The sequence below is a fragment of the Streptomyces spinosisporus genome, assembly GCF_022698145.1.
Taxonomy (GTDB): domain Bacteria; phylum Actinomycetota; class Actinomycetes; order Streptomycetales; family Streptomycetaceae; genus Streptomyces; species Streptomyces spinosisporus.
Map to the genome: position 1 here is coordinate 56,729 of NZ_JALDAX010000024.1, position 55,409 is coordinate 112,137.

Below are 55,409 nucleotides of genomic sequence, written 5' to 3' on the forward strand. Positions count from 1 at the left end.
GCAGCAGGCGCAGGCCGTTGAGGCCGACGATGACGGTGGACCCCTCGTGCCCGGCGACACCGAGCGGCAGCGGGAGCGGGGCGATCAGGTCCCAGGCCACCAGCACCGTGATGAAGGCCCCAGCGATGACCAGGTTCTGCGCCACCAGACGGCGGGCCCGGCGGGAGAGCGCCACCACGGCCGGGATCGTGGCGAGTTCGTCGACGACGACGGCGTCGGCGCCCGGGGAGAGCCGGGTGAAGGCCGCCAAAAAGTCGGACGGCGCGTCGACACACTTCCCGAACGGCGGCAGCTGATCTCGCCCCCGGTCCTTAGACAGGGCACGTTGTCGGGCGGCCTGCCAGGTCGCGATGCGCCCGTAGAACACCACGATCTCCACGACCAGACCACCCACGCCGCCACACGTGACGGACGTCGTCCACGGCATGACCATTCCCCCCTGGCAATGCTGCGGTTGACGCCCCCTCAGCATTCCAGAGCACCGATGTGTCCGGGATAGAGACGACACGATTCCTCATATGATCTTTTGCGAATTCCGCGTCCCCCGGCAGCGGGTGCCTTGATGTGCAGCAGGGTGTCTTGATGTGCGGATCGCCACAGCCGGACAGATCGACCCAGCCGACGTCGTCGCCGAGGATGACCAGGATGCTGGGGTGATTGCTGGCTGAGGCGGCGGGGCGGGCCTTGAAGAGCCGCTCGGCGGGCTCGGAGTCGGTAACGGCCGCCATGCTCGTACCGGCGACCGCGGTGACCGCACCGCCACCGGCTAGACCGCCGAAGGCGCGGCGGGAAACCTGAGGCATGTGATCGAGGCCGATCAGTGCTCCGGTGTATCGGTCTCGAATCACAGGCAGCATTGACGGCCTGTAATGCTGGCCCCGAAGGCCTGCAGCGTCGGTCCTGAACCCAGAGGTGCTGAGGCCTTCGACTCCCCCTGACACACGCATGGTATCGCTGATACCATAGATACCATGTCGGATCCCAAAGCGATGAGCCTGCGTTTTCCCGACCCCGCGCAGCGGGCCGCCATTGCGGCCGCGGCCAAGCAGGCGGGGGTCAGCATGCAGGAGTACATCCTCTCCGCTGCCTACGACCGCGCGACCGCCGTGGAGCGGCGGTTCCTGGACGGTTTCAAAGCCTCCATGGACCGTAGCGGCGCGGCGTTCGCGGCCGAGCCCGGCAACCTGGACCCCGGCCCTGAGCAGCGAGCGGCCGAGCGGGACGCACTGCGGGAGCTCGAAGACCAGGAGCGAGGACACGCCGCGTGACCCAGCCGGAACCGCCGCACCCGCTCGACGTCACGTTTCTCCTCCATGCCGCCGAGCTGCTCGACGGCGATCCTCAGGTCGACGACTACGGACCGCTGTATGCCGCCGTCGCCCGGGTCAACGCCCGAGCGATGGACCGCGACATCTACGGCTCCCTGCACCTGAAGGCCGCCGCGCTGCTGCAGACGCTGGCGAGACTGCCGTGCTTGGAGCACTCGAACGAAGCCTTCGCCTGGCATGCCACCGAGGCCTACCTGATCCTCAACGGACGAGGACTCGACTATCCGCCCAAGGCAGCCGTCGCTCTCGTGCGCGACGCGGCCTCCCAAGCAGTCGGAGTCCCCCGCATCGCCCGCCAGCTGCGCGACTGGACCGTCGCCTGACCCACATTTGGCCGACCGGGGCCTCGTGGTAAGCCACCACCCCGCACCGGATCCGGATCGGTGTGGACGCGGTCGCCGGTGGCGTGGATGCGTGAAAGCCAGGATCCGTCCCGCAACTGCCGGTCGACGGGCAGGAGCCGGTTGGCGGTCACCCGCCACAACAGATCGGCCCCGCTGCCACTGAAGGCCCGCCACAACGGAACACCGACGAACTCCCGGTCGGCCAGGACGAGCTGACCCTCTTGGCAGGACGGGGCAGGCGGCCGACCAGGGTGACCTCACCAGTGCGGCAGCCGGCCAGCTCCGCGTCCACCACGAGATGGGTGCCCACCTCGATCAGACAGGCCATCCGCACCTGGGGAAAGCAGGACTTGTCGTGGCCTCGGGGTTGCCGGGACGGCCGAAGGCGACCTCGTTGCCCTGCACTGTCGGCGACCTCCCAGCAGGTCCCGTCCACCGCCAACAGCCGCAGCCCTCGCCAGAACACTCCCGGAGTGGTCTCGGTGCCCATCGCCGTCGCGGTCGTGGCAAACAGCACCCGCAGCGGCTCCGATCCCAGCCGCTGACGGGCCCGAAACAGCGACGACTTCGCCGGTGCATGCCACTCACCCAGCAAGCCCGCACCTCGCAGGCCCTCGACCAGCTGCCGCATCACTTCCAGATACGGAGCCGACGAGAACAGGGCCAGCGCGAGTACGAGATACACCACCATCCGGGTCAGCAGCAGGCCTCTCCGATGCTCCGCACGACCACCACCGCTGCCACACCGCACTCGGCGGCCACCCACCCATCAGCCGTGTGAACAACGTTTCAGGTCAATACAACCAGAGCGTGTTGGACAAGGTCACCGAGCAGATCCTCCCGGTGGTGCGTGGACAGCTGCGGATCACCGAAGGCAACGTCCGCAGCCACAGCGCATGGCTACTCGACTCCGAGGCGGTGGAAGGTGCCGACTCCGTCGGGCGCGAGTCCCGCGGTCAGAAGGTGGCGATCGGGTTGACCGGGCTGCCGGACGTACCGGCGAAGCGCACCGGCGCGACTGCCAGGTGGAAGTCCCACTGGCCGAGCTCGGCAGCCGTCGTCGCGCACGGCTCCAGGTCGCAGTTGTCGAGCAGCCACAGACCCATCGCGACAAGGCTCACGGCGTGAACCGGCATCAACACATCGTCGTACCCCGACGGCTGAACGTCCTGAGGGGTGTCAGCGCCGATCAGCGCCACCTCCCGTTCCTGCAGCCACGGCAGGCAAGCCGCGTGCCAGCCGGCCTGCGTGATACCGCCGGCCGCACCGCCCTCGTGCCGGACGCGGCCACCGCCGGTCCGCAGGAGTACCGCGTCGCCGGATCGCACCCGCACGCCCTGGCGACGCTCGGCCTCCTCGAGATCCTCGGGAAACACACCGTCACCCGGTTCCAACCACGGCACATCGCGGACCCTCGCGATGTCCAGCAGGACACCACGCGTGATGATCCCGTTCGCCGCCGACGTCACGGCCGCCCACGCCGATCCCGTTGCGGCGTCGATCAACGAGTGTGACCGCCCGTTGTACATCGTGCCGTCCCAGAAGATGTGGCACGGCGAGTCGATATGGGTGATCGTGTTGCCGTGGAACATGATGCCGAGCCGCTCGTTCGAAAAGCCCCAGCGCCGGTCGTTGCGGAATGCGGCCACCGGCATGTCTTCGGCACCCGGCATGTCGGCGGCACACGGACACGCCGTCGTCGCCCGCTCCATCTCTTCCGGCACGGCAACCTCCCATGCGCACGACAGGCTCCTGCCGTGGCGCACGGCCCGCGCTGCAGCCAGCCGGACGTCGTCGGTGATGTGGTTCAGAGTCCCGAGCTCGTCGTCCTCCCCCCACCGTCCCCAGTTCGACAGCGTGTTGAAGTACCCGAGCACCTCGTCCTGCGTGGGCATCGGTCGTCCTGCGGTCATCCCAGCATCGACTCCTCCGGTCACGCGGTTCCAGGCACCGCCGGCAGGGTATCCCGCCCTCTTCTTCGACATGCAAAGGCGCACTGAACTGGCATGACACCAGGCCAGGTTCGAGAGGTCGATCAACGGCGTGAAGCATTCTCGGGACGGCCCATGGCAATGTGACGGACGAACAATGGGTCCGGCTGGAGGCGGTGTTGCCGCCCGGATCGGCCGCCCGCTGCCGCAGACCGCCATTCTTCCAGGCAGCCGGCCGTTGTCAGCAGGTCATGCTCGAGCCGAAGCCCAACTCCCGGGTCAGGTGCTCCCACTGCATACCGGTGTGCGGCACGAACAGGATCCCGCAGAATGCCTACCGGCCCGGTACCCGCGGCCGTCCCCTCCACCAGCTTCGAAGGCGGCTCGGGCAACAACGGCTCGATCAGCGACCACAGTTCATCCGACGCGATCCACGGCTGCGACTGAGGTTTGCCCACGACTAGACCAACGAGCCGACAAACCGACAGCCACGTGATCAACCGCTTTTGCCAGAGCCGGTAAGGGAGATGGCAAGGTGTCCCTGACGTGTTGACCAAACGCGTTGGAGATCTGGCCGATGGGATCCACGGGCTCGGGACTAGGGCCTGTTGCGAAAGTGGATCTTGTTCGTTGATGATCACGTCCTGTGGGACGTGGTGATCTGACGAACCGCCAGTGGGCCCGGCTGGAGCCGTTGTTGCCGGCGGGCATCAAGCCCGGCCATCCGCCGGTGTGGACGCGGCGGCAGCTCATAGACGGCATACGGTGGCGGACCCGGACCGGTGCACCCTGGCGCGACGTGCCGGAACGCTATGGGCCGTGGGAGCGGGTCTACGATCTGTTCCGGCGCTGGCAGCGGGACGGCACCTGGGCGAGGATCCTCACCCAACTTCAGGCCGAGGCGGACGCCAAGGGCCTGATCACCTGGGACGTGAACGTCGACTCCACCGTCTGCCGGGCCCACCAGCACGCCGCCGGAGCGGCGAAAAGGGGGACCTCCAGAAGGAACCGCCCGGCGGGATCTTCGCCGAGCCGGCCGACCACGCACTCGGACGATCCCGCGGCGGACTGACCAGCAAAATCCACCTCGCGGTCGAGCAGGGGCAAAAGCCCTTGTCCGTCGTGATCACGGCCGGGCAGCGGGGCGATTCCCCGCAGTTCGAACCGGTCCTGGAAGCCATCCGGGTCCCCAGGCTGGGGCTCGGCAGGCCGCGCAAGCGTCCCGACCGGGTTCGGGCCGACAAGGCGTACGACTCCCGCGGAAACCGCTCCTACCTGCGCAGATGCGGGATCAAGGCCACCATCCCGGTCCCGGCGGACCGTGTCCGCAACCGCCTCAAGCGCGGATCGCGCGGCGGGCGGCCGCCGGCGTTCGACAAGGACGACTATAAGCAGCGGCACGCGGTCGAGTGCGGGATCAACCGGCTAAAGCGCCACCGGGCCGTCGCCACTCGTTACGACAAACTCGCCGTCCGCTTCGAAGCGACCGTGCTGGTCGCAGCCATTAACGAGTGGCTGCGACCAGTACTTTCACAACAGGCCCTAGCCGTGTGGCCCCGAGCAAACCAACCGCGCGTGGCCCGGATGGTCGGCTGACGAAGCACTCTCCTCCCAGCAGCGTGAGTAGTCGCCCAACCGCACCGAAGCCCCGTCGCAACCATGCTGAGACGGGGCGTGTCGGGGCTCCGGCCGCGGTCAAGCTCCTCCGGGAGCAATGCACAGGCGACGGGTAGTTGGCCGCGGCGGAACCGGATGTGGTGGCGAAGATGGCTGGCGCTCAGCGCAGGACCAGCAGCGGCTGGGTGCGCTCGGCGTGCAGCTGCCACAGGTGCTCGGCCACCTCATCGGGCTCATGGGTAAGGCCGGCGCCGATGGCGCCGACGATGGTCACCTGGGCCACGTGGACGCCGTCGTCTGCGAGGGTCTCGTGCAACAGCCGCACATACGCGGACTCGGCGGCATAGGCAATCGCGGAGACCGTCCGGTCGCGGTGAGGGTCGACCGCGGCACCTCCGGTGGTGAACAAGTAGGGTGCCGCGCCCGCGCCGGCGCATGCCCGGCGTGAGCGCCCGCACGGTGGCCGCGGCGGCCGCCACACTCAGCGCCACCGCGTGCTGGATGTCGGCGGGCTCCGTCTCGAGCACGGGCTTGATCCACTCCAGGCTGGGCCGCGGGCTGAACAACACCACCTTGCCGCCCCCACCTGTGCCTCGACCTCCCGCAGCGCTGTCTCCAGCGCTGGGGTGTCGGTGATGTCCGCAGGGACGGCCGCGTCCGTGATGCCGCCTTGGTGCAGGTCCTCGGTGAGGGAGGTCAGCGTGGCGGGCGTGCGGGCGATCAGCCCGACCTTGTGGCCGTGCCGCCCGAACCTGCGGGCGGCGGCCGCGCCCAGGCCGGGGACCAGACGGGGAACCCGGTCGGCTGCGCCCGCTCCGACCGTATCTGCCCCTCCCTCGTCGCCGCCGGACTCGGCGTGAAGGGTGGGGACTTCAAGGACGTCAGCTGCTCCGGGGCCACCCTCACCGACCTGACTGCACGACAGTCCACCGGCGACGGCACCAACCCCACCCACCTCACCGCGCTGTCCCGCGACACCCGCCTGGTCACGGTCGGGACCGGCGGCAACGACATCGGCTTCACCTCGATGATCAGGCAGGACGCGCCTTGCGCCCGGAAGTACGCCGACGGCATACAGGAGATCTTCGACCGGGCGTTCAAGACCGGCGACTACCAGTACGCCGCCGAGTCGCTGGTCCTCGCCGTCGTCACCGGCATCCTCGCCTTCGTCTTCTACCGCGTCACGAACAGGAAGGTGTCATGAGCGCCGTCACCACCGGGGGCGGCGTACGCCCCACCCGCCGGGCGGTGGCGCTCACCACCGGTCTGCTGATCGTCTTCCTGCTCTACTCGCTCGCCCCCACCTGGTTCCTGCTGGTGACGTCGACCAAGGACCAGACCGACCTCTACTCCACCTTCGGCCTGTGGTTCTCCTCGAACCACCTCGCCGACAACTTCCAGGCCATCTGGGACTACCACGACGGGGTCTTCGGTCGCTGGATCGCCAACTCCGTCCTCTACTCCACGGTCGGCGCCGCGGGGTCGACGTTCATCTCGCTGGCCGCCGGCTACGGCCTGGCGAAGTACGAATTCCGGGGCAGAGGCGCCCTGTTCGGGGTCATCGTCGGCGCCTCGCTGCTGCCGAGCACCCTGCTGGCGTTCCCGCTCTACCTCGTCTTCGCGAAGATCGGTCTCACCAACACCGTGTGGGCGGTGCTGATCCCGTACTTCATCAACCCCTTCGGGGTGTACCTCGGCAAGGTCTACGCCGACACCTCGATGCCCACCGAGCTGATGGAAGCTGCCCGCATCGACGGCGCGAGCGAGACGCGGATCTTCTTCTCGATCGCCCTCCGGCTGGTGCGCACCGGCGGCATCACCATCTTCATGCTCGATTTCGTCAACATCTGGAACAACTTCTTCCTCCCCCTGTTCATGCTCAACGGCGAGCGCTCCTTCCCCCTCACCCTGGGCCTCTTCTCCTGGGTGCAGCAGGCACAGCAGTCCCGTGACATGAACACCCTCGTCCTCACCGGGTCGCTGCTGTCGATCATTCCGCTGGCGGTCTTCATATTCGCCCTTCAGAAGTACTGGCGCAGCGGAATCCTCATGGGCAGCCTCAAGTAAAGGATCAGTCGTGCCCGACGCACCCATCACAGCCGTGCTCAACTCACCCGGAAGACGTGGCGTGCTCAAGTACGCCGGGGCGACCGGGGTCGTGGCTGCCGCCATCGGTCTGCCGACAGTCGCGACCGCCTCCCCGGCCTTCGCGGCCGACCCGGAGGCGGCGCGCGCCCGGGGCCGTGCCCCGCTCGACGTCCTCGTCTTCGGCGACGCGCGCTCCGAGAAGGCTCACCAGCTCACCGCCACCCTCTCCGACACGGTCACCGGCGGCCTCGGCCAGAGTGCCCGCGTTCTCAACCCGACCGAACCCGCCTCGTACGCGGGCGGCACCCTGAGGTTCGAGGTCGCGGTCAGCCCGACCGGCACCACCTACGTCACCGTCCGCCTGTGGGGCGACGATTTCGACGACAGCTCGGCCGAGGCCGCGTCCGGCACCGACATGTGGCGCCTCCAGCTGTTCTGCGAGGGCAAGCAGGTCGGCCACCAGGACCAGGGAGCCGTCGACAACCTCGACATTCTCGACACCGCGCCCCGCACGCCGGGCCGTTTCTTCTTCCACACCCTGCCGGGACGCCTGCGGACCGCTGAGGAACGCCACGGCGTCGGCGATCTCGCCGGGTGTGCCGGATCGGCCGGCGCCACACGCGTCGAGCATCTTGAGCATGTGGCCGCCGGAGTCCGACTCCGACTCCGCCTTCGCCATGGCGGTGGAGATGACGCCGGGGCTGACGGTGTTGATGCGGGCCCCGCGCTGGTTCCAGGCGAGCGCGGCGGCCTGCACCCGCACCAGGTTGGCGCGCTTGGCCAGGATGTACGCGCCGATCGAGTCGTCGTCGCCGAGCGCCGTGACCGCGTGCAGGGCGAGCAGTGTTCCGCGGGAGCGGTCGCGAGAGCGGCCTCGTCCTCGGCGTCGACCGAGGCCATGTGCCCGGCCACGCTGGCGACGCAGACCAGCGAGGTCCCGTGGACGGCCACCTTCTCGAACGCCTCGATCACATACACCGTGCCGAGCAGGTCGACGTCGAGGATGGTGCGCACCGACGCCGTCGCGGCGGAGACGCCCGCGGTGTGCACGACGGTGGTGAGCCGTCCCGCGTCGGCCGCGATCCGGGCGAGGTGCTCGACCGACACGCGGTCTGAGACGTCGGTCAGAACGCCCCGCGCGTGGTAGCCCTCGGCACGCAAGGCGTCGACGGCCCGGTCGAGCTGCTCGCGGAAGGCGTCGGCGACGATCAGCGTCCGGCCGCTCCCCAGCCGCCGGGCCACCGAGGAACCCATGCCGCCTGCTCCGGTGACGACGACCACCTCACGCGCGTCGTCCGTACGGTCCTGCATGAACAACCTCCTTGTTGTCATCGGCCGTCCGGTGCGACTCCGGGAACCGGGAGCCGCACCGTCTGATCGGGTCAGGCTGCTTCGGTGGCCGGTGTCCCGGCCGGTACGGCTTCCTCCCAGGGCGTGCCGCCCGCGATGGCCTGCCGCCAGGCACGGATGGCCTTGGGCGACATGCCGACCGAGAGCGCACCCGTCAGTCGCTCCCCGGTGCCGTAGGCGGCGACGAACCGGCGCTCGGCCAAGTCGCCTTCCACTACGGCGACTTCGTCGTGGCCACGCAGATAGCCGTACGCCTGGATCTTCATGTTGTACTGGTCCGACCAGAAGTACGGCACCGGCGCGAAGGGCTTGCGTGCCTCCGGGGCGGCGAGCAGGTTGCGGGCGGCGGCCATGCCCTGCTCGGCGGCGTTCGTGCGATGCTCGATCCGCATCGGCACCCCGAACAGGGGGTTGTCCCAGCGGGCTACGTCACCGGCCGCGTAGACGCCATCGGCGGCTTCGCAGTACTGGTCGCAGACGACGCCGTCGCCCACTGCCAGCCCGCTGTCCGCCAGCCACTCGGTGTTGGGCAGCGAGCCGATGGCGAGAAGGATCTCGTCGGCTTCGACCACCTCACCGTCCGCGAGCCGCGCCCCTTCCTCGGTCACCTCGGTCACGGTGACCCCGCAGCGCAGCTCCACGCCGCGGTCGAGATGAGCCTGGGAGAGCACCCGGCCGACCTCGGTGCCGACCGCGTGGGCCAGCGGGACCGGGGCGGGTTCGAGGAGGGTCACCTCGCAGCCCAGTTTCCAGGCGACGGCCGCGGCCTCGGCGCCGAGGAACCCGGCACCCACCACGACCAGACGGCTGCCCGGCATCAGCCGGTCGCGCAGGGCGAGGGCGTCGTCCAGGGTCCGCAGGACGTGCGCACCCTTGCCGGGCAGCCGCCGGGGCCGTACCCCGGTGGCCAGGATCAGCCCGTCGTACGGCATCCGCGACCCGTCGGCCAGACGCACCGTACGGTCCGGCACGTCAAGACCCGTCGCCGCCGCCCCCAGTCGCAGATCGAGATCCAGGGCGTCGAGGTCGGTATACGGGCGCAGCGGCAGCTGCTGGGTGCTCCACTCGCCGGAGAGGATCTGCTTGGACAGCGGGGGACGGTCGTACGGGGGGTGCGGTTCGTCGCCGACGAGGGTGAGGGTGCCGTCGTAACCCTCGCGGCGCAGGGTCTCGGCCGCCGCGAGCCCGGCGGCGGACGCGCCGACGACCACGATGCGCCTCACTGCTCCGCCAGCCGGATCGCCGCGGCCGGGCAGATCGCCACGGCCTCGCGCACCTCGTCCAGGAGTTCGTCGCCGGGGTGCTCCTCCAACAGGATCGCCACGCCGTCGTCCTCACGCTGGTCGAAGACGTCGGGGGCGGCCATCACACACTGCCCCGAGGCCACGCACTTCGGGACGTCCAGTTCCACAAGCATGGGTGTCACCTTGCTTCTTGTCGGTTCTTCGTGGGGGTTTTCGAAACGTGGGGGCCCTCGAAACGAGGGGTCACCAGGCCACGGGCAGGCTCTTCACGCCGTAGGTGGTCCCGGTGTGGTCGAACTCCAGGTCCGCGAGGTCAGCGGCGAGCCGCAGGGTGGGGATGCGGCGGTAGAGGGCGCCGTAGGCGACCTGGAGTTCCAGGCGGGCCAGGTTCTGGCCCAGGCACTGGTGGGGGCCGTAGCCGAAGGCCTGGTGGATGCGGGCCGGGCGGGTGATGTCGAGGCACTCGGCCTCCGGGAACACCTCAGGGTCCCAGTTCGCCGCGTGCAGGTCGAAGATCATGCCGTCGCCCTTGCGGATCACAACGTCGCCGATCTCGATGTCGTCCTTGGCGACCCTGCGCACACCCGTCTGCACGATGGTCAGATAGCGCAGCACCTCGTCCACCGCGTTCGCTATGACCTTCGGGTCTTCTGCCTCCCTCAACAGGGCGAGCTGGTCGGGGTGCTGGAGGAAGGCGAGGGTGCCGAGGCTGATCATCGTCGTGGTGGTCTCGTGGCCGGCGATCAGCATCGCCACGCCCATGTGGACGGCCTCGGTGTGCGTCATCTCGCCGGCCTTGACCCGGCCGGCCATCTCCGAGAGCACGTCCTCGCCCGGGTCGGTCATCTTCTTCGTGAGCAGTCGGTCCAGATAGGCGGCCAGCTCGCCGCTGGCCTTCCTGGCCACCTCGGGCGCCACCGCACCGTCCAGGACCACACCGCTGTTGCGCTGGAAGAAGTCGTGGTCCTCGTACGGCACCCCGAGCAGCTCGGCGATCACCAGCGACGGCAGCGGGAACGCGAACGCCTTGAGCAGGTCGATGGGGTTCGGGCCGGCCAGCATGTCGTCGATGAGATCGTCGACGATCTTCTGTATCGGCGCCCGCATCGTCTCGATCCGCCTGACCACGAAAGGCCCGTTGACGGTCCGCCGCAGCCGCGTGTGCTCCGGGGCGTCCGTGTTCGTGATCAGCCGCGGTGTCACGGGCGCTATCTCCGCACGGTGCGCATTCACGTACGGGAAGCCGGGGTCGAGGTCGTCGTCGCTGACGCGGGGGTCAGGCAGCAGGGCGCGCTGGTCGGCGTGGCGGGTGATCAGCCAGGGAGTGCTGCCGTTCCAGATCCGCACCTTCGTGATCGGTTTCCCGGCACGCAGCTCCTGTGCGGCCGGCGCCGGAGCCAACGGACACTCCGCGGCCCGCGGCAGCGGATATTCGGGCAGAGACTCGCTCGCGCCGGTGACAGGGCAGGACGGGATATCGGGCATGGCATCTCCTCGGTGAAGTGGGGGGCCGGTCGACATGGGGTGCCGGAATCCGGAGACACAGCGGTCGAAGAACCCGACCACGAGCAAGGAAGTGGGCTGACGGCTTCCGGTCAGTCCCCGTCATGAAGCTGACGTGATGTCTGCCGTACGACAGCGTGGGCGACCTGGGTGGTGAACCTTCTGCCGCCAACGATCCCGCCAACGGACCCGTCGTCACGAGGGAGCAGGCTCCCGTTTCGGTGGTGTAGTCCGCTACACCACGGGACGCCAATGCCTGACGCCGGTGACCGCAGGCCAGTGGACGATGCCGGACTTCTCGGTGGCGAGGTCACGTCGGCGTCGCCCACCCCCGGCAGTCTGCGCAACCCCCGCTCGATCGCCCCGGCACAGCAAGCCCAGCGCATGTCGGTGACCGCCGGGGCCGACACTGCGGGCGCCCGCCTGCGCGAGCAGGCGATCGGGGCCTTCACCGACGGCATGCACGCGTCCTTCCTGGGCCTCGGCTGGCTTCCAGCAGACGCCTCCTGCGCCACCGAGTACGGCTCGCACAGCCTGTTCGGGGGTCCGCAGACCAACCACATCACCCGGTGCACCGGCCGCGACATCCTGTTCTCCCCGCCGCAGCGCGGGGCGGTGCCTGTCCCTCACCGCACCGTACGCAGAGGCCGATGACAGTCGGCACCGTGTGCAGCGCCGGATCAGCTTCACTACGCTGCCCTGACGACACCCGCAGCGGGGCGGCGTTCCGCGACGGTGAGCGGTGACGGGCCGCGCATCAGCGCCTGATGACAGTCACACAGCGGCCGCGGCTCCGTCGGCGGCCGTCAGAAGAACCCGTCCTGCAACATCCCGGCGAATCAGGTCGGCATGGTGTCCGCCGCACGCCGTGAGGTCGTCCAGGAGCTGGTTGGGACGGCAGTGCAAGCGGCCTTCTGCACTGTGGCCCACGGTCCGCACGTGCAGGGGAGCGGCGTGTCACCGGACGCCAATGAGGCTGCCGCATGAAGATGGCGCGAGGAGGCGTTGGGCCATGATGTTGCCGAGCGCCGCGAACACGCCTCGGCACGCCGCCCATGAAGACCGGGCCGACGAACAGTCCTGACACGCGGTCGGTGCTCGGATGGCAGACGGCGGCAGCAGCGCCGGCTCCGTCGGCGGTTGGACGGCGATGACGGCAGCTTCGATGCCCGAGCCGAAGTGCAGCCCCGCATCTGTGAGAGCGGGCCTGACCGAAGAAGTCCGCGCCGGTCAGGAATCCGAGTCCTGGCTGAGCTGGCGCCGAAGGCTGCGCGTGAGATGTTCCGTCATTGCTTCGGCGGCGCGCTCGGGCTTGCGGCGCAGAATCGCGCGCACAACACGCTCATGCTCCGCGGGCGTCGGATCGTCGGCGTTTCTGACACTTCTGAGTCGAAAGACATGCAGATGAGAGTGGAGCCGCTCCACCGCGTCGGCGAGCAGGGGGCGTTGGGAGGCCGTCGCGATCGCGTCGTGCAGTCGCTGGTCGAGAGCGGCGAAGTCGCGGTAGTCGGCATACCGCCCCGTGGGCCCCGGATGGGCCTGCATCTCCTCCACGAGCCGTTCGATGGCATCGAGTTGCTCCTCGGTGGCGTTGACGGCGGCGAGCGCCGCCGCTCTCGGTTCGAGCAGGAGACGCATCTCGAAGAGCTCCTCAACTCCCTCGCGGGTCAGCAACTCGGTTGCCCGGTATCCGGAGAGTGACCGTTTGACGACAAGCCCGTCGGACTCGAGCCTGGCGAGTGCTTCACGGACGGGCGTCGGCGAGACACCGAGCGCACGTGAAAGCGCCTCGATCCCCACGCGGGCTCCAGGAGCGATCTCGTGGTCCATGACCATGGCCTTGATCTGCTCGTAAACACTGTCCGAGAGCACCTGGCGAGCGGGACCGGCGGATTCGCTCTTCCCCTCCGCCCCCGTGGCCCTGGCGGCGGAACTGTCGTGCGGTGGCATCCGTCTTCTCGCTCCTGCAGTTCCAGGCTTGTCGGGTCGACAGCAGTTTACCGAGGTGAGGGCGTTGCAGGCGGCCGAGGGCGGGGCACGTCAGGGAACTCGCAGCCGGTACGCGCTCACGGCCGTGCGCGCGAATATGTCGTCCCGCTCGTCCGGACTGAGCCCGAGCGTCAGAGCACGGGCCGCATCGAGCACTTGCGCGTATTCGGCGGCCACCGTGCACACGGGCCAGTCGGAGCCGTACATGATCCGGTTCGGTCCGAAGGCGTCCAGGACCGTCTCCGCAAAGGGACGCAGATCGTCGACGGTCCAGCCGTACCAGTCGGCCTCCGTGACGAGGCCGGACAGCTTGCACAGCGTGTTCGGCTCGGCCGCCAGCGCCCGCAGTTGTGAGGCCCACGGTTCCAGCGTGCCGTCGGCGATGGCGGGTTTGCCGATGTGGTCCAGGATGAACCTGAGGCCGGGCAGACGCCAGGTCGGCGTCGTTCACCGCGGACAGGCCTCGCGTGACGTCCTCCCGCAGCAGCCACCGCGGGTCCGGTTCCGACTGGACCTGGTGCCGGATGCCCACGAGCCGGTCGCCCCCCGGTAGGTCACGCAGCCGGGCCAGCGCGTCCTTCACATCCGGTGCCGTCAGGTCGGTCCATCCGACCACTCCTGCGACCAGCGGGTCGGCGGCCGCCTGCGCGAGCATCTCGGGCGTCTCCTCCGGCGCAGCCACCGTCTGCACCATCACCGTGGCGCAGAATCCGGCGTTCTCGGCGAGCGGATGCAGGTCCGACAGCGAGAAGGTCCGGCGCAGGGGCGCGAGTTCGGGACCGCTGATCCACTCCTGGTCCCGCACGGCCAGGTCCCACACATGGTGATGGGCATCGACGAGCGGTGGGGCACTCATGGGTTTCCTCCTCGGACGGCACGGTCGGCAGACACGGGCGTACCGTGGCGGTGGGTCTCACGGCATGAGGAACACCTGCTCCATCGAGGCCCACCACTCCCCCGGTGCCGCTTCCTCCACCGGCTGCTGGCACGGTGCAGTCAGCTGCCACCAGGCCTGTGTCGCCTCGTCGGCGGCCATGCGCGCCATGTCCGCCGCCAGGTCGTCACCGTCGTACTCGAAGTATCCGAAGAGCAGGTCGCCGAGCAAGTGGATCGAGTAGTTGCCGATGTGGCAGTTCCGCAGTGTGTCCAGCACCGGCTGGGGCACGTTGCGGTGCAACTCGAGGTACGGCTCCAGGTGCTCGGGGCGGACCCGGATCACCTGTGCCACACGCTTCACTTCGCGTCCTGCTGCGCGCTGACCGCGGAGGGCGCGCGGTCGTGGATGAGGCGGATGATCCGGCCGCTCATCCGTTCGTAGTGGTGGTCGTTGCCGACCTCACCGCGGATGCGGTGGTCGGCCATGACGAGGACACGGTCCGCCAGTGTGATCACCTCGGTGAGGTCGCTGCTGATCAGAAGGATGGGGAGTCCCGTGCGGGCCAGTTCCCAAAGGAGTTCGTGGAAGACATGCTTGGTGCGTACGTCCACTCCCACGGTCGGCTCGTCGACGATCAGCAGCCGGGTGTCGGCCGCGAGCCACTTCGCCAGACTCACTTTCTGCTGGTTGCCGCCGGACAGTTCACCGGCGTTCTGATCAAGGCCCGAGGCCCGGATGCCGAGGCGTTCGACCAAGTTCTGTGCCACGCTGCGCTCCTCGGCGGAGGAGACGACCCCAAGGGCCCGGGCCAGCTTCTTCCACACCGTGACCGTGATGTTCCGGTGGATGGGCTGCTCGAGGAAGACACCCTCCTCCTTGCGGTTCTCCGTCAGGTATCCGATGCCGAACTCGTGCAGTGCCTGCCGGGGTGAGGCGATCCGGGCCGGCGTGCCGTCCACCCTGATCTCGCCGCCGGTGACGCGGTCGAGGCCCAAAACGGCCTTGACCAGTTCGCTGCGTCCGGCGCCGACGAGACCGTAGAGACCGACGATCTCGCCGGGGCGTACCGCCAAGGAGACGTCCTGGTGGCCGCGGGCGGTGCAGATCCCGTCGAGCGCGAGGACCGGAACGGATGTCGGCTCGGGCGTGCGGGGCAGCATCTTGGCCGCCGTATGGGCGCGGCCCACCATCAGGTTCACGATGTCGTCGTGTGTGTGGTCCGCGAGCGGTGCGGACTCCAGCACCGATCTGCCGTCGCGCAGCACGGTGACGGTGTCGCTGATCGCGAAGACCTCCTCCAGCTTGTGGCTCACGAAGACGACACACGTGTTACGGGCCGTCAGCCGGCGTACGACCTGGAAGAGGTTCTCGGCCTCCTGCGGGGACAAGGACGCGGTCGGCTCGTCGAGCAGCAGCACCTCGCTCTGCGTGTGAAGCGCCTTCGCGATCTCCACCAACTGCTGCTGGGCCACGGACAGTTCACGGACCAACCGGTGCGGGTCCAGGTCGAGGCCCAGTTCCTCCAGGCAGCGCAGGGCGGGCGCGTTCATGGCCTGCCGGTCGACCAGCCCGTGGCGCGAGGGAGGGTTCTGCAGCGTGATGTTCTCCGCCACCGAGAAGCCGGGTATGAGGTTGCGTTCCTGGTGGACCACGCCGATGCCGGTCCGGGTGGCCTCCAGCGGCGTACGCAGGTGGACCTGTTCGCCGCGCCATGTGAGGTGCCCAGCGTCGGGCGGGTGGACGCCGGTCAGGACTTTGATGAGCGTGGACTTCCCCGCACCGTTCTCCCCCAGCAGCGCGTGTACGGAACCGGCCGTCAGGCGCAGGCCGACGCCGTCCAGGGCGCGTACCCCGGGGAAGACCTTCACGATCTCCCGGCATTCGAGGAGGACTTCGCTCATCGCGCACCTCCTGCGTTCGGCAGTGCTGCGTCGGCCGTCTGTCCTCGGCTGGCGGGTGCCGGGGGTGTACGCTCGTGCGTGGTGCCCTTCTTCTCCAGATGTGTCTGGCGGATGCGGCCGCCGACCACCGTGCCGAGCACGACCAGGCCGATGAGGAAGTTCACCCAGCTCGGATCGAGGGAGAACTGGGCGCGTGCGGCGTCGATGAGCCGCATGACGAACGCTGCCAGCACCGTGCCGAACACCGCGACGGAGCCACCGTTGAGCGAGACACCTCCGATGATCGGTGCGGCGAAGCTGGGCAACAGCCAGTCTCCGCCGACGCTGGTGTTGACGCCGGGCAGGGACGCCGTCGCGGTCACGGCGGCGACGCCGACGAGGAGGCCGGACAGGGTGTGGGCGAGCACGATCTGCCGGTCGGTGGAGATGCCGGAAAGGCGCGCCGCCAGCGGGTTGCCGCCTGCGGCGAGGAGCCGCCGGCCGGCAATCGCGCCGTACATGAACGCGGCCAGCAGGGCCGCCGCGACGAGCGCGGTGAGGAACACCAGCGGGAGGTTCAGCGGGGCGGCCCGGCCGAGGTCCCTCAGGGTCGGTGAGTAGTCGTCGATGGTTCGTGTGCCGGCCAGCCGGTACTGGGCTCCCAGCAGGATGGTCATCGTGCCGAGCGTGACGATGAAGCCGTTGATCCGCGTCGCCACGATGAACACGCCGGTCACCAGACCGACCAGCGCCGCCACCACAACGCCCGCCGCTACGGCGATCGGTGCCGGAACACCGGCGTCGGCCATGAGGATGCCCATCAGGCAGGCGGTGAAGCCGCCGAGGGCGCCGACCGCGAGGTTGAGCTGTCCGACGCACAGGGCGGTCGTCTGGGCCAGTCCGATGAGGATGGGCGTGGCCAGGTACTGCAGGAAGGTCCGGACCGACGGCCCCTGGAGGAACTCGCCCGAAGAGGCGGCTCCCAGGGCGAGATATCCGGCGACCGTCACGCACAGCAGCGTCATGGCCGTGGACCGGGAGAAGCGACGCAGGACGGCGCCGGCACGCCCTCCGCGATCGTTGGTCGTGATCATGCGGAGCGCACCACCTTCCGGTACGACACGACGGTGCGCACGCGGTCGGCGGACAGAGCCAGCAGCAGAACGCATCCGAGGTAGATGTTCAGGCTTTCCATGCCTACGCCGAGCAGATCAAGGCCCTTGCGGATGACGCCGACCAGTGAGGTGCCCAGCAACGCGCCAAGCACAGAGACGATGCCGCCGGTCAGGAGGGTGCCGCCGAGGACCGCACCGAGGAAGGACGGCAGCATGAAGTCGTTTCCGATGGAGGCGCGGAACGTGCCGGTACCGACGGCGGCCATGAAGCCGGCGAGCGCGGCGAGCAGTCCGGAGAGGGTGTGCGCAAGGAGGATCCGGCGGCCTGTGGGGATGCCCGACAGCTCCGCCGCCGCCGGGTTGGCGCCGGTGAGCAGCAGCTCCCGGCCCATCCGGGTGCAGGTGTACAGGAAGCCGAGGCCGGCCAGCGCCAGGACCGTGAACTGGGCCAGCTGCGGCACCGCAGGGGATCCGCAGACGCGGCCGATGCAGATGTCGGCGAGCGAGGTGGAGCGCAGGTCCATGAGCCCGCTCGGCCGCGTGGTGAAGGCCGCGTTCTCGGTGAGCGCCGAGTAGAGCAGGGACACCAGCCCCAGCAGGGCGAAGTCCATGGCCAGGGTGACCACGAAGGAGCCGACGCCGGTGCGGGCGATGATCCAGCCGGTCAGAGCGCCGATGACGGCACCGGCGAACAGGCAGAGCAGCAGGCCGAGTTGGAGCGGCAGACCGAGCCGGTCGTAACCGAATCCCGCGCACAGCGCGCCGAACGAAGCCATGCGGCCCACGGCGAGGTTCATGTGTCCCACGGAGAGGGCCACCATCTGGGCGAGCGCCACCACGGTCAGCGTCGAGATGTCCCGCAGCAGGGGAAACAGGACGAGCCGCTGGTCGAGGAACGCCGGCCGCAGGATGCCGAACAGCGTGGCGAGAGCGACCGTGAGCACCAGCAGACCGAGCCGCTGGTTCACCCAGATCGGCAGCCGCTGCGTGGACTTCGGCGCGGCCACCTCGTCGTCCGCCCGGCTCGCGTTCCGCGGTGTCCTGACGGGTGTTCTCATGCCACCCTCCGGTTGTCGATGGCGTCCATGTCCCAGTCGATCCCGATGCCCGGCACGTCAGGTGCCACCGCCCGTCCGTCACGGACGGTCAGTTCGGCGCGGGTCACCGCTCTCAGCTGCGGGATGTACTCGACGAACATGCCGTTGGGTACCGCGGCGGCCAGGCTGACGTGCAGTTCCATCAGGAAGTGCGGACAGACCACGGCGTTGTGGCTCTCCGCGGTGTGTGCGACCTTCAGCCACGGTGTGATACCGCCGACGCGCGCGGCGTCGACCTGTATGACCGAGGCGGCGCCCGACTCCAAGTACGCGCGGAACTGCATGGCGGAGTACAGGGACTCCCCCACGGCCAGGGGAATCCTCGTCGCCGCGGCCAGGCGGGCATGTCCGCTGACGTCGTCGGCGGGAAGGGGCTCCTCCAGCCAGTACGGTCCGTGGGGTTCCAGGGCGGCGGCGAGCTGGAGCGCCGAGGAGATGCTTTGCGACTGGTTGGCGTCGGTCATGATGTGCATCGTCGGCCCGACCGCCTCGCGGACGGCCCGCAGCCGCTCGGCGTCCTCGGCGACATGCGGCCTCCCCACTTTGATCTTGACGCCCGCCCACCCGGCCTTCTGCGCCTCGAGCGCCGAGCGGACCAGGTCGTCGGTGCTCAGGTGCAGCCAGCCGCCTTCGGTGTCGTAGAGCGGGATCTCCTGGCGGTGCCCGCCGGCCAGTCGCCACAGCGGCTCCCCGGCCCGCTTGCAGCGCAGGTCCCACAGGCCGCAGTCCACGGCGGCCAGGGCGAGGGAGGTGATGGCCCCGGTCGTGGTGGCGCGCGTCGCGGCGAACAGCCGCTGCCACAGGGCCTCGACGTTCCGGGCGTCCGCTCCGACGAGGAGGGGCAGCAGGTGCTCGCGAAGCAGGGCCAGGACGGAGGAGCCGCCGGTGCCGATCGTGTAGGCGTAGCCGGTTCCCTCAAGACCGTCCCCGGTGGTGATGTGGACGAGGATCGTCTCCTGCTTGACGAAGGCCTGCACGGCGTCAGTGCGCTCCTGCTCCACCGCGATGTCGGCGAGCAGCGCCGTGGCGTGCGTGATGGTGGTCATCGTGCTCGGTCCGCTTTCCTCAGTGCCGTCGGCGGTCATGCGCAGACGAGGTAGGTGTCTGCGAACTGCTTCTTGAGCTGCTCGGTCCTGGCCTTCCTGGCCGCGTCGTAGGTGCCGACGTTCGCCTTGGTGACCACGAACGAACCCGAGTCGATGGTCTGTCCCGGGTGCCGCATGGTGCACTGCTTCGTCTGCAGCAGTGCCAGCGCCCAGGTGCCCAACTCAGCCTGCCCCCCGGGGTTCTGGACCACGGTGGCGGCGACCGAGCCGTCCCTGATGGCGCCGAGGATCTTGGCGTCGTCGTCGATGGCCACGACCTTGGCCTTGGCGCCGGTGGTCCTGACCGCGTCGGCGGCGGCCACGGCGGGGTTGTAGGCGGTGGTGACGATGCCCTGGATCTGGCTGCCCTTCGCCGCGAGCAGGTCCGACACGGCCTTCTGAGCGGTCTGCAGATCCTTGTCGACATCGGTGATGGTCTGCAGCAGCTTGACCTTGCCGCCGGACTCCTGCACCGCCTTGGCCACACCCTTGATCCGCAGCTGGGTGTTGGCGTCCACGTTGTTGCCGGTGAGATGGACGAGTGTGCCCTGGCCGCCCATGGCCTCGATCGCGGCCTTGGCCGCCTTGTAGGCGGCGACCTCCACGTCCGTGGACAGGCAGAAGTCGGCCTTGTCGGTGCCGCCGGCCGGACAGGAGGCGAGTGAAGCCACCGCGAAACCCTGCGACTTGAGGTCTGCGAAGGTGGTGTTGATGTCGGTGGGCGACACGCCGAAGATCCCGAACGCGTTGTACCCGCGGGCCGCCAGCGTGGAGAGCAGGTTGTCCTGCTTCTGCTGGTCCCACTCGGAGGTCTCGTCGAAGGTCACGTCCCCGAGGCCGTACTGCTTCTTCGCGGATGCGCCTGCGGCCTTCCAGGGCTGGAAGTAGGGGTGTGCACCGCCGGGCACGAGGGCCACCTTCGTGCCCGACCCGTCGGCCAACTCGGCGGTACCCGTGCCGGACTTCCCGGACGAGGGGGCCTGTGCGCCCGACGGCGCACCGGAGTTCTTGATGGTGCACGCCGTCGAGCCCGCCATGAGCACGGCGACGGCCGCAAGTCCTGACAGAACGGCGCGGGACGGAGGACGCATTCGCCACCACTCCCCGGAATCACATAGGAAATTGGTATGGCGATGGTCGATCAGGCACGGCCGCCCGTCAACCCCCGGAGCCGTCGACCTCGCGTCAGACTGTCCAGATGTGCAGCCTAAACGCTGAGCTATGCGGACATCTCGACCGGCTCTTCGGCTGCCCTGCACTCGACTCAAGGAGGAGCAATTTCCTATAGCATCTGTGCACGAGGGACGGCGTCACCGACGCACAGCAATGCGCAGTCCCGTCATCGACCGAGTCGCAACTGCTGCTCCATCCCGGCGAGGCAACTGGATGCGGCGTCGGGGACGTCTGGTCCGGGCAGCGTTCGGCCGTCCGCCAGGCGCCGAGCGCACGCGGAGTACCGAGTCAGGGGCAACAGGGCAGGGGCGGCGCTGGGCCGGCACGTTGTGCCCGAGGGGCAGCAGTTGCGTGACGTCGTTGCGGTTGGCTCCGGTCAGCGACCGCGAGCGGGATGCCTTGGTCGTGGACGATGAGGTGGTGCTTGCTGCCCGGCCGTGCGCGGCCGACCGGGCTGGGCCCGCTTTTGGGCCCCTGCGGGCGGCTCGCGTGTGCGAGGAGTCGATCACCACCCGGGACCAGTCCAGCGGGTTCTTCGCGCAGCTTTCCAGCAGCACCACATGCAGCTGGTCCCAGACGCCGGCCTCGTTCCAGGCGACCAGGCGCCGCCAGCAGGTCATGTCCGAGCCGAAGCCCAGCTCCTGGGGCAGGTACTCCCCCTGGATGCCGGTGTGCAGGACAAAGAGGATCCCGCACCGCGCCTGCCGGTCTGGGACTCGGGGTCTGCCCTCCACCAGGTTCGGACCCGGCTGCGGCAGCAACGGCTCGATGAGTGCCCACAGTTCATCGGACACGACCCACCGCCGCGACTGACGTTTGACAACAACCCGACCAACGGGCCGACAAGCCAACAGTCACATGATCAACCGCTGTTGTTAGAGCCAGTAAGCGGTCCGGCTCCGCCGCAGCGTCCGTAGCAGGGTGTCGATGACCTGGCCCGCAGTTCGCGCAACTGGCGGTAGTGCTGGTCGCCCAAGGACTGGTGAATGCGCTGCTCAAGGTCGCTGACGATCTGCTCGGCCTTGGTCCGTTCGTCCCGGCCGCTGTCGGTCAGGTGAAGTTCTCGGATGTTGCGGCGCCGTGGATGGATACGGCGTTCGATGAGTCCCCGATCGCTCAGTTTGCCCACCAGGAGGGCCACCGCCTGCGGGGTGAGGGGAGCAGGCGCCCCCTCACCCCGCTCCGCTCACCGCGACTGCCGCATGATCCAGTCCCGGATCTCGGGGATCGCGTAGGCGATGCGCCAGGTGCCCATGTGCGCGCTGATGCCCGAGCCGGACGGGACGGTCGTGCCGGTCTGGAAGGAGGCGTGGTTCACCGGAGCCTTCTGCGCTTTCATACTGCGGACGTCGGCGGCGAACTGCGCGGCGGTGGACTGCCCGTCCCAGACAGCGGTGGCGACCGTCGTTCCCTCTTCCTGAATAACCTTGGTGATGGCGTTCTCGCCGGAGTAGGACTTGTCGTCGTCCTGGGAGACGACGATCCACAGCCTCTTCTCGGCGAGCGGCGCGGCCACGTCGGAGGGCCACTAGCCGGCCACGATGAACGCTGCCGCGAACAGGTCGGGATACTTGATGTTCAGACCGAGCGACATCATCGCGCCCATCGACTGGCCTGTGGTGTAACGCCGGTTGCTGTCGATGCTGTACTTCCTCGTCACCGCCTCGACGAGGTTGGCGGTGGCGTCGAACAGGGACGACGGCACATAGGTGTCGTCGACGACGACCGAGCCGTACTCCGGCGCCAGGACGAAGGCCTCGTGCTTGGCCTGGTCCTCGTCGCTCGCCCAGCACACGGCGCCCAGGCCCTGCACCAGCGGGCCTTGTGTGGCGACGTTGACGACGCTCGCGTCATGCATGAACAGCACCAGCGGATACTTCTTGCGGGGGTTGTAGTCCTTCGGCACGAACAGGTTGTACTTCAGGGTCTGTCCGGTCGCCGGGTCGTCGAACGTGAACTGCCGGAAGTCGTCGACAATCAGGTTCACCACCTTGCTGTTGGTCAGCACTGTGCCGTCGGCGGGGTAGCGGGTGCCGCGAATCGTGGTGACGGTGCCCTTCTGGGTCAGCGTCGCCTTCGCCGCCACGATGGTCCCGCCCGGCGTGCTGTCACCGACTTTCGGCCCGCCCGCGCCGGGGCCGCCGGAAGTGCTTGGGCTCGGGTCGGCGCTTGCACTGGCGGCGGAGCTGGACGGCGTACCCGATCCGGAGCCTTGCTGGGTCACCCACAATGCCGCCGCGTCATCGTCGGCCGAGAGCTCAACGATCACGTAGCGGCCGTTGCTGCCCCGCTCCGCGAGGTCTGCGGTCCTGTTCGCGTAGACCTTGGTGACTGTACGGCCGGTGACGGCGAAGGTGGAAGTCGACAGGGATGAGGTGTCGATGACCTGGTCGTATTCGACCGCAACCGCGATGAGTTTCTGGCCGTCTCCGAACACCTTCGTGATCGCGGTGACGCCGTGCACCCGGTCGGTGTTCGCACGCGTCTCCTGCGGGTCGTCGGAGACCGCTCCGTAAGCGACTCCGCCTGTCACGGCCAAAGCTCCTGCCGCCGCGGATCCGGCGATGAACGTACGCCTCTCCACCTGTGTCAACTCCTCGGTAGGGGAACGAGAACGTCAGCACGGGGAACCCTAGGAATTCCAACTGGCAAAAGACTGTGCGGAATTCAGCCACGACCGTTGAAACGGCCCATTTCTCACAGGTGACGCAGAGAATTGCTGGGCCAAGTCACTATTGCGCGCTGCGCAATCTCAGGTTACGCGCAGGGCGCTTTGTCTCGTGCATCGATCGCCGCAGCATCGGTGGCCTTCCGAACAACAGACATGAAGGAGCGTCGTGCATTACAAGACGAATGAGCGGGAGATGGACGACGGCGGTATTCATCGTCGTTCCTTCCTGAACGGTTCGCTCGCAGCCGCGGCCACAGCCGCGTCACTTGCGGGCGGGACTGCGGCCGCACAAGCGGCACAGGAAACAAGGCCTACGGCGGCGCTCAGGGCCGGTGCCGGCCGGCCGCGATCGACTTCCCGTCCTCCCTCCTGCCGCTCGACGGCTTCACCACCGTGCACGACGATCTCTACGTACGGATCCTGGTGCTGGAAAGCGGATCGCATCGCGTCGCCCTGGCCGTGCTGGACCTGACGTCGATCAGCGCCGAAGCGATTGCGGCCATGCGGACGATCATCTCCAAGTCGTCCGGGGTGGCACCGGCGGACGTCGTCGTCACCGTCACGCACACCTTTTCCGCCCCGCACGTTCAGGCGGCAAGCTCCTCGACAGGAGCGGCACAGTACGTGGAGCAGATCAAGCAGGCCACCTCGACGGCGGTCGCGGCCGCGGTCAAGGGTCTACGGCCCGCACGAGTCGGCTTCGGCGTCGGAGAGTGCGACGTCAACGTCAACCGGGACGTCCTGACCGCGGACGGCTGGTGGCTGGGCACCGCGGAGGCCGGCCCCTCCGACAAGAGCGTGGGTGTCACCCGCTTCGACGACGCGAACGGCCGCCCGATCGCCGTACTCTGCAACTACAGCGTCCAGTCCTCGGTGATGATGGAATCGGTCATGGCAAGCGGCGACCTGCCCATCACCGCCGACCTGGCCGGCGCGGCCGTACAGCACGTCGAGGACCAGTACGACGGCGACGTCGTGGGCTTCTTCCTCGTCGGCTCGTGCGGAGACCAGGCGCCCCAGTTCCGCTCCAAGCGGTACACCATCGACAAGGACAAGAACTGGTCGCAGGTGGACGCGAAGGACGCGGGCTGGATCCTGCTGACGGTGCAGGGCGAACGACTGGGCACCGAAGTCGTCCGAGTCGCCCAGACCATCAAAACCTCCCCCGGTACGAGACCCGTGGTGCGCCTGCACACCGACTCCGTCACCGTCGCCACGGTTCCTGCGGGACATCCGACGGGGCCGGTCAAGACGTACGACTTCACACCGACGGGCACCGCCGAGGTGCCGATCTGGGTGCTCAGAATCGGGGAGGGCGCCTACGTGGGGGTGTCTCCGGAGTTGTCCACCGACACCGCACTCGACATCAAGAAACACTCGCCTTTTGCGCACACCGCCGTCATGTCGATGCTGGAGGGCGGCGCCAAGAACATGGCGGAGACCCGGAGTTACGCCCGCATCACCTATGAGGCGATGGACTCTTCGTACGCCCAGGGAGCCGCCGAGACCGTCGCGGCGAAGATCGCCGACATACTGCACGCACTCTGATCGACACCTCGCGGGACTGCGAACTCTGGCCGGCCGCGCGATGCCGGGATTCTCGCGTCGACCTCGGCATCGACCGGAGGCCTCGTGCGGCTGGACCAGACGGGCCATGGTCGCGCCCGAATGCCCCTGTAGTCGACGATCTGGCTTCCCCGGTCGAGTGAACAGTTGCGGATCACCCACCCGCCGGGGGCCGGTCGAAACGGGAGGACCACGGCAGGCTCTTTGGCCCACCCGCGTCACGAGGAGCACTCCCCACGCGTAATACTCTCCGTATGAAACGAGGCATTACTCCCAGCAGTGAGCGTCACACGATACGACGCGCAGACGCTCGGGACGCCAAAGTGCTCACACGCCTCGTGCGAAGCTCACGCGCCTACGAAGGTCACTACGCAGCCATGGTGGCGGGCTACAGGGTCGGCCCTGACTACATCGCAGCCCACCGCGTCTTCGTGGCCGTGGCTCCCGACGCCGGGCAGGGCCAGGTCCTTGGGTTCTACTCGCTCGTTCTCGCTTCCGCGGAACTCGACCTGCTCTTCGTCGCAGATCGGGCGCAGGGGCAGGGCATCGGACGTCTGCTCGTCGACCACATGAAGTCCGAGGCCCGTGCCGCCTGCCTCGACCGTGTCCGAGTGGTGTCACACCCTCCCGCAGAGGGGTTCTACCGCGCCGTCGGAGCCGCACTCACCGGGACGGCACCCGCACGCCCACCCGCCGTCCCGTGGGACCGCCCCGAACTGGAATTCAACCTTCGAGCGGACAGGACCACGCCGGGCATTTTCGGGACGGCCGTCGCTCACGCCAGTGGGCACCTGCCGCAGAGCCCGCCGTGACGTACGGGCCGCCTGCCGAATCGGCGCCCCGCCGCACCAAGGACACGGCATGAGCAAACGCGCCTCCCGTACAGCTTCCCCAAGAGGGCGGCCGACGACCCTGCGCCCTCGCCGACAGCCGAGGGTGCTGTTGCGGAACGCCGGCCCATGACTGGCGCCACCGTTGGCCCCGCGAAGAGGTGACAGATCAGCGCCCAGTACAACGGGTAGTCCCGGAAGGTCAAAGTACGGTCCGGCTCGACGGTGAGCGCCGCTCCGCATTCGCCTGTCCATCCACCACAACGTCCGCTGCCACCCGTGGCGACGCCTCCGGGACACCGCCATAGGCGCGAATGATGGCCAGGGCGATCCGCGCTTTCCAGCCGACGGCATCGGCGGTGTTACGCGGCGCGGCGTGAGGCAAGGAGCCGGGCGAGCCAGTCTGTGCGGGTCCGGCGGGCTGTGGCAGAGATCTGTGCCTGCGGGTACAGGGCGTCGAAGCCGTGGAAGCCGCCCGCCCAGACATGGAGTTCTGCCTGGCCGCCGGCCGCCCAGATGCGGGTGGCGTATGCGGTGTCCTCGTCACGGAAGACTTCGGCGGAACCCGTGTCGATGTAGGTGGTCGGCAGGCCCGAGAGGTCGTCGGCCAGCGCGGGCGAGACGTAGGCCGAGACCTCACCGTCGGTGGCGTCACCTAGGACGGCGCGCCATCCGAACTCGTTCATCTCGCGAGTCCAGACACCTGGCTCACCGGAGTACTGGCGGCTGGAGGTGCTGGTGTTGCGGTGGTCGAGCATGGGACAGATCAGCATCTGGGCGGCGATCACCGGGGTGCCGAGGTCTCGGGCCAGCAGAGTGACCCCAGCCGCCAGGCCGCCGCCCGCGCTGGCGCCGGCGACGACGATCCGGCCGGGATCGATGCCCAGTTCCTCGGAGTGTTCAGAGATGTGGAGCAGTCCCTGGTAGCAGTCATCGACAAGGGTTGTGCCGGTGGCCTCGGGTGCCAGGCGGTAGTCCACGGAGACCACCACCGCTCCGAACTCGTCGAGCCACTCCAGCGGGATGTCGATCTGCGAGAAGCGATCACCCATCACCATCCCGCCGCCGTGCATCCAGTAGACGCAGGGTGCGGCAGTGGTCTGATCACGGTTCGCGGGGCTGAAGACCGACAAGGGAATCGGGGCACCGTCCTTGGCGAAAAAGGTGATCTCGCGGCGCTCGACCTGCCGTTGGGCGAGCAGGGACTCGACGGGTGTCGAGGGCAACTGGCGCAGTTGCGTGAGCACTTCGGGGCTGAGCTGGGACATCAGGGGCATGTCGGCGAGGAGGGTGCGCAGTTCGTGGTCCAGGGCGGGGCGTGCCATGGTCATGGTGTCGGCCTCTCGTGTGGTGGTGCCGTACGGTCGGGCGAGGATGCAGGCTGCGGGATCGATCCGGTGTTCAGAAGGCGGCCTTGCCGCGCACCGGGACGTGGTCGGTGTACTCGGACTCCCGAGCGAGCAGCGCCCCGATCTGCGCCACGATGGCCTGGGCGGCCTCGCCGGCGAAGATCCGGTGGTGATCCTGCCGACTGGTCCAGCCCTCGGCGACGTGAACGACGTCGGGGTTGGACGCGGAGCGGGAGACGAGATAGACGACACAGAATTCGCTCGCGCCGGGGTTGCCCTCGTTCAGGCCGGTCAGCAGCAGGTCGACGAGCCGGTCACCCATTCCGGGCTTGGCGGTCAGGGTGGCGCTGAATCCATAGTTGGCGATCATGGTTGCCTTCTTCGTCGGTGAGGGAGTGCGGTAGTCCCAGTCAACCGCCCTGACCTGCGAAAATGTTAGAACGATGCTCGCTCGCACTTGCACGATCCTCGCAAGGTCGGGAGTGCGGCCGCGCGATCGTGCTGCAATGGACGCATGGATCTGGAAGAGTTCCGCACTCTGCTGGCCCGGCACGCCCGCCCCGATTGGACCACCGCCATCGACGGCGTCCTGATCTCACGCGTCGACCGGCCGGATCCGCCGGCGCCCTCCATGTCCGGAACGGTGCTCGCGGTCATCGCCCAGGGAGCCAAGCGCCTCGCGCTGGGCGAGCGGGTGTACGAATACGGCGCCGGACAGTACCTGGTCGCATCCGTCGATCTGCCCGTCACCGGACAGTTCACCCAGGCCGACCCCGAGCAGCCCGCGCTGGGCTTCGGTCTGACGCTGGAACCGTCCGCCGTCGCGGAGTTGCTACTGCAGGCCGGCCTCGGGGACAGTCCTCGCTCCGGTGCGGGCGCGCCGTCCGGGATCGCCGTCAGCGACGCCCCGCCCGCCCTGCTCGACGCCGTGGTGCGACTGCTGCGCCTCCTCGACGAACCTCGCGACCGCGCCGTACTGGCCCCGCTGGTCAAACGCGAGATCCTGTGGCGTCTGATCACCGGCGAGCAGGGGGCGACGGTGCGCCACCTCGGCCTGGCCGACAGTGGCCTCAGCCACGTATCCCGCGCGGTGCGCTGGATCCGCGAACACTTCGCCGAACCCTTCCGGGTCGAGGACGTGGCACGCCTGTCCGGCATGAGCGCCTCCGCCTTCTACCGCAATTTCCAGGCGGTGACCGCGATGAGCCCCATCCAGTTCCAGAAACAGATCCGGCTTCAGGAGGCGCGGCTGCTGCTCGCCACCTACCCGGGCGACGTCACCGGAGTCGGCCGACGCGTCGGCTACGACAACCCCTCGCAGTTCAGCCGGGAGTACCGCCGCCAGTTCGGCGAGGCCCCGAGCAGGGATGCGGTCCGCCTGCGGGCCTCTGCGCGCACGCCCGTGGGTGTCCTGCCCTGAGCCGACGTGGGCGTGGAGGAGGAACGGGCAAGGCTCGCAGAGACCGTGTGGCGAACCGTCCATGACACCACCGGCCGGCAGCGATTCCCCGCCCTCCACGAGCAAAGACCGGCTCGCCTCCAAGGGCCGCAACACCCTCCGTGGACCTCGAGCCCGGTCGATCCCGTAGCGGACGGCCTCGCGAGTGCCGGCCACGGCGACCCGGTGAATGCGCTGCCCCTGTTGTGGCGCCCCGATCCACAGCCGTTTGTCGAGGTACTTGTCAGCCCTCAGCTCGCCTCAGTCCGAGACCACGGACGTGTTCAGGCCCTTGTCGTAATGGTTGTGCGCGATCCGGATGTCCGAACTGCCGTGGAAGACGAACAGCGGAGAACTGTAGGGCGGGTGGTCCGCCGTGTCCAGGCGCCGGAGGGTGTTGGCGGTGAAGGCGAAGCCACCGACGCTCTTGGCGTCGACGACAGTGACGTCACCGATGTCGAAGAAGTTGTGTTCGACCTTGATGTTGTGGTGCACCGGCTTCGCCGGGTCGACGACCTGGTTGGTCGGCTCCACGAAGATGACCGGTCCAGTGGGCCGGGTGAAGGAGTTTCCCCGGATCGTGAGGTCAGCCACAGGCCCGGACTCGTACCACTGGTAGGCGTCGGCGGAGACGTAGATGCTGGCCATGGACATCCCGTCGAACCGGTTGCCGGTGATGAGGACGGGTTTGCGGGTGGTGACCAGCACACCGCGGGTCGGCACGTTACGGAACACGTTGTCGGCGATGACGACCGACGGAGTGGCGGTGATGTTCTCGACGACGGTGCCGTTGATCTCGACACCGGCGGGAACCGGCCGGTCGAAGGTGACGGTCATCGTGGTCAGTGGCTTGTTGTGGTCCTGGCCGCTGGGCCCGTCGACCGCGGTGACCACCGCGTGTGCGTCGGCCAGGGGTGTCATGGTGCGCTTGGCGGTGAACTCGACCTCGTCACCGGGGGCGAACTGCGGGAACCCGGCTGTCTGCGGGTGTTCGTAGGCGAGCGTGAGGCTGGAGGGCCCGGGTCTGCCCACGACCTCGAGATAGGTGCCGTGGATGTTAATCGGGTCGTCATGCGGGCCGTCGAAGACGCTTCTTGTGATCGAGACCTTCCCCTTGACGCCGGACATCTGCACGAAGTCCGCGAACGACGCGGTGGAGCGGCCGGACGCCGGATCGGGGGCGAAGTTCACCCTGTCGATCGAGATGTTCTCGCTGAACTGCCCCACCACGCCGAAGGATTGTAGATAGCGGGCGTTCATCGAGCGCATCGTGACGTTCTTCGACTGCCAGATGAAAGCGCCCGGCTCCGTTCGTTCGATGAGGCGCATCTGGTAGACGAGCCCGGCATCCTCGGGCCGTGCCGTGGTCGTGTAGTCGATTCGAATCCGACGGTGGCCGAGGTCGGTGACCGCGGCGATGTCGTTGAACAGCGGGTTGTCCCCGCGCCAGGTCCGTTGTGCCTTGGGGTCGTGGATCTGCGTGTACTGCAGTCCGTCGACACCCGACCAGTACGGCTGCCCGGTGGCCGGGCTGGTCTCGCCGAGCCAGGCGATGTGTGTGCCGTCCACTCGGTACGGGCTGCCAGCGGGAATCGACAGGATGCGGTAGGCGTGTCCGTCGGTGACACCGGTGGAGGCGACACTCGCGTCGACGACCTCGGGGGCGGCGTACTCGAAGGAGAAGTTCGTAAAGGTCACGTTGGCCGAGCGGATCGATGCGAACGCCGTCTGCAGGCCGTGGTAGACGAGTTCGGCCCCGCCGCCGTCGATGGTGACGTCGTGCATGTCCTCGACAAGCAGCCCGATCCTCTTGTCCCGGTAACGCTGATCGGCGCCCACGGTGTTGGACACGTACAGCTCACGCGTCTCGGCCCGCTCCGGGTAGAGCTGGTAGGTGCCCTTCGAGAACACGACCCTGACCGGCCGGTGCATGCTCTTGGCGTGCCGCAGCGCCGCCTTGACGGCGGGCGTCGAGTCCGTCCGGCCCGTGGGGTCGGCTCCGTAGGCATCCACGTCGACCACCACCGCGGCCGGCTTCGGAGCTGCGGCGGCCGGCGGGCTCCCGCCACCCGTGAGCAACGCAAGTGCCAGCCCGAGAAACACGAACCGAGACATAGCCAGCCCCTCCGGAGCATCCGTGAGCCACAAACCTTGCAATGAACGTGCCGAGTTGCCGTCCTGTAGTCCCGCAGCACCGCCACGGGGGCGGACAGCGTGCGTGAGTTCTCAGCGCTCTACGAACGAGCGGTCCCCTACTCCTTCTTCGGTGCTGCCGTGCTCGCCCGGATCACCAGTTCCGGGTCGAAGAGGAGTTCACCGACAGGGACATCGCGGTTGCCGACCAGGGCGAGGATGCTGCGGGCCACCTCCGAGGACAGGCGGTCGGCCGGCTGGCGGACCGTGGTGAGCGGAGGATCGGTGAAGTCCATGATCATGGCGCCGTCGTAGCCGACGACCGACACATCACCCGGGACGTCGTACCCCTGACGGCGCGCACCGCGGATCGCACCGAGTGCCATGTAGTCGCTGGCCGCCACGATGGCCGTGGCGCCGCGGCCGAGAAGTGAGATGGCCGCGGACTGTCCGCCCTCGACGGTGTAGGACTGCCGGACCACCCACTGCTCCGGGTCTTCCACTCCGCGCCGGGCGAGTGAGGCGATGAAGCCGCTGACACGGCGGTCGGCCGGCCGGTTGCCGACCGGGCCCGACGCCATGCCGATACGGCGGTGACCGAGCCGGTGGAGGTGATCGACGGCGAGTTCGGCGGCCAATAGGTCGTCGGTGGAGAAGACCGGCGCCTCGGCTGCGCCCTCGAACTGGCCGTTGACCCCGACGAACGGGATCCTGCGCGAGCGCAGCAGCTCGTACGCCTGCGGGTCCGCCCCCTCGATCGTGTTGCTGGCGGAGAGGAACACGACGGCGGCCACACCGCGGTCGGCGAGGGAGGTCAGAAAGTCCAACTCCTGCACCCCGCCCGGGAAGCAGGGACACAGGATCGTTTTCAGGCCGTGCGGGGCGAGGGTCGACTCGATCCGTTCACAGACGTCGGCGAAGAACGGATTGGACACCAACTCGGTGATGACCGCGACAAGTTGCCCCCGCGTCTGGCGCTCGTACCCCAGGTCGGCCATCGCCTGCTCGACCGCCTCACGGGTCCTGCGGGACACGCCCTGGCGGCGGTTGATCACGCGGCTGACCGTGGCCTCGCTCACCTGCGCCCGGACCGCGACCTCGGTGATGCCGACCTTCATCCGGTTCTCTCCGTTTCCCGTGGGGCCAGCCGTAGATGATACGTCCCGCTCGTCAGGGACGATCGTGCCCACTGAACACGCGGTCCGGCTGGAAACTAACAAGCGCCTTACCCACTTGCAAGATGCCATGGAAAACTTTCAGCGATATCAACCGCTTCAGACAGCATGACGGTCACACTTCTTGCAGAGTTCTTCTGCATGACCATTGAAACGCCTCCTCGGCCCCTGCTAGCTTGCCGCCACTCGGCAGCCCCACCCGCCGTCACTGGAGACCGGGAGACCCGATGAAGCCCTCAAGGCTCATGCTGCTCACCGCTGTTGCCCTGATCATGTCGATGACCCCGGCGATGTCGGCCACAGCGGCGCCAGGAGCCGGCGGCGCGGCTTCCGCGTCGGGCACCGCTTCCGGCGCCCTCCCCCAACTGGCCCTGGACGACCCGGGCTTCGAGAACGGCGGCACGGGCTGGACCTTTGGACCCGGCACCGGGGTCGGCACCGGCAATTCCCACGGCGGCGCCCGTTTCCTCTACCTCGACGCGGGAACCGGAAAGAACGCCGAGCAGACCATCGTCGCGCCCCGCAACGGCATGTACGACTTCTCCGCGTGGGTGGCGAGCGCCGGCACCGGAGGCACGTACACGATTCGGCGCAACGGCGAGACCGTCGGCACGGTCGATCTGCCGGAGCTCGCCACGTATGCCCGTTACACCGTGAGCCGCGTCGAGTTGAAGGCCGGCGACCGGCTGGAGATCGCCTTCGGTTCGGGCAGCGGCTGGGTCAACGCCGACGACCTCATGATCTCCCCCGCCGCACCCGACGACCCCGTGGTCACCTCGTCCGACCCCGAGGTCGTCGCGATGTTCAACTGGGCCAAGAGAAAGGCCAACAGCTGGGTGCAGCTGCCCGGCACGACCGGCCCGATCAACGTCGACGAGAACCAGACCGGCGGCACCGGCACCGCGCGGTACGCGCCCACCTACTGGGCCGGATACGCCAACCGCAGCGCCTACTACTCCCGCGACATGACCCACCAGCTCGCCGGTGCCCATCTCCTCGGCCTCGACACCGAGAACGAGACCATGCTGCGCTCGTACGCAGCCTCCGCCACCGCCACGCACAAGTACTTCCCCGTCTGGTCGCTCAACTTCGACGCCAAGACGTACCTGAGCATCGACTACAAGAGCCCCGACAACTTCGTGCGTGAAGTGCCGGCCGTCTTCGAACTCGTGGAGAAGGCAGCCCAGGCGTACCTGTGGACCGGTGACCGTCGTTACGTGAACGATCCGGCACTGTGGGCCTTCTACCGGCACGCGACAGAGCAGTTCATCGACCTCCACAACTCCGCCAAGCCCAACGGGAAGGTCAAGGTCGCCGAAGGCACCGGCAACGGCATCTTCGCGGGCGCCGCCAGCTACAACGAACAGGACGGTGACGAGCTCGCCGAAGCCGGTGACACCATCGGTGCGGAGTACCAGGCCTATCTGGCGATGGCCATACTCGCTCACGGCAAGGGCGACACACAGCTCGCCCGGACGTACGAGCGGCGTGCCGCCGATCTGAAGACGTACTTCAACGACAACTGGAGCGGCAGTGGAAGCGGGGCCGACATGGTCCGCGCCTACACCACCTCCGGCGCCCCGGTCACCGGCTGGGGAAAGGAGAACAGCGTCTTCATGCCGATGAAACAGATCATCGACCCCGGCCCGCGCAACGACGCCTACCTCGACTACATCCAGGCTCAGGAGCTGGGGCCGCAGGGGTCGACCAACATCGAGTCGACCACGTATCTGCCCGACATGTTCTTCAAGAACAACCGCAACGACACCGCCTGGTCGTGGATGAAGAGGATCTACGGCGAGCGGGAACTGCAGCACGTCAACTCCCGCCAAGGTCCCAACGGCGACTACCCAGAAGTGTCGTTCACCCTGGTCAGCCAGACCATCGAGGGCCTGATGGGCATCGCACCGAACGCGGCGGACCACACGGTGACCACACAGTCGCGGCTGCCCCCGGGCATGAAGTGGCTCCAGGCGGCAGCCGTACCCGTGGGCACGAGCACCATCTCCGTCCGCCACGACGGCGCGACGAAGACCACCCTGACGAACAACGCCCGCAAGGGGTCCGTCCGTTGGGAAGCCCGCTTCCCCGGGACCCACAAGACGCTCAAGGTCAACGGCGTCGCCCAGCATGTGCGCACCAAGACGGTCGACGGCGTGACATACACGTACGCAACGACGACAGTGCGGGCGGGGGCGACAACGGCAGTACAGGTGTTGGACTGACGCGAGCACCGTGGGCCGACGGTGATCCCAGAGTCGGCCAGGTCGACTTCCGTTCCGCCCCGCCGCGACGACCTTGGTGAAGTCCAGTCGACCGCGGAGCTGGAGCACGGCATCCTCGATCACATCCAGTTGATGCAGGATGACCTTCATGTCCATGGCCCGCGTTCGCCAGAGGAGAGGCGCTTACGGAGTGCCGGAGTGCCAGGATCCAGGAACCGATGCAGCGCCTTGAAGCTCAGACGAGTGGGCCGCGTGGCCTCCCGGAAGCAGCAGCGGCGGACTCTGCACGTCGGCCAGGACAGGCCACGCTGGGCGAAATGGACTGTTCACCACGGGCAGTTGGCTACCGCGGACGCCAGTCCCCCACGGTAGCCACGAGTCCGGGCCCGCCGCCTGATTGTCCGCCTACCACGTTCCGGTGGTGGTGACCAGTCGACCGCCCACGACGGTGTGGGCGGGGTGGAGGTCGCGCAGGGCGTCGCCGGGGCAGTGGGCGGGGTCCTGGTCCCAGATGGTGAGGTCGGCGAGGCGGCCGGCGGTGAGCGTGCCGCGCACCTGGTCCTCGCCGGTCAGGCGGGCGGCGCCGGTGGTGTGCAGGGTGAGGGCTTCGTCATAGGTGATGGCGTGCTCGGGGCCCCTGACGCCGATCACGGTCTGCCGCGTCGTCATGCCGTACACGGAGCGCATGGCGCCGAACTGGCCGACCGGGAAGTCGGAGGCAGCACTGACCTGGGCACCCAGCCCGGAACGACGTGCACCGCGACTCGCGCCGTCGCCCCATACGCGTGGCAGCGGCTACCGAGCTTGGACTCCGTCGGCGTCGGGAGACGTCGCGAAGGTCTGCAGGTGGTCGATGGCCGCCTGCAACGCGTCCTTCAGTGGAGCGATGTCCCGCGCGACCTGGGCGAGGAGCATGCCGCCCTGGAAGGCGGCGAGGAACAGATGGGCCAGCTGCGCGGGGTTGGCCTCGGCGCTGATCCGGCCGAGTCGCTGCATGCGCTCGATTCCCTCGCGGAAGATCCCCCGCCACTGGTCGAACGCACTCGCCAGCTCATCGTGAACGTCGAGGTCCGTCTTGATGATCTCGCTCGCCAGGGAGCCGAGCGTGCAGCCTTCTTGGTAGGCGCGCTCGTAGCCGACGTAGAAATCCGCCCACTCCCGGAGCGCTTCGAGGTTGTCGAAGCCGGTGAACCGCTCGTCGCGGTGGAATGTGAGGACGCGCTCGGCCTGCCAGGCGATCACGGCCAGGACGAGACTCTCCTTGGTCGGGAAGTAGTGGTTGAGCTGCGATCCGCTGACGCCGGCGGCGCGGCGGAGCTGCTCGTTGTTCGTCGCGTGGACTCCCTTGGCGTAGATGAGTTCCGCGGCGTGCTCCACGATGCGGGCGCGCGTCGCCCGCCCCTTCGATGTGAGCTCGTGAGGCGCCGGAGCTGCCGTAGTCGTGACCATGCTTCGACGATACATCAGATTGGGCTTGACAGCCCAGAAACGAGTGGTGTTCACTCCAAGAAGTGGGCTGGACAGCCCAAAAAGGGTCGCAGGGATCGTCGTCATCACGGCGACCGGATCTCCGCAGCAGTAAGAACCGCCCTGGGCCCGACGCTGACCTTTCACAACTCACCGGAGGTTGATTCGCCATGTCACGCCTGACTGTTCCCTCTCCCGACGACGTCCCGGACGACGCGAAGGGCATCCTCGACACCATCGGCAGGCAGTTCGGCTTCGTCCCGAACATGTTCACGACCCTCGCGTCGAACCCGACCGTCCTCGACGTCGTCATGACCCTGCAGAACACCTTGAGCCGGGTACTGGACGCGAAGACGCGGCACACCATCGCACTGGCCGTGTCACAGGCCAACGACTGCGATTACTGCCTGGCGATGCACACCTACGTATCGTCCGAACTCGGCGGCATGTCGAGCGACGACATCGACCTGGCCCGGGCCGGCGGTTCGACCGACCCCCGGCGTGCCGCGGTCGCTCGTTTCGCTCAGCAGGTGGTGGAGAGCCGCGGTCAGGTCAGCGACGCCGACCTCGCGGCCGTGCGAGACGCCGGGTACACCGACGCGCAGATCCTGGCGATCGTGACGGTGGCGGTGCAGGTCCTGCTGACCAACTTCATCAACAACGTCAACCAGACCGACGTCGACATCCCCGCCGTCAACCCGGCCGCTACGACCGTCTGATCGCCGACGCTCGTCGCGTCCGCGCATTCAGCCGGCAACTCCTTCACCGCCCCACAACGATCACTCGGAAAGGTTCGCCATGCCGGGCTCCGAACTCTACGAGCGCTTCATGGCGCTGCACACCCGCGACGGTGGCCTCGTCATGCCGAACGCATGGGACGGCCTCTCAGCCCTGATGCTGGCCGACGCCGGCTTCGAGGCGATCGCGACATCATCGGCAGCTCTCGCCACCACACTCGGCCGGTCCGACGGGCGACACGAAGTCACCCGTGGTGAACACCTCGAGCATGCACGGCTACTGGGCCGACTCGCCGGGCTGCCCGTCAACGGCGACTTCGAGGACGGCTACGGCGATACGCCTGAAGACGTCGCCGCAACCGTGGAAGCCGCCGTCGGGTCCGGCCTGGCCGGTATCGGGATCGAAGACACCTCGGGCAATCCGGACCAACCGATCCGCGACTTCGACGAGGCAGTAACCCGCGTACGCAGCGCCGTCGACGCGGCCAAGGGACGCATCGTCGTCACCGGCCGCACCGACAACTTCCTTCAGGGGCGGCCCGATCTCGACGACACCATCCGGCGTCTGACGGCCTTCGCCGAGGCCGGCGCGGACGTGCTCTACGCCCCCTTCCCGCCCGACCTCGACGCACTCGTCGCGATCGTCACCGCTGTCGCACCGACACCGGTGAATGTCCTCATCTCGCCGGCGGACACGGTGCTGACCGTTGCCGAGCTGCAGAAGGCCGGGGTCAAGCGCATCAGTGTGGGTCCGGCGCTCTACGCCCATGCGATGGAGGCACTCGACCGGGCCATCAAGGCTTTGGCCGCGGGTGACCTCGCCTCGGCGACGACAGGAATCAGCTTCGAGCGCATCGGCGAACTACTCGCCCGCGGCACGAACTAGCCCAGGCCCTGCGGACATCCGTCCCTCCGCCCCTCACCCACTCATCGCACGAAGAAGGCGCACATGAATCTCGACAAGCTCATGAGCAAGCACCTCACCAGGTATTTCGACCCCAGCAGGACCATCCCGGAGGAAACCCTTCAGCAGCTGCTGCGGTTCCTGCGTTCCACGCCGTCATCGGTGAACGTACAGCCCAACCACTTCTACGTCCTCGCCACGCCCGAAGGCAAAGAGCGGCTCGCCGACAACCTGGGCGAACGGTTCCAGGACAACGCCGTGAAGATCCTGAACGCGTCGCACACCATCATCCTCACCACCCGGGCAGACGTGCCGGACAGTCACATCGAGGCGGTGTTCACGAAGGAGAAGGCCGACGGCCGGTTCCCCGACCCGTCCAAGCAGGAGCTGTGGGAATCCATGACCCGGGACTTCCTCAACCTGCGCAACTACGGCTACAAGGACCTGAACCACTGGATGGAGAAGCAGACCTACATGGCGGTGGGCCTGACCATGATGGCGGCAGCCGAACTCGGCGTCGAGGCCACGCCGCTGGAGGGATTCGACCCGACCACTGTCGACAAGGCCTTCAAGATCCGTGAGAGGGGACACTCCACCACGCTGCTGCTGGCCCTCGGCTACCCCGACCCGGAGAAGGTGTACACCACTCCGATCTCGCGCTTCGACGCCGACGAGCTGTTCACCTTCATGTAGGAACCCGCCCGGAAACCGGCACCCACCACACATCCGAGGAAGAAGCATTTCGATGAAAGCCATTGTGGTCACCGACCAGGCCGCGGGAACGGCCGGAATGACACTGACGGAGCGGCCTGAGCCGATCCCGGCGATCAACGACGTCGTCGTTCAGGTCCATGCCTCGGGCTTCGTCCCGACCGAAATGGAGTGGCCCTCGACCTGGGCCGATCGCGCCGGCCACGACAAGACACCGTCGATCCCCGGCCACGAGCTGGCCGGCGTGGTCACTGCCCTCGGCTACGGCACGACGGGCCTCTCGATCGGGCAGCGGGTGTTCGGCCTCGCGGACTGGCACCGCGACGGGACCCTCGCGGAGTACGTGGCGATCGAAGCGCGCAATCTCGCACCGCTGCCGGGCGACGTCGACTTCACGGTGGGCGCGTCCCTGCCCATCTCAGGTCTGACCGCGTGGCAAGGACTGTTCCAGCACGGCCGCCTCCAGGCCGGCCAGACCGTCCTCGCCCATGGCGCGGCCGGGGCGGTCGGGACGATGGTGACCCAGCTCGCACGTGAAGCCGGCGCCCACGTCATCGGCACCGGCCGCGCCGCCGACCGCGAGAAGGCACTCGACTTCGGCGCCCACGAGTTCGTCGACCTCGAGAACGACGCGCTCAAAGACGTCGGCGAAGTCGACCTGGTCCTCGATGTCATCGGTGGCGACGTGCAACAGCAGTCCGCCGCCCTGATCAAGGCCGGAGGAACTCTGGTGTCCGTCGTCGGCCCGGTGGAAGCACGGCCCGCTGACGGCCTGGCCGTGGACTTCGTCGTCGAAGCCGATCGCGCCGAACTCGGCGAGATCGTGCAGCGGGTGCGGGACGGACGGCTGCGGACCAACATCGGCGACATCGCGAGCCTCGACGACGCCGTCGGCGCCCTCAACCCCACCACGCGACGCCTCGGGAAGACCGTCATCCGGGTCCTTCCGTAGGCAGTGGACGGCCAGGGTCCTACCGGCAGGTCATCTGCCTGCTCCACACCACGGCCGGCGACCGGCGGTAGGACCCGAACCGACACACGCCAGGCACTCGAACCGACAGAGGAGCTGATCACCTTGGACGGACAGGAACTGCAGAAGATCGCACGTGACCACACGGCGGACCTGCCCGGCACCGACCAGGAGCGACGTTTCGACCCCGACTGGGAGCTCCACAAGGTGGGCGGCAAGGTCTTCATGCTGATGACCGACATGCCGGGACGTCCCGTGGTGATCCTCAAGGCCGATCCGGACGACGCCACCGCCCTGCGTGAGCAGTACGCGGACATCACCCCTGGCTACCACATGAACAAGAGGCACTGGATCACGGTGGAGGGCGGAGACACCGTCGACGGCAACCTGGTGAAGGACCTCGTCACCGACTCCTACCGTCTCGTGGTCGGCGGGCTTCCCAAGTCCAAGCAACCCGTGGATCCACAGACTTACCACCGCCACGCCTGACCCTCGCCCCACCCATCCTGCGACGCGGTGTCGCACCAGTCTTCCGGAGCCTCCCATCCGCGTATTCGTCACTGGCGCCAGCGGCAGCATCGGTTCGGTTGTCGTTCCCGACCTCATCGCCGCGGGCCACGAGGTCCTCGGCCTCGTCCGCTCCGATACGGCGGCCGCGGTCCTCGCGGCCGCCGGCGGGACGCCGCTGCGCGGAGACCTCACCGACCTTGACGGCCTCCGCGCCGGCGTCGCGCAAGCCGATGGTGTCATCAACCTCGCCTTCAGCAACGACTGGAGCAACTTGGAGCGGGGCATCCACGAGGAAGCGCGCGCCGTGCAGACCCTCGCGACCGAACTCGTAGGCAGTGGCAAGCCGTTCGTCCATGCCGGCCTCACGCCGATGGTGCCGGGCCACATCTCCGTCGAGGAGGACCCCAACACCACCAAGGGCCCGGTCGGTGGTCGCGGCCGCAACTCCGACGTGGTGCTGGCGCTGGCCGCCCAGGGCGTCCGCTCCTCCGTCGTGCGACTGCCCCGCTCCGTGCACCAGCGCGGGTCGGCATACGGCTTCTGCACGGCACTCATCGCCGCGGCGCAGAAAACGGGCGTGTCAACGTACGTCGGCGATGGCACGCAGCGGTGGCCGGCGGTCAACCGGCTCGACGTCGCCCCGCTGTTCCGCATCGCACTCGAGGGCGCTGCGCCGGGCACGGTCCTGCACGCGGTCGCCGACGAGGGCGACACCATGAGGTCGCTGGCCGAAGCCATCGGCGAAGTCCTCGCGATACCGGTCGAGTCGGCCCCACCCGAGCGTTTCGGCCTCGCCGGTCGACTGTTCGCTCTTGACATGCCGTCGTCGAGTGCACGGACCCGCGAACGGTTCGGTTGGAAGCCCGCCCACCCAAGCCTCCTCGACGACCTCGCCGCCGGCGACTACCCCGCCTTGGGCTGACATCCCCAGGATGCCGCGGCAACAGGCGCGCTCGGCAACCTGCCCCGTGCCAACTCGTCGTCCTGCTCGTTGACGCAGGAGAGGGTCACGGCCGGCGCTCCCCCACTCCGCCGCCGCCCCGGCCCGCGCGCCCCGCCCGACGTCCGATGTGCAAAGCGACGGGCGCCCGTGCAACGGAGAGCAGCGTCTTTCAACAAGGCCGATGGGCTCAGTACTTGGCCAACTCCACTATCAAGCCAACTGCAGTCGCTTCGCGCGATGTCCCAGGTACAGGACGATCAGTCCGCACAGCGCGGTGGGGACCATGAGAATCATGAAGAGCTGCTCGTTGCTCATGCCGTCGGCCAGCAGACCGCCGACGATCATCGGGCCGACGATCCCACCGATGCGACCGATGCCCAGCGCCCAGCCGATGCCGGTGGAGCGTACCTCTTCGGGATAGAAGGCCGCAGCGAGCGCGATGACGCTCTTCTGGCCGCCGCTGATGGTGCAGCCGATCAAGAAGATCGACGCCAGGACCATCCAGACCGGCGAGCCCAGCACCAGGCCCATGAGGGCCAGGAATCCGCAGCCGGCGAAGTAGAGTGCGCTCAGGGAGCCGTAGGCGCCGAGTCGATCCATCGCGGGGCCGACCGCGAAGGCGATCGCGATGCCGCCGATGGTGGTCATGGACGCGGCCGTCGCCCGGTACGACAACGACTCGCTGTTCATCGCACGCAGCGAAGGCCCTCGCATCATCAACACCGGCGTACGTGTCGGCGCGCGGATCCCCCTCTACGCCTCCGCCACCGGACATGTTCTGCTCGGCTCACTGGACCCGGCCGAACTGGCCGACTACCCGCCGCTCGGGCGGCCTGGATGCGATCGTCGACTTCGACGGCCGTGGTGGGGGTCTTCTGCTCTCCATCTCCGTACCGGTCCACGATCCGGACGGCCGGCTGGTCGCCGCCGTCTCGGTCAGCGCCTCCAGCTCCCGCGTCACCGTCGATGAACTCCGCGATCGGTTCGCCCCTGTGATGAAGGTGCACGCGGAAGCGCTGGGCCGCCAGTTGTGAGCGACCGGTCTCCGCTCAAGGAACCGCACGCAGGGAACGACCCTGTGCGCGGTTCATGCGCTCGAGCGAGAGACGTCGTGGGCCATGGTGTGAAGAAGGCGTCTCGTGCGGGTGAGGGCTTCGAGGTCGAGCTGGAGTAAGGGCGGGGGGACGGCGAAGACATCGTTGAGTATGTCTTTCAGCAGGCTCATGGCTGCGGTCCTGGTGCCCTTGAGGGGTGATCGACCGGTCCCGACAGGTGGGTCCGTCACCGAACGGTTACGTCAGGTCGCGCTCGACCGCGGTGAGCTCCTCGTCGGGTCCGGCGCCCGCGCGTTCCGGCTCGGGGTGGGCGCCGGCACCAGGGTGGACCTTGTCGATGAGGTCGGCGTACTCCGGGTTGCGCTCGATGAACTCACCCACCACCGGGCAGATGATGGTGATCTTCTTCCCGGTCTCGCGGATCTCGTCCAGCACGCGAGCGACGAGTTCCGTGGCCACCCGATGATTGCGGTAGGCCGGATCGACCCAGGTCGTCAGCAGCACAACGCGGCCGCCCACGAACCGGTACGAAAGTTCGCCGATGGCTTCGGGACCGAGGGCGGCGACCCAGCGACCGTGCTCCGCGTCGTTGAGCACGTCGAGGTCCCAACTGGACTCCACCTCACTGAGAGTTGACCCGTCCAGAGCGGCAATGAGTGCAGCGTTGTTCTCTTCCCTCGCGGAAGCCTCGGCTTCGGGATTGATCGCCATGGTCACACTTTCTGTCGGGGGACCCTTCGTGCAGGCTCCGTCTCGGTCACGACGTAAGCCAGTCCCGGTAGGTGGTTGGGGCGACGACTGCGTCACCCGTGGCTATGAGGTCGTCTCCCGAGGCGGCGGCGTATATGCCGGCCGTGCTGTCGGTGACGACGCTGCGCTGGTCACCACGCGCGGCCAGAGTGATCCGGCCCAGCTCGTTGAGGGTGAAGACCTCGGGGTCGGCGACGTTGCGGGGCCCCTCAGCGGGGCACCGACGCAGACCGCGGCCACGGCCTGAGCGACGTCCGCCGCGGCTATGGGCTGCAGGCGCGTGGCGGGCAGCCGGACGGTCCTGCCGTCGGAGGTCCACGACATCACCGTATCCATGAACTCGAAGAACTGCGCGGCACGGATCGAGAGGACGCGGCCTCGTCGGAGGGCGGCGAGTCGGTCAGGTTCGTGACGGCATCGGCTCCCGACAACGCCTCGGACAGACCCTTCCCGCTCAACAGATCCAGTCCGGTGGACGGCGAGTGCGGCACGGCCTCGTGCCTGCTCGCGTCCAGGACGTTCACCACCCGCGACCCGATGAGCCCGGTTCCGCCGATCACGGCGACTTTCATACGTCCCCCTTCGTCAGGCGCCGGTGGCCGCGGGCCTGTCCGGAGCGAGGAGGACGGCCGTGTGGCTGGCGTGCGTGACGATGTCGCTCACGCGGGGATTGAAGAGGGCGGCGACGACTCCGCGGTGGTGCGGGCTGAGGACGATGAGATCGGCGCCGAACTGTCCGGCCGTTTCGTTGATGAGGGCCGGCACATCGTTGAGCAAACCGTTCGCGAGCGTGCCGTCCGCCTTGACTCCTTCGTCGCGCAGAGCGAGGACGGCCTCGTCGAGGATCGCCCTGGCTTCGGCGTCGTCCTCCAGGCCTACGACGGTGTCGAGTGTGGCGGTCGCTGCGACGACATGCAGGACATGGACGGAGGCACCGGCCAGCCGGGCCAGCTCACCGGCCATACGTACGGACGTGAGACGCGAGGGGCTTGGATCGACCGCGACCAATATGCGACTGAACATGTACGCGCTCTCCCTGAGAAATGAAGTTCGTTCGGCTACTGGACGTCCCGGCTGTCCGCGATCGCACTGAGCTGCGGGTTGCGGGCGCCGAGGACGGTGAACAGGGTCGAGACCAGGGCAAGTGCGCCGTAGGCGAGCGAGATCTCTGGCAGCGAGAAGATGTGGGTGAGTTGGCCGGCGATGAGGGCAGGGATCGTCGCCCCGCTGTAGGAGAGCAGGTAGATCACGCTGAAAATCGGTGCCCTGTCGGCCAGGATGCTGCCGTGCAGCAGGCCTCGGGTTGCGGCGCTGATGGCGATGCCTTGACTGGCGCCGGCGACGACGGTCGCGGCGATGAACAGCACCAGCGTGCCGGTGCCGATGGCTGTGATGACACCGATCATGCCGGCCAGGAAACCGATCATGCCGACGCGCTGGGCTCTCGCGGATGTGAACCGGCCGCCGAGGGGAGCGCCGAGGACGCTGGGACCCATGTAGGCAGCGAATGTCACTCCGAGGACGAGTGTGCTGCGCGTGTGCAGTTGGTCTTCGACCAGTGCGGGCACGAACGCTTGGTAGAAGGCCCCGGCCGCCCAGGTGGCCAGGAACACCGCTGCTGCGACGGGGAGCAGACGCCTGACCCGGGCGGGCAGGCCGACCCGCGGCCGCAGTGATCGCCAGGCGCCCGGCATGGCAGTCGCGGTCTCCGGGCTGACGGCGATGAGTGCGACCGACAGGAGAAGGAGACCGATGACAACCAGGTAGATCAGGTCCCGCGGCCATGGCGCGTACTGGACCAGGGCGCCGGACGCGACGGCGCCGACGGCGAGGCCGAGCATGACCGTCTGGCTGGAGGCGACCGACGTCAACCAGGCCGGCTTGGGGGGTGCGGCGTCGACGATGTAGGACGTCAGGCTGCTGCTGGCGAGTCCGGCGCCGAGGCCCATCATGACCCGACCGGCGATCAGGATGCCGATGTCGTGCACGTCCAACAGCAGCAAGCAGCCGAGCAGGAGCAGGATGAGGCTGGCGATCGAGACGGGCCGCCGACCCAGGTGACCGGACAGTCTGCCCAGGAACAACAGTGTGGCGAGGGTGGCGACGGAGTAGGCGACGACGGTGATCGAGATCTCGGCGTTGGTGAACCCGTTCTCGGCCCGGTAGACGTTGAACAGCGGGATCGTCGAGCCCACGGCGGCAAATACGGCCACCAGGGAGATCACCGCTGAGAAAAAAGCAAGCCGGTGCGTTCGCACCCTGACGACAGGGTCGGTCACTGGCGCCGTGTTGTGCATCGAATCACGTCTTTCTCTTGTCCTGGGAGCCCCGGTCCGGTGATGCACAACGGCCGGCGTCATCGTGCAAGCAGTTGGTGTCGGCTCGTCGCGCCGTCTTACCGACGGCGTCGCCATCTTGTTCGTATCCGGACGCGGATCGCGGATGGCGGCGTTGACGGTCCGGGAGGTCGCGGCGGCGGATGGCGAATCACTGTCATGGCACTGGTCGTCACCATTCACCCGGCGCCGGGCACCACAACGGACGCGCGCGCCCGGCCTCGATGTCTCAGGTGTCCAAGAGCGGGGGTCAAGGCCCCAAAACATTGGGGCCACCCCTAATGCCCGGCTTGATCGAGGCTCGTAGAACAGAGGGCGTAAGGATTTCGCCGGAAGGGCCCGAGATCGATGAGGCCGTTTCCCGCTGTACGGGAAGTGATCGCCATGTACGCCACCGTCGAGGACCTGGTGCGCCCGGCCCTGGACACGTGCCCGACGCCTGACCGACCGGGCACCGTGGTGTCCGGGCCGGGTGGAGCGGTCGGTGGCGCGGTGAGCCGGGCGCTGGAGCATCGGCCGGTCGCCGCGGGTGCGGCGCGAGCGATCACCCGCACCGTTCTTGAGGACTGGCACGTGGACCAGGACGCTGCACAGTCGGTGCTGCTGGTGGTGTCCGAGCTGGTCACCAACGCCGTCGAGCATGCCTTGCCGCCGGTGACGCTGCACCTGTATCGCGATCGGGCCGCAGAAGTCGTGTGGGTCGGCGTCACCGACGGAGGCCCGGCCCAGGACGACGGCGCCTGGACCTCGTCCTGCAGCCGCGAGGAGCACGGCCGTGGCCTGGCCCTCGTCGAGGTGCTGGCCACCAGCCACGGCACCCGGCCCCACCCCGGCGGCACCGCCACGCACTGGGCCCTCCTGACCGTTCACGAAGCGCCGGCCTGAAGCGGCCTCCTCTGCGCACTGCCCTCCACATCCCGGTGCGCCCGCCCCGGACCAACCTCCACCTTCCCGACCCGCTCCACCCTGCGCATCGACCACAGAACAGGAATCACCATGAACTCACCCGACCTGGAACTCACCATGGACAAGGCAGTCGCCGTCACCTCCGACCTGCACGTGCGTCTGCCCGGTCGATTCCCGTATGCGTGCAGCGACCCGCACTCCGTTCGGGGCAGCGAGACGGTCCTCCCGGACATCGACCGTTTCCCTGAAAAGCCTTCAGGGCGGTAGAAGCCATGCACGCGGACATCCAGTTCTCGGTCCTCGGCCCGGTCCGACTGCACAAGCAAGGACTGGAGGAGGCGGCCGGCCAGCCCAGGCAGTGCGCCGTGCTTGCCTCGTTGTTGCTCAGGGCGGGCAGGCCGGTGAGCCTGTCGAGACTCGTGGAGGACGTGTGGGGCGATGAGGCCCCACCGTCGGCCATAGGCTCCGTGCGCACCTACGTCTACCGGCTCAGGCGGGCGCTGGGTGAGCGGAGTGACGGCTCACTGGACCTGGTCGACGGGGGCTACCTCCTGCGCATCCAGCCGCACGCCGTGGACCTGAACAGGTTCAAGGAAACGACGGCCGCAGCACGAGAGGCCCGCGGCGCGGGCGACCCGGAGGCCGCGGCGAACCTGCTGTCCAAGGGCCTCGACATGTGGAAAGGGGAGGCCCTCGCCGGGGTCCCGGGCCCGTTCGCAGGCCGGCAGCGCAGGGTCCTGGGCGAGTTGCGTCTCGCATGCGCCGAGGACCAGCTCGCCTGCGAGGTGGAGAGGGGGCGCTACGCCGAGGCTGCCGCTGAACTGTCCGCTCTCCTTGTCGAACACCCGCTGCGTGAGCGCGTATGCGCCCTCCTCATGACCGCGCTGTACGGCGCCGGGCGGCAGTCCGAGGCGCTGACGATCTATCACTCGACCAGTCATCTGCTGCGTCAACGCCTCGGCGTCGACCCGTCTCCGGAACTGCGGCACGTCCACGAGCGCATCCTCTCCGGGCGGTTCCAGCTGCCGAAAGGCAGCGACCGCACGGCCGGCCGGCGCCATACCGCCTCACCCCGGCCGCCGGCCCAACTGCCGGCAGCCCTGCCCCATCTCGTCGGGCGCGAGAAGGAACAAGAGCAGGTCGAGCATTTGATCGCCGATGCCGAGGCGTCGTCCTCGGTGGCCATCTGTGTGGTCGGCGGGGCGGCAGGCGTCGGCAAGACAGCCTTCGCCACCACCGTCGCCCATCGTCTGGCAGACCGCTTCCCGGACGGCCAGCTCTTCGCCGACCTGCACGGGGAGGGGCCAGGAGCCGAGCCGGAGGACCCGGCCGGGGTCCTCGCGGCCTTCCTGCAGTCTCTGCAGGTCCGGCCCGAGGCCGTACCCGAGACCACGCAGGCTCGAGGGCTCATGTTCCGGGACCTGCTGGCCGAACGCCGCATGCTTGTTGTGCTCGACAACGCCTGGAACGCCGACCAGCTGAAGCATCTCCTCCCGGGGAGCCCCGGTTCCATGGCCCTCGTCACCAGCCGCATGCAGCTCCACGCGCTGGTGGCTGGCCAGCAGGCGCTTCCCCTGACCCTGCGTCCGCTGAGCCAGGGGGACGCACGCAGCTTCCTCGCCGGGCGCCTCGGAGCAGCGAGGACGTCTGCTGAGCCCGAAGCCGTCGACCGCCTCATCCACCTCGCCGGACGACTCCCCCTCGCACTGGCCAATGTCGCCGCCCGTGCGGCCTACCGCCCTCAGATGCCCTTGGCGAGCCTCGCCGAGGAATATGCGCCGTCCGAGCACGGTCCCTTGGACGCTTTCACAAGCGAAGTGGACCCGGTGCTCGACGTTCGCGCCTCCATCGCCCGGTCGTACCGTCTGCTCGACCCGGAGGCCGCCTCGCTCTTCCGCGCCCTCGGCGCCTGGCCCGGCCACGTCTTCGCCACGGCCGACGCCGCCAGAACAGCCGCGCAGCCCGAACACTGGGTGCGTCAGACCCTTTCGCGGCTGATCCGCGCACACCTCGTCTCGGAGATCGTGCCGGGCACGTACGACTGGAACCGACTCGTGGCCGCCTACGCCGCAGAGCAAGCGGGCTCAGGCATGCCGGAAGCATCCGACCAGGCCGCCGGCGACGATCCCCCAACGGCTCCCGGTTCTGCCCCAACCACGTCAGTGGACTTCCCCTCGTGAAGTCTCCACCTCATTCACGACGCACCCAGTGCGCCGGGAAGCTGTACACGGCTGGTCACGGACAGCTTGCGATAACAGTTTGAAAGATGGACTTCAACAGTCTTCGGGGTGACGAAGAGAGTTTGAGCGATCTGCCGGTTCGTCTGACCGTGTGCCGCCAAATCCGCGACTCTTCTTTCGGACGGGGTGAGCGCGCCTGGACCGGTGAGTGCTGTGCGTCGGCGGCGGGCTCCTGAGGCGGCGAGTTCAGCACTGGCACGGTCCGACAGGGGTACTGCGCCACAGCGGGCGGCGAGATCAAGGGCCTGTCGTAGGGGCTGACGAGCGTCGTTGCGGTGACCAGCCTTGCGTAGTGCGGCACCGAAATCGACCAGGGCCTTTGCATACTCAAGGTGCGCAGGAGAGTCTTTGAGTACGCCTACTGCGGCTTCGAATAGTCCGATTCGGTGCCGTTCCGGCGAAATGAGGCCAGACACACGCAAGGCCCGACCCAGAGTGCGAGGCGCGCCCCACCGTCGAGCACGGTCGAGATTCTCATCCGCGATGACGCGAGCCTCACTGTCGCGATCAAGGTAGTGAAGAGCCAGTGCGGCCAGTGTTCTCCAGTCCGCGACTGCCGGATTCTGTATCTGATAGAGACGGCAGGCTTCCTCTGCCTGTAGGGCAATTTCAAGAGCCGTTTCATAGTTACCGCGGACTCTTTGTAGTCGGCTGAGCGCCGTCAGGGACAGGTACACCGGACCTGGAGGGCAGGTTGTTGCGGTGACTCCCACCTCGGCAAGAGTCCGCTCAGCCTCGTCGAGACGTCCTTGCTCGATCAAGGGCTCGGCCAAAACTGTGCAGCCCAAAAGGCGGGTGACCGCCGAACCGTTGAGTTGTCCCACTCGAATTGTCTCGCGCCCATCTTGTTCGGCGCCTGCAAGATCACCGTGCCACAACAAGGTATAGCCGCGATGAATGTAGACGGAGGCCAATGTGAAGAGGGAACCGCCCACGTGAGCTCGCTTCACCGCACTGTCCAGGCTGGCTATCGACATATCGTCGTCGGCCGCCGCCAGGGACCACCATCCGCAAGCCAGCGGCCCGTTGGGATCTGCTTGGTCGACGAACGCATCATCTGCGAGGGTCTCGCGCGCGCGAAGCACTCCGGACGGGTCCCCAAGAGCGGTATTGCGACCGGCGACCGCACAATACAGCAGGCGGTCTCCGTAGCCGTCGGCGTGCGGGAGTTGACGTAGTTCTGGCAAGCAGTCGACTATGTCTTCCCTTCCGGGGACATACCAAGTACTGGAACTGAGGAGACAGGCCTGAAGGCGCTTCCTGAGATCATCATCAGTGGCCGGAAGGCCCGAAATTGTTGATTTTTGTATATCAACTCCGGCGTCCGGCCTCGCGAGGTAAATATAGGCCATACCCAAATAGGGCGCAATATCCGCGCGCTCAACGGGGCCCATTCCTTCCCACGCCTCTTGCAGAAGACGAGCCCCGGTCACGACATCAAACAGTAGCGCCGTCTTCCCGGCCTCCAGAAGAATCGCTCGCCGCTCGTCGTCTTTGGGCGCCTCGTCAAGACTTCGACGCAAGTAGACATAGGCGCTCTCCGGAGCGCCGCGCGCCGCTGCAGCAGCGGCGGCAGCGCGTAGGTCCGTAACGGCCACCGGATCCATGGTTGCCGGTATTCGCATCAGATGGTAGGCAACCTGCTCCGCGGGAGAACCACTCTCCCGCAGAAGTATTGCGGCGCGGTGATGTGATGTGGTGCGGTCGGCGCGGTCAAGGGATTCATAGACCGCATTACGCACCAGAGGGTGCACAAAGGAGAGAGTCGGAGACCCGTACACCTCGTCGATACGCACGATTCCCCTCTGCTCCAAGAGGATGGCGCACTCAAGTGCCCTGCTGATGGAATCCTGCCCTGCGAGGCGCGCAGCGCGCGTCAGTGGCGAGCGGTCGCCCAGAACTGCGACCGCCCGAGCCAGCGGTGCGCAATCCGCCGGCAAAGCCATGAGTCGGGAGGCGACCAGATCGGCCACCGCAAGCCCCCCGAGATCGGCCACCCGTCCGGCGTTCCTGTCGCTGGCCGACAAGCCCTGCGCGGAGAAGGTAAGGCCGAGTTCACGCAACAGCAACGGGTTCCCACCGGCGGCCCTGTGACAGGTAATTGCGAACTCTTCCTCCACCTCGCCATCCATCACCTGCTCCAGCAAGGTTGCGGTCGCCTGGGCGCTGAGCTCCTTCGGATTCAGCTCCACGAGCGCCGGAGCGGAGATGATGTGCTGCAGCAGTCGCTCATCAGTGGCGTGCTCGCCTGTGCGCAGCGCAACAGCCACCAGCACCGGCTGCGTCTCAATGCGGGGCAGGAGGTAAGCCAGATACCGCAGTGACGGCCTGTCGCACCACTGAAGGTCGTCCACCAGCAATACGAGTGGGCGGTCCTGACATGCGTTGATGGTGAGCCAATAAAGACCGTGCAGAACCGCGAAATCGCCAGGTTCACCAGCACTGGAGATGGTCTCAATGGCTTCTCTCGCCTGCTTGGCCGCCCCGGTCCACAAGGACTCCCGAGCGGTCCGATCGGCCCTCAACGCCAACTCTTCAAACAGTTGCCGCACCACACCGAAGGCAAAATCCTGTTCGAATTCCGTGCTGCGTGCGGCGGTCACACCGAAACCGGCCTGGACCGCCCGGGTCCGGACCTCTGACAGCAGTCGGCTCTTTCCAGTACCAGCCTCTCCCTTCACCAGGAGCAGGCCGCCGCCCTTCTCAATGCCTTCAATGGTGTTTGTTATGAGGGCAGACTCTGTCTCTCTTTCGAGCAGTTCAAGTTCCCTACGAAGCATTACTCCAGTATTCCCCCTGTATGTCCCGTTCATCAAGGCTCAGGGATATTTACGGCAGCTGTAGATCGGCGGTGCGGGGCGCCGTAAGGCAGTTGGGCCGATCGGACGCTCATGCCAGTGCGAGGCCGACCAAGGCCCGTACGCGGCGTGGCGGCGAAAGAGACCGCCGCCACGCAGAACGAGGAGACCGATGAAGAAGATGAACAGGATCGCCCGGTCCGCCACCACGGCGGTCGCCATTGCAACCGGCGTAGCCATGTTCACCGCTCCCGCGTCGGCGAGCCCGCATCACCCGAGGCACGAAGCCTCCGATGCGCCGGTGTTCGTGCAGAGCGACGCGGAAGACGGCAACACTGTCGTGGCCTACGACCGTGCGGACGACGGCACGTTGAAACAGCAGGGGGTGTACGCGACCGGAGGTCTGGGCGGCAAGCTCGACGGGGCCGTCGTGGACAAGCTGGCTTCCCAGGGATCCCTGACGTACGACCCGGCACACCGTCTCCTGTACGCGGTCAACGCCGGCAGTGACACCGTCACCGTCTTCGCCGTTCGGGGCGATCGCCTCGTGCGGCGTCAAATCGTCACTTCCGGCGGCGAGTTCCCGGTGAGCGTCACCGTGCGCGGCAACCTCGTGTACGTCCTCAACGCCCTCGACGGTGGCTCGGTGCAGGGCTACCTCAACGTCGCCGGGCATCTGGTGAAGGTGCCGTCATGGCATCGAGGTCTGGGACTGGACCCGGCAGCGACACCGCAGTTCACGCACACTCCGGGACAGATCGGCTTCACCCCGGACGGCAGCAGGCTGATCGTCACCACCAAAGCCGGAGGCAACAGCTTCGAGGTCTTCCGGGTCGGTCTGGCGGGTATCGCCACCAAACCCGTGATCACGGACGCGCCCGACTCGGTGCCCTTCGGCTTTTCCTTCGACCGCACCGGGCGGCTCGTCGTCACCGAAGCCGGACCGAACGCGGTTGCCACCTATCGGGTCGACGCCGACAACCACCTCACCAAAGTCGACGAGAAGGCGACCGGACAGACAGCCACCTGCTGGGTGGCCACCGTGGGCAACGACGTCTACGCGGCGAACGCCGGCAGCGGCACGTTGAACGGGTTGCGGACGAGGCAGGACGGCACACTGACCTCGCTCACCACCACCCCGACCGGGGCCGGCACGGTGGACGTGTCCGTCTCCGGTGACGGCAGATTCCTCTACGCCCAGACCGGCGCCGCCGGCGGTGTCGACGCCTTCCGGGTGAACGCCGACGGGTCCCTGACCCGGACCGGATCGGTCGTCGTACCCGGCGCGGTCGGCGGCGAAGGCATCGCCGCCCTCTGAGCCATGGCGTGGAGGCCACCATCACGATCGAGGGTGGCCTCCACGCCAACCCGGTTGCCGCGGGCGTGGGCACGTCGGTCCCCGTCGGGTCCGTAGGCGCACTCCATGCGGCCATGCGATGGTACGAGCGAACACTTCGACGGACGATGCCCGAGAGCGGTCCATCAGCGGCGTGACCGGATGCCTGGGCGTTCGGGGTCGACGACACCGGCGTACTCCGGATGTTCGTCGATGAAGGAACGGACCACCGGGCAGATGATCGTCACCCTCCGTCCGGAGTCCGCGACGTCCTCGAGCGCGCCGGCGATCAGCTCGCCCGACACACCGTGATGCTGCTACTCCGGTTCAACCGCGACCGAGATCATCGCGACTCTGCCGGCCGTCAACTCGTAGACCAGGGTTCCAATGCGGTCCGGTCCCAACCAGGCGTCGTAGGTCTGCGACTTGGCGTCCTTCGCCACGCGGATGTCGAGGTCTGAGTACTTGATTCTGTCCACGTCATGACAGCGCCACGGTGCAGGTGCTTCTTACTCGTGGGAACCGCTGAAGGGCAGGTGGAGCTCACAGTAAGACGCAGCTCCTCCCGGACGCTCACCTCCGAAGATGTGTCCAGAGCCAACAACAGAGAAGTATGGGGAGGTATCTGTGCCTCTGGAAGGTGAGTACGAGCCGAGCCCGGAGTATCCGCCGTATGTCGGGTACCAGCGCAGCACCCAGCGGGAAATCCCGGTGTTCGTGCTGAAGCCTGCCATCTCCATCAGCCGATGAGTGCAGTTGAAGAGCGCAAGGTGACGATCAATAACCTCAGAGACCGACGCGATTCACCCCGGGGTGAGCGCATGGCGGACTGGGTGGATTCCCGGCTTGGCCTCTACACCATCGCCAAGGCCAACATGCGGAAGATCTTTCCGGACCACTGGTCGTTCATGCTGGGCGAAGTGTGCTTGTGGAGCTTCGTCGTACTGATCCTGACCGGGATCTATCTGACGTTCTTCTTCCACCCGTCGATGAACGAGGTTGCCTACCACGGCAGTTACGCGCCGCTCAACGGCATCACCATGTCCGAGGCCTTCGCCTCCACCCTCGACATCTCCTTCGACGTGCGCGGTGGCCTGCTCATCCGTCAGATGCACCACTGGGCCGCCCTCATCATGGTCGCGGGCATGCTCATCCATATGATGCGCCACTTCTTCACGGGCTCCTTCCGCAAGCCCCGCGAAGTGAACTGGATGTTCGGCTGGACCATGCTGGTTCTGGGGATGTTCGAGGGTTTCGTCGGCTACTCCCTCCCCGACGACCTCCTCTCCGGCACGGGGCTGCGCTTCGTGGAGGGCGCCATCCTCTCCGTGCCGATCGTCGGCACCTACCTGGCCATGTTCTTCTTCGGCGGAGAGTTCCCCGGCACCGAAATCGTCCCCCGGCTCTACTCGGTGCACATTCTGCTGCTCCCCGCTCTCATCGCCGCGCTGATCGTCGTCCACATGATCCTTCTCGTCTACCACAAGCACACACAGTGGCCCGGCCCCGGCAGGACCAACCGCAATGTCGTCGGCATGCCCTTCCTGCCGGTCTACCTCGCCAAGACCAGCGGCTTTTTCTTTCTCGTCGCCTCCGTGATCGCCGCCATGTCGGCCATCGCGTCCATCAACCCCGTGTGGACGTACGGCCCTTACCGCCCCGACCAGGTGTCCACGAACGCCCAGCCGGACTGGTACATGGGCTTCTCCGAAGGTCTCATCCGCGTCATGCCGGGGTGGGAGATCAACGCGGCAGGCCACACCCTCAACCTCGGTGTGCTGATTCCACTGATCGTGTTCCCGACCGTCCTGCTGGCCATCGGCCTGTACCCCTTCTTCGAAAGCTGGATCACCGGCGACAAGCGCGAACACCATCTCCTCGACAGGCCGCGCAACCGACCCGTGCGGACCGGTCTCGGCGTCGCCTGGCTCAGCGTGTACTTCCTGCTCCTGGTCGGCGGCGGAAACGATCTCTTCGCGACCCGCTTCCACCTCTCCATCAACAGCGTCACCTGGTTCATCCGCATCGCACTGTTCGTCGGCCCTGTCGTCGCATTCCTCATCACCAAACGCATCTGCCTCGGTCTCCAGAACCGTGACAAGAGGAAGGTCCTCCACGGCAGGGAGACAGGCACCATCCGTCGGCTGCCGCACGGCGAGTACATCGAGGTGCACCAGGACCTCTCCCCCGCAGAACGTCACACCCTGACCGCGCACGAGCAGTACCAGCCTCTCGACCCCGGAGCGACCGAGGACGCCAACGGCATCCCTCGCAAGCCCTCCCGCCGCGATCAGCTCAGAACACGCCTGTCCCGCGCCTACTTCGGCCCGTCGGCACAGGTCGCCAAACTCACCAGAGAAGAACTGCGGCACAACGAGGAAGAGACCACGCACAGCATCGAGCACTGACGAGACCCACCTGGACGCCGACTGGACTGATGTGGGGGAGCAGCTTCTTCATGCCGGCGCTGAGGCTCTGCTCGGTGGCGAGTGCTCCCATCGCGGCGGCGGGTGCCGGCCGGGCGGGGTGGGGCAGACCAGGGGTTGCGCCGTCCAACGCCGTTGCCTGCATGACGCCGGCGTCGCCGAACGCGCACTGGCTCTCGTCCTGGCCGCCCAACGAGACCTGCCCCGCAGGATCCGCGACCAGCACGTCCGACGCCGGGCGCCCCCTTGCCCCGGTCACTGGCCGACACCCGCGCGATCACCATCGGATCCACAGCACGAGCGAGGTCCGTCACGTGCACTCCTCCACCCGACGTGGCGAGCGTGCCATCCACAGCGCGTCTACTCCGCGTCGACGTGCGGCACTTCCCTCTGCCCCTGCGCAAAAAGGCGCATTATGCTCGAGTCGTACCGAGGCGCCTTCGGCTTGTGGTCGAACCACCGGACGCCTTCGGCGCCATCCCCGTAGAACGGCCCCTGGGCCGGCGCAGGCGCGCTCTGTGTGCATGGGTCGCACTGCCTGGCCGCCGATCCGCAGACGTGAGCACGCCCGGGCGGCCCGTGCCGCAGCCCGCCTCGCCACCCCCGGAAGGTGTGGGACACATGACGAGCATGTTGAAGGATCTGTCGGACGCCGGTGTGTCCGTGTGGCTGGACACCCTGTCACGTGGGCGGATCAAGTCGGGAAGCCTGTCGGAGCTGATCCGCAGCCGCCGCGTGGTGGGCGTCACGACGAATCCGACGATCTTCAGGGACGCGATATCGCACGGCATGGAGTACGAGGTCCAGATGTCCGAACTCGCGGTGCGCGGCGTGTCCGCCGAGGAGGCAGTCCGGACCGTCACAGCGACGGATGTGCGCGACGCCGCCGACCTGCTTCGCCCCGCGTTCCTCGTATCCCCCGCGGGCCAGGACGGCCGCGTGTCCATCGAGGTCGATCCGCACATGGCTCACGACACCACGGCGACGATCGCCGAGGCACGTCACCTGACCTGGCTGGTCGACCGCCCGAACACCTACATCAAGATCCCCGCAACCGAGGCGGGCCTGCCCGCCATCACCGAGACCATCGCCCAGGGCATCAGTGTCAACGTCACCCTGATCTTCTCCCTGGCCCGCTACCGGCAGGTTGCCGAGGCCTATGTGGCAGGCCTGGAGAAGGCCCGTGCCGGCGGCTTGGACTTGTCGCAGATCTCCTCGGTGGCATCGTTCTTCGTCTCGCGCATGGACACGGAGGTCGACCGGCGCCTCGACGTCCTGGGTACCTCCGAGGCCGGAGCCCTCCGGGGCAGAG

Annotated in this window: 55 protein-coding genes and 8 pseudogenes (2 of these 63 running past the window's edge); 25 read left to right on the forward strand and 38 right to left on the reverse strand. The window is 67.8% G+C overall.

The annotated features are described in order from the left end of the window. Positions 1-223, reverse strand: a pseudogene (locus MQN93_RS39220) (heavy metal translocating P-type ATPase); its annotated part reaches 41 nt to the left of the window's first position; the annotation flags it as partial. 748 nt (positions 224-971) lie between these two features. Here MQN93_RS39220 and MQN93_RS39225 point away from each other — a divergent pair. Together MQN93_RS39225 and MQN93_RS39230 are read left to right on the forward strand one after the other, a co-directional pair. Further along, positions 972-1,268, forward strand: coding sequence for a type II toxin -antitoxin system TacA 1-like antitoxin (locus MQN93_RS39225; protein WP_242713245.1), 297 nt, complete (start codon positions 972-974; stop codon positions 1,266-1,268). Continuing rightward, the gene (locus MQN93_RS39230) at positions 1,265-1,651 is read left to right on the forward strand and encodes a fic family toxin-antitoxin system, toxin component (protein WP_242713246.1); all 387 of its coding nucleotides are present in this window, start codon (positions 1,265-1,267) and stop codon (positions 1,649-1,651) included. The genes MQN93_RS39225 and MQN93_RS39230 overlap by 4 nt, the downstream gene beginning before the upstream one ends. Before the next feature lie 148 nt (positions 1,652-1,799). Here MQN93_RS39230 and MQN93_RS39235 read toward each other — a convergent pair whose 3' ends face one another. The 3 genes and pseudogenes from MQN93_RS39235 to MQN93_RS39245 form a co-directional block, all read right to left on the reverse strand. Continuing rightward, positions 1,800-2,363, reverse strand: a complete 564-nt coding sequence (locus MQN93_RS39235) for a transposase domain-containing protein (protein ID WP_242713247.1) — start codon at positions 2,361-2,363, stop codon at positions 1,800-1,802. A gap of 265 nt (positions 2,364-2,628) precedes the next feature. Then, entirely contained in the window at positions 2,629-3,567 is a 939-nt protein-coding gene (locus MQN93_RS39240; protein WP_242713248.1) for a cyclase family protein, read from the reverse strand. A gap of 280 nt (positions 3,568-3,847) precedes the next feature. Continuing rightward, positions 3,848-4,034: pseudogene (locus MQN93_RS39245) on the reverse strand (transposase); the annotation flags it as partial. 215 nt (positions 4,035-4,249) lie between these two features. On the opposite strand from MQN93_RS39245, the gene MQN93_RS39250 reads away from it, so the two are divergent. Beyond that, a protein-coding gene (locus tag MQN93_RS39250; RefSeq protein WP_372504525.1) for an IS5 family transposase occupies positions 4,250-5,199 on the forward strand; the annotation gives its coding sequence in 2 pieces (ribosomal slippage) (positions 4,250-4,643 and positions 4,643-5,199; 951 coding nt in all). A gap of 181 nt (positions 5,200-5,380) precedes the next feature. On the opposite strand, the gene MQN93_RS39255 is transcribed toward MQN93_RS39250, so the two are convergent. Then, on the reverse strand, positions 5,381-5,629 hold the full coding sequence (locus MQN93_RS39255; protein WP_242713249.1) for a hypothetical protein: 249 nt from the start codon (positions 5,627-5,629) through the stop codon (positions 5,381-5,383). Positions 5,630-5,701: 72 nt separating this feature from the next. Then, the gene (locus MQN93_RS44475; protein ID WP_372504529.1) at positions 5,702-6,007 is read right to left on the reverse strand and encodes an SDR family NAD(P)-dependent oxidoreductase; all 306 of its coding nucleotides are present in this window, start codon (positions 6,005-6,007) and stop codon (positions 5,702-5,704) included. Here MQN93_RS44475 and MQN93_RS39260 point away from each other — a divergent pair. Beyond that, positions 5,960-6,424 carry an SGNH/GDSL hydrolase family protein gene (locus MQN93_RS39260; protein WP_242713250.1) on the forward strand — a complete coding sequence of 155 codons (465 nt, stop codon included), beginning with the start codon at positions 5,960-5,962 and terminating at the stop codon, positions 6,422-6,424. The two genes, MQN93_RS44475 and MQN93_RS39260, sit on opposite strands and share 48 nt — an antisense overlap. Then, positions 6,421-7,287, forward strand: coding sequence for a carbohydrate ABC transporter permease (locus MQN93_RS39265; RefSeq protein WP_242713251.1), 867 nt, complete (start codon positions 6,421-6,423; stop codon positions 7,285-7,287). The genes MQN93_RS39260 and MQN93_RS39265 overlap by 4 nt, the downstream gene beginning before the upstream one ends. A 43-nt stretch (positions 7,288-7,330) precedes the next feature. Here MQN93_RS39265 and MQN93_RS39270 read toward each other — a convergent pair whose 3' ends face one another. From MQN93_RS39270 to MQN93_RS39290, 5 genes and pseudogenes are all read right to left on the reverse strand, one after another. Next, positions 7,331-8,071, reverse strand: coding sequence for an SDR family oxidoreductase (locus MQN93_RS39270; RefSeq protein WP_372504526.1), 741 nt, complete (start codon positions 8,069-8,071; stop codon positions 7,331-7,333). Positions 8,072-8,256: 185 nt separating this feature from the next. Next, positions 8,257-8,640 (reverse strand): annotated as a pseudogene (locus MQN93_RS39275) (SDR family NAD(P)-dependent oxidoreductase); the annotation flags it as partial. A gap of 50 nt (positions 8,641-8,690) precedes the next feature. Then, positions 8,691-9,881, reverse strand: coding sequence for an NAD(P)/FAD-dependent oxidoreductase (locus tag MQN93_RS39280; RefSeq protein WP_242713252.1), 1,191 nt, complete (start codon positions 9,879-9,881; stop codon positions 8,691-8,693). Beyond that, on the reverse strand, positions 9,878-10,075 hold the full coding sequence (locus MQN93_RS39285) for a ferredoxin (RefSeq protein WP_242713253.1): 198 nt from the start codon (positions 10,073-10,075) through the stop codon (positions 9,878-9,880). Before MQN93_RS39285 ends, MQN93_RS39280 begins: the two co-directional genes overlap by 4 nt. Positions 10,076-10,145: 70 nt before the next feature. Continuing rightward, positions 10,146-11,387 carry a cytochrome P450 gene (locus MQN93_RS39290; RefSeq protein WP_242713254.1) on the reverse strand — a complete coding sequence of 414 codons (1,242 nt, stop codon included), beginning with the start codon at positions 11,385-11,387 and terminating at the stop codon, positions 10,146-10,148. A gap of 270 nt (positions 11,388-11,657) precedes the next feature. Between MQN93_RS39290 and MQN93_RS39295 the strand changes: the two genes are divergently transcribed. After that, entirely contained in the window at positions 11,658-12,059 is a 402-nt protein-coding gene (locus MQN93_RS39295) for a hypothetical protein (RefSeq protein ID WP_242713255.1), read from the forward strand. Between the two features lie 576 nt (positions 12,060-12,635). Here the strand turns inward: MQN93_RS39295 and MQN93_RS39300 are convergent. The 13 genes and pseudogenes from MQN93_RS39300 to MQN93_RS44480 form a co-directional block, all read right to left on the reverse strand. Then, positions 12,636-13,355 (reverse strand): GntR family transcriptional regulator, encoded by a 720-nt coding sequence (locus MQN93_RS39300; RefSeq protein ID WP_242713256.1) that lies wholly within the window; start codon positions 13,353-13,355, stop codon positions 12,636-12,638. Between the two features lie 90 nt (positions 13,356-13,445). Continuing rightward, positions 13,446-14,250 (reverse strand): annotated as a pseudogene (locus MQN93_RS39305) (amidohydrolase family protein). 57 nt (positions 14,251-14,307) lie between these two features. After that, entirely contained in the window at positions 14,308-14,631 is a 324-nt protein-coding gene (locus MQN93_RS39310) for an L-rhamnose mutarotase (protein ID WP_242713257.1), read from the reverse strand. Next, a complete protein-coding gene (locus tag MQN93_RS39315; RefSeq protein WP_242713258.1) occupies positions 14,628-16,172 on the reverse strand; it encodes a sugar ABC transporter ATP-binding protein in 1,545 nt (514 codons plus the stop codon). Before MQN93_RS39315 ends, MQN93_RS39310 begins: the two co-directional genes overlap by 4 nt. Then, complete coding sequence (locus tag MQN93_RS39320) at positions 16,169-17,245, reverse strand: ABC transporter permease (protein WP_242713259.1); 1,077 nt, start codon at positions 17,243-17,245, stop codon at positions 16,169-16,171. Before MQN93_RS39320 ends, MQN93_RS39315 begins: the two co-directional genes overlap by 4 nt. After that, positions 17,242-18,324, reverse strand: coding sequence for an ABC transporter permease (locus tag MQN93_RS39325; protein WP_242713260.1), 1,083 nt, complete (start codon positions 18,322-18,324; stop codon positions 17,242-17,244). The genes MQN93_RS39320 and MQN93_RS39325 overlap by 4 nt, the downstream gene beginning before the upstream one ends. Beyond that, positions 18,321-19,409: a mandelate racemase/muconate lactonizing enzyme family protein gene (locus MQN93_RS39330; RefSeq protein ID WP_242713261.1), complete on the reverse strand. Its 1,089-nt coding sequence runs from the start codon at positions 19,407-19,409 to the stop codon at positions 18,321-18,323. Before MQN93_RS39330 ends, MQN93_RS39325 begins: the two co-directional genes overlap by 4 nt. 35 nt (positions 19,410-19,444) lie before the next feature. After that, positions 19,445-20,539 (reverse strand): sugar ABC transporter substrate-binding protein, encoded by a 1,095-nt coding sequence (locus MQN93_RS39335; RefSeq protein ID WP_242713262.1) that lies wholly within the window; start codon positions 20,537-20,539, stop codon positions 19,445-19,447. Between the two features lie 417 nt (positions 20,540-20,956). Further along, positions 20,957-21,472: pseudogene (locus MQN93_RS39340) on the reverse strand (IS5 family transposase); the annotation flags it as partial. 11 nt (positions 21,473-21,483) lie between these two features. Next, the gene (locus MQN93_RS39345) at positions 21,484-21,762 is read right to left on the reverse strand and encodes a winged helix DNA-binding protein (protein ID WP_242713263.1); all 279 of its coding nucleotides are present in this window, start codon (positions 21,760-21,762) and stop codon (positions 21,484-21,486) included. A 45-nt stretch (positions 21,763-21,807) separates the two neighbouring features. Beyond that, a complete protein-coding gene (locus tag MQN93_RS39350) occupies positions 21,808-22,137 on the reverse strand; it encodes a hypothetical protein (RefSeq protein WP_242713264.1) in 330 nt (109 codons plus the stop codon). A gap of 12 nt (positions 22,138-22,149) precedes the next feature. Beyond that, on the reverse strand, positions 22,150-23,085 hold the full coding sequence (locus tag MQN93_RS39355) for an alpha/beta hydrolase-fold protein (RefSeq protein ID WP_242713265.1): 936 nt from the start codon (positions 23,083-23,085) through the stop codon (positions 22,150-22,152). Between the two features lie 60 nt (positions 23,086-23,145). Next, positions 23,146-23,205, reverse strand: a pseudogene (locus tag MQN93_RS44480) (twin-arginine translocation signal domain-containing protein); the annotation flags it as partial. A gap of 480 nt (positions 23,206-23,685) precedes the next feature. Between MQN93_RS44480 and MQN93_RS39360 the strand changes: the two are divergent. Next, positions 23,686-24,840: a hypothetical protein gene (locus tag MQN93_RS39360; protein WP_242713266.1), complete on the forward strand. Its 1,155-nt coding sequence runs from the start codon at positions 23,686-23,688 to the stop codon at positions 24,838-24,840. Positions 24,841-25,112: 272 nt separating this feature from the next. Further along, positions 25,113-25,670, forward strand: a complete 558-nt coding sequence (locus MQN93_RS39365; protein WP_242713267.1) for a GNAT family N-acetyltransferase — start codon at positions 25,113-25,115, stop codon at positions 25,668-25,670. A 380-nt stretch (positions 25,671-26,050) separates the two neighbouring features. Here MQN93_RS39365 and MQN93_RS39370 read toward each other — a convergent pair whose 3' ends face one another. After that, the gene (locus MQN93_RS39370) at positions 26,051-27,019 is read right to left on the reverse strand and encodes an alpha/beta hydrolase (protein WP_242713268.1); all 969 of its coding nucleotides are present in this window, start codon (positions 27,017-27,019) and stop codon (positions 26,051-26,053) included. A 70-nt stretch (positions 27,020-27,089) separates the two neighbouring features. Continuing rightward, on the reverse strand, positions 27,090-27,407 hold the full coding sequence (locus MQN93_RS39375; RefSeq protein WP_242713269.1) for a putative quinol monooxygenase: 318 nt from the start codon (positions 27,405-27,407) through the stop codon (positions 27,090-27,092). A 144-nt stretch (positions 27,408-27,551) separates the two neighbouring features. On the opposite strand from MQN93_RS39375, the gene MQN93_RS39380 reads away from it, so the two are divergent. Beyond that, positions 27,552-28,457, forward strand: a complete 906-nt coding sequence (locus tag MQN93_RS39380) for an AraC family transcriptional regulator (protein WP_242713270.1) — start codon at positions 27,552-27,554, stop codon at positions 28,455-28,457. Positions 28,458-28,736: 279 nt separating this feature from the next. Here the strand turns inward: MQN93_RS39380 and MQN93_RS39385 are convergent, their stop codons facing one another. After that, positions 28,737-30,488: an alpha-1,3-galactosidase-related protein gene (locus MQN93_RS39385; RefSeq protein ID WP_242713271.1), complete on the reverse strand. Its 1,752-nt coding sequence runs from the start codon at positions 30,486-30,488 to the stop codon at positions 28,737-28,739. A gap of 239 nt (positions 30,489-30,727) precedes the next feature. After that, entirely contained in the window at positions 30,728-31,726 is a 999-nt protein-coding gene (locus MQN93_RS39390; protein WP_242713272.1) for a LacI family DNA-binding transcriptional regulator, read from the reverse strand. A 284-nt stretch (positions 31,727-32,010) separates the two neighbouring features. On the opposite strand from MQN93_RS39390, the gene MQN93_RS39395 reads away from it, so the two are divergent. Continuing rightward, positions 32,011-34,008, forward strand: a complete 1,998-nt coding sequence (locus MQN93_RS39395) for a carbohydrate-binding protein (RefSeq protein ID WP_242713273.1) — start codon at positions 32,011-32,013, stop codon at positions 34,006-34,008. A 405-nt stretch (positions 34,009-34,413) separates the two neighbouring features. Here MQN93_RS39395 and MQN93_RS39400 read toward each other — a convergent pair whose 3' ends face one another. Together MQN93_RS39400 and MQN93_RS39405 are read right to left on the reverse strand one after the other, a co-directional pair. Continuing rightward, positions 34,414-34,800, reverse strand: coding sequence for an amidohydrolase family protein (locus MQN93_RS39400; protein WP_308404518.1), 387 nt, complete (start codon positions 34,798-34,800; stop codon positions 34,414-34,416). 3 nt (positions 34,801-34,803) lie between these two features. Continuing rightward, positions 34,804-35,457: a TetR/AcrR family transcriptional regulator gene (locus MQN93_RS39405; RefSeq protein ID WP_016432587.1), complete on the reverse strand. Its 654-nt coding sequence runs from the start codon at positions 35,455-35,457 to the stop codon at positions 34,804-34,806. Positions 35,458-35,645: 188 nt separating this feature from the next. On the opposite strand from MQN93_RS39405, the gene MQN93_RS39410 reads away from it, so the two are divergent. From MQN93_RS39410 to MQN93_RS39435, 6 genes are all read left to right on the forward strand, one after another. Next, positions 35,646-36,194 carry a carboxymuconolactone decarboxylase family protein gene (locus MQN93_RS39410; RefSeq protein ID WP_242713275.1) on the forward strand — a complete coding sequence of 183 codons (549 nt, stop codon included), beginning with the start codon at positions 35,646-35,648 and terminating at the stop codon, positions 36,192-36,194. 79 nt (positions 36,195-36,273) lie between these two features. Next, entirely contained in the window at positions 36,274-37,098 is an 825-nt protein-coding gene (locus tag MQN93_RS39415; protein ID WP_242713276.1) for an isocitrate lyase/PEP mutase family protein, read from the forward strand. A gap of 63 nt (positions 37,099-37,161) precedes the next feature. Next, a complete protein-coding gene (locus MQN93_RS39420) occupies positions 37,162-37,809 on the forward strand; it encodes a nitroreductase family protein (RefSeq protein ID WP_242713277.1) in 648 nt (215 codons plus the stop codon). Positions 37,810-37,861: 52 nt separating this feature from the next. Further along, complete coding sequence (locus MQN93_RS39425; protein ID WP_242713278.1) at positions 37,862-38,779, forward strand: NADP-dependent oxidoreductase; 918 nt, start codon at positions 37,862-37,864, stop codon at positions 38,777-38,779. 123 nt (positions 38,780-38,902) lie between these two features. Further along, entirely contained in the window at positions 38,903-39,286 is a 384-nt protein-coding gene (locus MQN93_RS39430; RefSeq protein WP_242713279.1) for an MmcQ/YjbR family DNA-binding protein, read from the forward strand. A 55-nt stretch (positions 39,287-39,341) separates the two neighbouring features. Next, the gene (locus tag MQN93_RS39435; protein ID WP_242713300.1) at positions 39,342-40,229 is read left to right on the forward strand and encodes an SDR family oxidoreductase; all 888 of its coding nucleotides are present in this window, start codon (positions 39,342-39,344) and stop codon (positions 40,227-40,229) included. A 231-nt stretch (positions 40,230-40,460) separates the two neighbouring features. Here the strand turns inward: MQN93_RS39435 and MQN93_RS39440 are convergent, their stop codons facing one another. Beyond that, entirely contained in the window at positions 40,461-40,940 is a 480-nt protein-coding gene (locus tag MQN93_RS39440) for an MFS transporter (RefSeq protein ID WP_242713280.1), read from the reverse strand. Here MQN93_RS39440 and MQN93_RS44560 point away from each other — a divergent pair. Both MQN93_RS44560 and MQN93_RS39445 read left to right on the forward strand, forming a co-directional pair. Next, positions 40,897-41,007: pseudogene (locus MQN93_RS44560) on the forward strand (hypothetical protein); the annotation flags it as partial. The gene MQN93_RS39440 and the pseudogene MQN93_RS44560 overlap by 44 nt on opposite strands. Before the next feature lie 16 nt (positions 41,008-41,023). Next, positions 41,024-41,284: an IclR family transcriptional regulator domain-containing protein gene (locus MQN93_RS39445; protein WP_242713281.1), complete on the forward strand. Its 261-nt coding sequence runs from the start codon at positions 41,024-41,026 to the stop codon at positions 41,282-41,284. 258 nt (positions 41,285-41,542) lie between these two features. Here MQN93_RS39445 and MQN93_RS39450 read toward each other — a convergent pair whose 3' ends face one another. The 4 genes and pseudogenes from MQN93_RS39450 to MQN93_RS39465 all read right to left on the reverse strand — a co-directional run bounded on the left by MQN93_RS39450 (position 41,543) and on the right by MQN93_RS39465 (position 44,574). Then, on the reverse strand, positions 41,543-42,016 hold the full coding sequence (locus MQN93_RS39450; RefSeq protein WP_242713282.1) for a GNAT family N-acetyltransferase: 474 nt from the start codon (positions 42,014-42,016) through the stop codon (positions 41,543-41,545). Positions 42,017-42,062: 46 nt separating this feature from the next. Then, a pseudogene (locus tag MQN93_RS39455) lies at positions 42,063-42,627 on the reverse strand (hypothetical protein). Positions 42,628-42,640: 13 nt separating this feature from the next. Further along, complete coding sequence (locus MQN93_RS39460; RefSeq protein ID WP_242713283.1) at positions 42,641-43,078, reverse strand: universal stress protein; 438 nt, start codon at positions 43,076-43,078, stop codon at positions 42,641-42,643. 35 nt (positions 43,079-43,113) lie between these two features. Then, entirely contained in the window at positions 43,114-44,574 is a 1,461-nt protein-coding gene (locus tag MQN93_RS39465) for an MFS transporter (RefSeq protein ID WP_242713284.1), read from the reverse strand. 201 nt (positions 44,575-44,775) lie between these two features. Between MQN93_RS39465 and MQN93_RS39470 the strand changes: the two genes are divergently transcribed. The 3 genes from MQN93_RS39470 (at position 44,776) to MQN93_RS39480 (ending at position 47,477) form a co-directional block, all read left to right on the forward strand. Then, on the forward strand, positions 44,776-45,276 hold the full coding sequence (locus MQN93_RS39470; protein WP_016432607.1) for an ATP-binding protein: 501 nt from the start codon (positions 44,776-44,778) through the stop codon (positions 45,274-45,276). 111 nt (positions 45,277-45,387) lie between these two features. Further along, complete coding sequence (locus tag MQN93_RS39475; RefSeq protein WP_016432608.1) at positions 45,388-45,564, forward strand: hypothetical protein; 177 nt, start codon at positions 45,388-45,390, stop codon at positions 45,562-45,564. A gap of 5 nt (positions 45,565-45,569) precedes the next feature. Further along, positions 45,570-47,477 carry an AfsR/SARP family transcriptional regulator gene (locus MQN93_RS39480; protein WP_242713285.1) on the forward strand — a complete coding sequence of 636 codons (1,908 nt, stop codon included), beginning with the start codon at positions 45,570-45,572 and terminating at the stop codon, positions 47,475-47,477. Positions 47,478-47,491: 14 nt separating this feature from the next. On the opposite strand, the gene MQN93_RS39485 is transcribed toward MQN93_RS39480, so the two are convergent. Next, positions 47,492-50,317 carry a helix-turn-helix transcriptional regulator gene (locus MQN93_RS39485; RefSeq protein ID WP_242713286.1) on the reverse strand — a complete coding sequence of 942 codons (2,826 nt, stop codon included), beginning with the start codon at positions 50,315-50,317 and terminating at the stop codon, positions 47,492-47,494. Between the two features lie 190 nt (positions 50,318-50,507). Here MQN93_RS39485 and MQN93_RS39490 point away from each other — a divergent pair, with 190 nt between their 5' ends. Continuing rightward, entirely contained in the window at positions 50,508-51,653 is a 1,146-nt protein-coding gene (locus MQN93_RS39490) for a lactonase family protein (protein ID WP_242713287.1), read from the forward strand. A gap of 164 nt (positions 51,654-51,817) precedes the next feature. Here the strand turns inward: MQN93_RS39490 and MQN93_RS39495 are convergent, their stop codons facing one another. Next, positions 51,818-51,976 (reverse strand): GNAT family N-acetyltransferase, encoded by a 159-nt coding sequence (locus tag MQN93_RS39495; protein WP_242713288.1) that lies wholly within the window; start codon positions 51,974-51,976, stop codon positions 51,818-51,820. 12 nt (positions 51,977-51,988) lie between these two features. Then, a complete protein-coding gene (locus tag MQN93_RS39500; protein ID WP_242713289.1) occupies positions 51,989-52,150 on the reverse strand; it encodes a hypothetical protein in 162 nt (53 codons plus the stop codon). Between the two features lie 148 nt (positions 52,151-52,298). On the opposite strand from MQN93_RS39500, the gene MQN93_RS44095 reads away from it, so the two are divergent. The 3 genes from MQN93_RS44095 to tal all read left to right on the forward strand — a co-directional run. Next, positions 52,299-52,421, forward strand: a complete 123-nt coding sequence (locus MQN93_RS44095; protein ID WP_278191677.1) for a hypothetical protein — start codon at positions 52,299-52,301, stop codon at positions 52,419-52,421. Beyond that, positions 52,418-54,079: a cytochrome bc1 complex cytochrome b subunit gene (qcrB, locus tag MQN93_RS39505; protein ID WP_242713290.1), complete on the forward strand. Its 1,662-nt coding sequence runs from the start codon at positions 52,418-52,420 to the stop codon at positions 54,077-54,079. Before MQN93_RS44095 ends, qcrB begins: the two co-directional genes overlap by 4 nt. Before the next feature lie 639 nt (positions 54,080-54,718). Next, positions 54,719-55,409, forward strand: partial view of a transaldolase gene (gene tal / locus MQN93_RS39510; RefSeq protein ID WP_242713291.1) — the 5' portion only. 440 nt of this gene lie beyond the right edge of the window; only the first 691 of its 1,131 coding nucleotides appear in the window; its start codon is at positions 54,719-54,721; the stop codon falls past the right edge of the window.

Coding starts and splice junctions, on each gene's coding strand:
- MQN93_RS39265 (WP_242713251.1), top strand. CDS start 6,421: ATGAGCGCCGTCACCACCGGGGGCGGCGTACGCCCCACCCGCCGGGCG.
- MQN93_RS39460 (WP_242713283.1), bottom strand. CDS start 43,078: ATGTTCAGTCGCATATTGGTCGCGGTCGATCCAAGCCCCTCGCGTCTC.
- qcrB (WP_242713290.1), top strand. CDS start 52,418: ATGAGTGCAGTTGAAGAGCGCAAGGTGACGATCAATAACCTCAGAGAC.
- MQN93_RS39365 (WP_242713267.1), top strand. CDS start 25,113: ATGAAACGAGGCATTACTCCCAGCAGTGAGCGTCACACGATACGACGC.
- MQN93_RS39240 (WP_242713248.1), bottom strand. CDS start 3,567: ATGCCCACGCAGGACGAGGTGCTCGGGTACTTCAACACGCTGTCGAAC.
- MQN93_RS39405 (WP_016432587.1), bottom strand. CDS start 35,457: ATGGTCACGACTACGGCAGCTCCGGCGCCTCACGAGCTCACATCGAAG.
- MQN93_RS39475 (WP_016432608.1), top strand. CDS start 45,388: ATGAACTCACCCGACCTGGAACTCACCATGGACAAGGCAGTCGCCGTC.
- MQN93_RS39420 (WP_242713277.1), top strand. CDS start 37,162: ATGAATCTCGACAAGCTCATGAGCAAGCACCTCACCAGGTATTTCGAC.
- MQN93_RS39335 (WP_242713262.1), bottom strand. CDS start 20,539: ATGCGTCCTCCGTCCCGCGCCGTTCTGTCAGGACTTGCGGCCGTCGCC.
- MQN93_RS39415 (WP_242713276.1), top strand. CDS start 36,274: ATGCCGGGCTCCGAACTCTACGAGCGCTTCATGGCGCTGCACACCCGC.
- MQN93_RS39300 (WP_242713256.1), bottom strand. CDS start 13,355: ATGCCACCGCACGACAGTTCCGCCGCCAGGGCCACGGGGGCGGAGGGG.
- MQN93_RS39485 (WP_242713286.1), bottom strand. CDS start 50,317: ATGCTTCGTAGGGAACTTGAACTGCTCGAAAGAGAGACAGAGTCTGCC.
- MQN93_RS39410 (WP_242713275.1), top strand. CDS start 35,646: ATGTCACGCCTGACTGTTCCCTCTCCCGACGACGTCCCGGACGACGCG.
- MQN93_RS39330 (WP_242713261.1), bottom strand. CDS start 19,409: ATGACCACCATCACGCACGCCACGGCGCTGCTCGCCGACATCGCGGTG.
- MQN93_RS39285 (WP_242713253.1), bottom strand. CDS start 10,075: ATGCTTGTGGAACTGGACGTCCCGAAGTGCGTGGCCTCGGGGCAGTGT.
- MQN93_RS39290 (WP_242713254.1), bottom strand. CDS start 11,387: ATGCCCGATATCCCGTCCTGCCCTGTCACCGGCGCGAGCGAGTCTCTG.
- MQN93_RS39320 (WP_242713259.1), bottom strand. CDS start 17,245: ATGATCACGACCAACGATCGCGGAGGGCGTGCCGGCGCCGTCCTGCGT.
- MQN93_RS39395 (WP_242713273.1), top strand. CDS start 32,011: ATGAAGCCCTCAAGGCTCATGCTGCTCACCGCTGTTGCCCTGATCATG.
- MQN93_RS39380 (WP_242713270.1), top strand. CDS start 27,552: ATGGATCTGGAAGAGTTCCGCACTCTGCTGGCCCGGCACGCCCGCCCC.
- MQN93_RS39370 (WP_242713268.1), bottom strand. CDS start 27,019: ATGACCATGGCACGCCCCGCCCTGGACCACGAACTGCGCACCCTCCTC.
- MQN93_RS39450 (WP_242713282.1), bottom strand. CDS start 42,016: ATGGCGATCAATCCCGAAGCCGAGGCTTCCGCGAGGGAAGAGAACAAC.
- MQN93_RS39480 (WP_242713285.1), top strand. CDS start 45,570: ATGCACGCGGACATCCAGTTCTCGGTCCTCGGCCCGGTCCGACTGCAC.
- MQN93_RS39235 (WP_242713247.1), bottom strand. CDS start 2,363: ATGGTGGTGTATCTCGTACTCGCGCTGGCCCTGTTCTCGTCGGCTCCG.
- MQN93_RS39225 (WP_242713245.1), top strand. CDS start 972: ATGTCGGATCCCAAAGCGATGAGCCTGCGTTTTCCCGACCCCGCGCAG.
- MQN93_RS39490 (WP_242713287.1), top strand. CDS start 50,508: ATGAAGAAGATGAACAGGATCGCCCGGTCCGCCACCACGGCGGTCGCC.
- MQN93_RS39325 (WP_242713260.1), bottom strand. CDS start 18,324: ATGAGAACACCCGTCAGGACACCGCGGAACGCGAGCCGGGCGGACGAC.
- MQN93_RS39295 (WP_242713255.1), top strand. CDS start 11,658: ATGCCTGACGCCGGTGACCGCAGGCCAGTGGACGATGCCGGACTTCTC.
- MQN93_RS39315 (WP_242713258.1), bottom strand. CDS start 16,172: ATGAGCGAAGTCCTCCTCGAATGCCGGGAGATCGTGAAGGTCTTCCCC.
- MQN93_RS39425 (WP_242713278.1), top strand. CDS start 37,862: ATGAAAGCCATTGTGGTCACCGACCAGGCCGCGGGAACGGCCGGAATG.
- MQN93_RS39470 (WP_016432607.1), top strand. CDS start 44,776: ATGTACGCCACCGTCGAGGACCTGGTGCGCCCGGCCCTGGACACGTGC.
- MQN93_RS39375 (WP_242713269.1), bottom strand. CDS start 27,407: ATGATCGCCAACTATGGATTCAGCGCCACCCTGACCGCCAAGCCCGGA.
- MQN93_RS39440 (WP_242713280.1), bottom strand. CDS start 40,940: ATGAACAGCGAGTCGTTGTCGTACCGGGCGACGGCCGCGTCCATGACC.
- MQN93_RS39445 (WP_242713281.1), top strand. CDS start 41,024: ATGTTCTGCTCGGCTCACTGGACCCGGCCGAACTGGCCGACTACCCGC.
- MQN93_RS39390 (WP_242713272.1), bottom strand. CDS start 31,726: ATGAAGGTCGGCATCACCGAGGTCGCGGTCCGGGCGCAGGTGAGCGAG.